Annotated in this window: 52 protein-coding genes; 16 read left to right on the top strand and 36 right to left on the bottom strand. The window is 38.3% G+C overall.

The genetic code is table 11. The annotated features are described in order from the left end of the window. Positions 1-128 precede the first annotated feature (128 nt). The gene (locus H4J73_RS00265) at positions 129-893 is read left to right on the top strand and encodes an outer membrane protein assembly factor BamD (protein WP_182181604.1); all 765 of its coding nucleotides are present in this window, start codon (positions 129-131) and stop codon (positions 891-893) included. Positions 894-967: 74 nt separating this feature from the next. Here the strand turns inward: H4J73_RS00265 and glnB are convergent, their stop codons facing one another. Beyond that, positions 968-1,306 (bottom strand): nitrogen regulatory protein P-II, encoded by a 339-nt coding sequence (gene glnB / locus H4J73_RS00260; RefSeq protein ID WP_182181605.1) that lies wholly within the window; start codon positions 1,304-1,306, stop codon positions 968-970. 205 nt (positions 1,307-1,511) lie between these two features. On the opposite strand from glnB, the gene nadE reads away from it, so the two are divergent. The 3 genes from nadE (at position 1,512) to H4J73_RS00245 (ending at position 3,817) form a co-directional block, all read left to right on the top strand. Next, positions 1,512-2,363, top strand: coding sequence for an ammonia-dependent NAD(+) synthetase (gene nadE / locus H4J73_RS00255; protein ID WP_182181606.1), 852 nt, complete (start codon positions 1,512-1,514; stop codon positions 2,361-2,363). 82 nt (positions 2,364-2,445) lie between these two features. Continuing rightward, positions 2,446-3,021, top strand: coding sequence for a GspH/FimT family pseudopilin (locus H4J73_RS00250; protein ID WP_182181607.1), 576 nt, complete (start codon positions 2,446-2,448; stop codon positions 3,019-3,021). A 214-nt stretch (positions 3,022-3,235) separates the two neighbouring features. Beyond that, a complete protein-coding gene (locus H4J73_RS00245) occupies positions 3,236-3,817 on the top strand; it encodes a GspH/FimT family pseudopilin (protein ID WP_182181608.1) in 582 nt (193 codons plus the stop codon). 11 nt (positions 3,818-3,828) lie between these two features. Here the strand turns inward: H4J73_RS00245 and H4J73_RS00240 are convergent, their stop codons facing one another. The 12 genes from H4J73_RS00240 to murJ form a co-directional block, all read right to left on the bottom strand. Then, positions 3,829-4,167 (bottom strand): TapY2 family type IVa secretion system protein, encoded by a 339-nt coding sequence (locus tag H4J73_RS00240; RefSeq protein WP_182181609.1) that lies wholly within the window; start codon positions 4,165-4,167, stop codon positions 3,829-3,831. 1 nt (position 4,168) lies between these two features. Then, positions 4,169-4,576 (bottom strand): type IV pilin protein, encoded by a 408-nt coding sequence (locus H4J73_RS00235; RefSeq protein WP_182181610.1) that lies wholly within the window; start codon positions 4,574-4,576, stop codon positions 4,169-4,171. Further along, positions 4,576-8,148: a pilus assembly protein gene (locus tag H4J73_RS00230; RefSeq protein WP_182188798.1), complete on the bottom strand. Its 3,573-nt coding sequence runs from the start codon at positions 8,146-8,148 to the stop codon at positions 4,576-4,578. The genes H4J73_RS00235 and H4J73_RS00230 overlap by 1 nt, the downstream gene beginning before the upstream one ends. A gap of 2 nt (positions 8,149-8,150) precedes the next feature. Next, a complete protein-coding gene (locus H4J73_RS00225) occupies positions 8,151-8,675 on the bottom strand; it encodes a PilX N-terminal domain-containing pilus assembly protein (protein WP_182181612.1) in 525 nt (174 codons plus the stop codon). Continuing rightward, positions 8,666-9,658, bottom strand: coding sequence for a PilW family protein (locus tag H4J73_RS00220; protein ID WP_259367918.1), 993 nt, complete (start codon positions 9,656-9,658; stop codon positions 8,666-8,668). Before H4J73_RS00220 ends, H4J73_RS00225 begins: the two co-directional genes overlap by 10 nt. A 64-nt stretch (positions 9,659-9,722) precedes the next feature. Beyond that, entirely contained in the window at positions 9,723-10,334 is a 612-nt protein-coding gene (gene pilV, locus H4J73_RS00215; RefSeq protein WP_182181613.1) for a type IV pilus modification protein PilV, read from the bottom strand. 394 nt (positions 10,335-10,728) lie between these two features. Beyond that, on the bottom strand, positions 10,729-11,658 hold the full coding sequence (gene ispH, locus H4J73_RS00210) for a 4-hydroxy-3-methylbut-2-enyl diphosphate reductase (RefSeq protein ID WP_182181614.1): 930 nt from the start codon (positions 11,656-11,658) through the stop codon (positions 10,729-10,731). Between the two features lie 44 nt (positions 11,659-11,702). Beyond that, entirely contained in the window at positions 11,703-12,137 is a 435-nt protein-coding gene (gene fkpB / locus H4J73_RS00205) for an FKBP-type peptidyl-prolyl cis-trans isomerase (protein WP_220460114.1), read from the bottom strand. A gap of 32 nt (positions 12,138-12,169) precedes the next feature. Continuing rightward, positions 12,170-12,676: a signal peptidase II gene (gene lspA / locus H4J73_RS00200; protein WP_310649631.1), complete on the bottom strand. Its 507-nt coding sequence runs from the start codon at positions 12,674-12,676 to the stop codon at positions 12,170-12,172. A 172-nt stretch (positions 12,677-12,848) separates the two neighbouring features. Then, complete coding sequence (ileS, locus tag H4J73_RS00195) at positions 12,849-15,686, bottom strand: isoleucine--tRNA ligase (RefSeq protein ID WP_182181616.1); 2,838 nt, start codon at positions 15,684-15,686, stop codon at positions 12,849-12,851. 115 nt (positions 15,687-15,801) lie between these two features. Next, a complete protein-coding gene (ribF, locus tag H4J73_RS00190; RefSeq protein ID WP_182181617.1) occupies positions 15,802-16,728 on the bottom strand; it encodes a bifunctional riboflavin kinase/FAD synthetase in 927 nt (308 codons plus the stop codon). Positions 16,729-16,845: 117 nt separating this feature from the next. After that, positions 16,846-18,441 (bottom strand): murein biosynthesis integral membrane protein MurJ, encoded by a 1,596-nt coding sequence (murJ, locus tag H4J73_RS00185; RefSeq protein WP_182181618.1) that lies wholly within the window; start codon positions 18,439-18,441, stop codon positions 16,846-16,848. Positions 18,442-18,751: 310 nt separating this feature from the next. Between murJ and rpsT the strand changes: the two genes are divergently transcribed. The 3 genes from rpsT (at position 18,752) to H4J73_RS00170 (ending at position 21,523) form a co-directional block, all read left to right on the top strand. Then, positions 18,752-19,012 carry a 30S ribosomal protein S20 gene (gene rpsT, locus H4J73_RS00180; RefSeq protein ID WP_182181619.1) on the top strand — a complete coding sequence of 87 codons (261 nt, stop codon included), beginning with the start codon at positions 18,752-18,754 and terminating at the stop codon, positions 19,010-19,012. Positions 19,013-19,219: 207 nt separating this feature from the next. Beyond that, complete coding sequence (locus H4J73_RS00175) at positions 19,220-20,872, top strand: dipeptidyl-peptidase 3 family protein (protein ID WP_182181620.1); 1,653 nt, start codon at positions 19,220-19,222, stop codon at positions 20,870-20,872. A 156-nt stretch (positions 20,873-21,028) separates the two neighbouring features. Next, entirely contained in the window at positions 21,029-21,523 is a 495-nt protein-coding gene (locus tag H4J73_RS00170; protein ID WP_182181621.1) for a peroxiredoxin, read from the top strand. Between the two features lie 72 nt (positions 21,524-21,595). On the opposite strand, the gene dinB is transcribed toward H4J73_RS00170, so the two are convergent. Then, on the bottom strand, positions 21,596-22,657 hold the full coding sequence (gene dinB / locus H4J73_RS00165) for a DNA polymerase IV (RefSeq protein ID WP_182223135.1): 1,062 nt from the start codon (positions 22,655-22,657) through the stop codon (positions 21,596-21,598). Between the two features lie 221 nt (positions 22,658-22,878). On the opposite strand from dinB, the gene H4J73_RS00160 reads away from it, so the two are divergent. Beyond that, the gene (locus H4J73_RS00160; protein WP_182181650.1) at positions 22,879-24,009 is read left to right on the top strand and encodes a HupE/UreJ family protein; all 1,131 of its coding nucleotides are present in this window, start codon (positions 22,879-22,881) and stop codon (positions 24,007-24,009) included. A gap of 121 nt (positions 24,010-24,130) precedes the next feature. Here H4J73_RS00160 and metH read toward each other — a convergent pair whose 3' ends face one another. Continuing rightward, a complete protein-coding gene (metH, locus tag H4J73_RS00155; protein ID WP_182181651.1) occupies positions 24,131-27,829 on the bottom strand; it encodes a methionine synthase in 3,699 nt (1,232 codons plus the stop codon). A gap of 59 nt (positions 27,830-27,888) precedes the next feature. Then, the gene (gene metA, locus H4J73_RS00150; protein ID WP_182181652.1) at positions 27,889-28,836 is read right to left on the bottom strand and encodes a homoserine O-succinyltransferase; all 948 of its coding nucleotides are present in this window, start codon (positions 28,834-28,836) and stop codon (positions 27,889-27,891) included. Between the two features lie 312 nt (positions 28,837-29,148). On the opposite strand from metA, the gene H4J73_RS00145 reads away from it, so the two are divergent. Further along, the gene (locus H4J73_RS00145; protein ID WP_182223136.1) at positions 29,149-29,943 is read left to right on the top strand and encodes a class I SAM-dependent methyltransferase; all 795 of its coding nucleotides are present in this window, start codon (positions 29,149-29,151) and stop codon (positions 29,941-29,943) included. 121 nt (positions 29,944-30,064) lie between these two features. Here H4J73_RS00145 and recA read toward each other — a convergent pair whose 3' ends face one another. Next, a complete protein-coding gene (recA, locus tag H4J73_RS00140; RefSeq protein ID WP_182181654.1) occupies positions 30,065-31,102 on the bottom strand; it encodes a recombinase RecA in 1,038 nt (345 codons plus the stop codon). Between the two features lie 337 nt (positions 31,103-31,439). Between recA and mutS the strand changes: the two genes are divergently transcribed. Continuing rightward, positions 31,440-34,019 carry a DNA mismatch repair protein MutS gene (gene mutS, locus H4J73_RS00135; protein WP_182181680.1) on the top strand — a complete coding sequence of 860 codons (2,580 nt, stop codon included), beginning with the start codon at positions 31,440-31,442 and terminating at the stop codon, positions 34,017-34,019. Between the two features lie 63 nt (positions 34,020-34,082). Here mutS and rpoS read toward each other — a convergent pair whose 3' ends face one another. From rpoS to H4J73_RS00085, 10 genes are all read right to left on the bottom strand, one after another. Then, positions 34,083-35,006, bottom strand: coding sequence for an RNA polymerase sigma factor RpoS (rpoS, locus tag H4J73_RS00130; RefSeq protein WP_182181655.1), 924 nt, complete (start codon positions 35,004-35,006; stop codon positions 34,083-34,085). Between the two features lie 86 nt (positions 35,007-35,092). Further along, positions 35,093-35,953, bottom strand: coding sequence for a peptidoglycan DD-metalloendopeptidase family protein (locus tag H4J73_RS00125; RefSeq protein ID WP_259366752.1), 861 nt, complete (start codon positions 35,951-35,953; stop codon positions 35,093-35,095). A 29-nt stretch (positions 35,954-35,982) separates the two neighbouring features. Further along, a complete protein-coding gene (locus tag H4J73_RS00120; protein WP_182181656.1) occupies positions 35,983-36,561 on the bottom strand; it encodes a YqaA family protein in 579 nt (192 codons plus the stop codon). Positions 36,562-36,701: 140 nt separating this feature from the next. After that, positions 36,702-37,337, bottom strand: a complete 636-nt coding sequence (locus H4J73_RS00115; protein ID WP_182181682.1) for a protein-L-isoaspartate(D-aspartate) O-methyltransferase — start codon at positions 37,335-37,337, stop codon at positions 36,702-36,704. A gap of 68 nt (positions 37,338-37,405) precedes the next feature. Further along, positions 37,406-38,152 (bottom strand): 5'/3'-nucleotidase SurE, encoded by a 747-nt coding sequence (gene surE / locus H4J73_RS00110; protein WP_182181657.1) that lies wholly within the window; start codon positions 38,150-38,152, stop codon positions 37,406-37,408. A 4-nt stretch (positions 38,153-38,156) separates the two neighbouring features. Continuing rightward, a complete protein-coding gene (gene truD, locus H4J73_RS00105; protein ID WP_182181658.1) occupies positions 38,157-39,191 on the bottom strand; it encodes a tRNA pseudouridine(13) synthase TruD in 1,035 nt (344 codons plus the stop codon). A 1-nt stretch (position 39,192) separates the two neighbouring features. Beyond that, complete coding sequence (gene ispF, locus H4J73_RS00100) at positions 39,193-39,693, bottom strand: 2-C-methyl-D-erythritol 2,4-cyclodiphosphate synthase (protein WP_182181659.1); 501 nt, start codon at positions 39,691-39,693, stop codon at positions 39,193-39,195. Further along, positions 39,690-40,448, bottom strand: a complete 759-nt coding sequence (gene ispD / locus H4J73_RS00095) for a 2-C-methyl-D-erythritol 4-phosphate cytidylyltransferase (protein ID WP_182181660.1) — start codon at positions 40,446-40,448, stop codon at positions 39,690-39,692. Before ispD ends, ispF begins: the two co-directional genes overlap by 4 nt. Positions 40,449-40,455: 7 nt before the next feature. After that, the gene (gene ftsB / locus H4J73_RS00090; RefSeq protein WP_182181661.1) at positions 40,456-40,758 is read right to left on the bottom strand and encodes a cell division protein FtsB; all 303 of its coding nucleotides are present in this window, start codon (positions 40,756-40,758) and stop codon (positions 40,456-40,458) included. A gap of 111 nt (positions 40,759-40,869) precedes the next feature. Continuing rightward, complete coding sequence (locus H4J73_RS00085) at positions 40,870-41,487, bottom strand: hypothetical protein (RefSeq protein WP_182181662.1); 618 nt, start codon at positions 41,485-41,487, stop codon at positions 40,870-40,872. 160 nt (positions 41,488-41,647) lie between these two features. Between H4J73_RS00085 and H4J73_RS00080 the strand changes: the two genes are divergently transcribed. Further along, entirely contained in the window at positions 41,648-42,541 is an 894-nt protein-coding gene (locus H4J73_RS00080; RefSeq protein ID WP_182181663.1) for a mechanosensitive ion channel family protein, read from the top strand. 466 nt (positions 42,542-43,007) lie between these two features. Here H4J73_RS00080 and eno read toward each other — a convergent pair whose 3' ends face one another. Next, positions 43,008-44,306 carry a phosphopyruvate hydratase gene (gene eno, locus H4J73_RS00075; protein ID WP_182181664.1) on the bottom strand — a complete coding sequence of 433 codons (1,299 nt, stop codon included), beginning with the start codon at positions 44,304-44,306 and terminating at the stop codon, positions 43,008-43,010. 148 nt (positions 44,307-44,454) lie between these two features. Further along, positions 44,455-46,092: a CTP synthase gene (locus H4J73_RS00070; RefSeq protein WP_182181665.1), complete on the bottom strand. Its 1,638-nt coding sequence runs from the start codon at positions 46,090-46,092 to the stop codon at positions 44,455-44,457. A 289-nt stretch (positions 46,093-46,381) separates the two neighbouring features. On the opposite strand from H4J73_RS00070, the gene H4J73_RS00065 reads away from it, so the two are divergent. Next, entirely contained in the window at positions 46,382-46,981 is a 600-nt protein-coding gene (locus tag H4J73_RS00065) for a DUF4202 domain-containing protein (protein ID WP_182181666.1), read from the top strand. Between the two features lie 69 nt (positions 46,982-47,050). Here H4J73_RS00065 and H4J73_RS00060 read toward each other — a convergent pair whose 3' ends face one another. From H4J73_RS00060 to H4J73_RS00050, 3 genes are read right to left on the bottom strand one after another with little or no spacing between them, the layout of a single operon-like run. After that, on the bottom strand, positions 47,051-47,416 hold the full coding sequence (locus H4J73_RS00060; RefSeq protein WP_182181667.1) for a YbaN family protein: 366 nt from the start codon (positions 47,414-47,416) through the stop codon (positions 47,051-47,053). Positions 47,417-47,473: 57 nt separating this feature from the next. Next, positions 47,474-48,478, bottom strand: coding sequence for an ABC transporter permease (locus H4J73_RS00055; RefSeq protein ID WP_182181668.1), 1,005 nt, complete (start codon positions 48,476-48,478; stop codon positions 47,474-47,476). Between the two features lie 5 nt (positions 48,479-48,483). Next, positions 48,484-49,398 carry an ABC transporter ATP-binding protein gene (locus tag H4J73_RS00050; protein WP_182181669.1) on the bottom strand — a complete coding sequence of 305 codons (915 nt, stop codon included), beginning with the start codon at positions 49,396-49,398 and terminating at the stop codon, positions 48,484-48,486. A 165-nt stretch (positions 49,399-49,563) separates the two neighbouring features. Here H4J73_RS00050 and H4J73_RS00045 point away from each other — a divergent pair, with 165 nt between their 5' ends. After that, complete coding sequence (locus H4J73_RS00045) at positions 49,564-49,794, top strand: hypothetical protein (RefSeq protein ID WP_182181670.1); 231 nt, start codon at positions 49,564-49,566, stop codon at positions 49,792-49,794. Then, positions 49,785-50,042: a hypothetical protein gene (locus H4J73_RS00040; protein WP_182181671.1), complete on the top strand. Its 258-nt coding sequence runs from the start codon at positions 49,785-49,787 to the stop codon at positions 50,040-50,042. Before H4J73_RS00045 ends, H4J73_RS00040 begins: the two co-directional genes overlap by 10 nt. On the opposite strand, the gene H4J73_RS00035 is transcribed toward H4J73_RS00040, so the two are convergent. After that, a complete protein-coding gene (locus tag H4J73_RS00035; RefSeq protein ID WP_182181672.1) occupies positions 50,039-52,246 on the bottom strand; it encodes a GNAT family N-acetyltransferase in 2,208 nt (735 codons plus the stop codon). The genes H4J73_RS00040 and H4J73_RS00035 overlap by 4 nt on opposite strands. 218 nt (positions 52,247-52,464) lie before the next feature. On the opposite strand from H4J73_RS00035, the gene H4J73_RS00030 reads away from it, so the two are divergent. Both H4J73_RS00030 and pdxH read left to right on the top strand, forming a co-directional pair. Next, a complete protein-coding gene (locus H4J73_RS00030; protein WP_182181673.1) occupies positions 52,465-52,632 on the top strand; it encodes a PA3496 family putative envelope integrity protein in 168 nt (55 codons plus the stop codon). A gap of 115 nt (positions 52,633-52,747) precedes the next feature. Further along, the gene (pdxH, locus tag H4J73_RS00025) at positions 52,748-53,431 is read left to right on the top strand and encodes a pyridoxamine 5'-phosphate oxidase (protein ID WP_182181683.1); all 684 of its coding nucleotides are present in this window, start codon (positions 52,748-52,750) and stop codon (positions 53,429-53,431) included. Positions 53,432-53,699: 268 nt separating this feature from the next. On the opposite strand, the gene H4J73_RS00020 is transcribed toward pdxH, so the two are convergent. From H4J73_RS00020 to H4J73_RS00010, 3 genes are read right to left on the bottom strand one after another with little or no spacing between them, the layout of a single operon-like run. After that, positions 53,700-54,830, bottom strand: a complete 1,131-nt coding sequence (locus tag H4J73_RS00020) for a sodium ion-translocating decarboxylase subunit beta (protein WP_182181674.1) — start codon at positions 54,828-54,830, stop codon at positions 53,700-53,702. Positions 54,831-54,836: 6 nt separating this feature from the next. Next, entirely contained in the window at positions 54,837-56,606 is a 1,770-nt protein-coding gene (gene oadA / locus H4J73_RS00015; RefSeq protein WP_182181675.1) for a sodium-extruding oxaloacetate decarboxylase subunit alpha, read from the bottom strand. A gap of 10 nt (positions 56,607-56,616) precedes the next feature. After that, positions 56,617-56,907, bottom strand: a complete 291-nt coding sequence (locus H4J73_RS00010) for an OadG family protein (protein ID WP_182181676.1) — start codon at positions 56,905-56,907, stop codon at positions 56,617-56,619. Between the last annotated feature and the right edge of the window lie 764 nt (positions 56,908-57,671).

Raw genomic sequence — 57,671 nt, 5'->3', positions numbered from 1 at the left:
ATGCTAGGTTAGAATGCCAGTGTTTATTTTACCTCTTTGCTAATTCAATTACATTAAGTAATTTGCAAAGGACGTATATTTATTTAACTAATACCTTTAACTAAAACAAAGTAGTGATACCGAAGTCTATGCAAAAATTGACAATGAAAATGATAATACTAGTGCTTTCATTAGGGCTAGCGGCGTGTTCGTCATCAGATAAAACCGATATTGAAAAGGTACCAGACAAGTCAGCGCAAGCATTATTCACTGATGCTAGAACTGCGCTTGATAGTGGCTTATACCAAAGAGCTATCCAAATTTTATCGGCAATTGACTCACGCTTTCCGTTTGGACCTATTTCTCATCAGGTACAATTAGACTTAATTTACGCCTATTATAAGAGTAGTGACTCAGCTCAAGGCATCGCTTTAGCCGATCGATTCTTACGCTTAAACCCAGATCATGTAAACCTTGATTATGTTTATTACATGCGCGCATTAATCAATATATCGACTGAAGATAATATGTTCCAAGAATTAGCCGGGATTGATCGTTCAGACAGAGATCCAACGGCGGCCCGTGAAGCCTTTAAAGATTTTAAAACAATTATTACTGACTTACCTCAAAGTAAATATGCCGCTGATGCACGCAAACGTATGATAGGTATAAAATCACGGTTAGCTAAATATGAATTGTCCGTCGCCCGTTTTTACATGAAACGTGATGCGTGGGCATCAGCAGCAAATCGTGGTAAATATATTGTTGAATACTTCTCGCCAAGCCAACAAGTAGAACAAGCTTTAGAAATTATGATTGAGTGTTACGACAAGTTAGGTTTAATGGATTTAAAAACTAATGCTAAGCAAGTATTAGTCGCTAATTATCCAAATAATAATTTTTTGACGCGTTAAATTATGCTCAAAATAAAGCCCACTTAGTATAAAGACTAAGTGGGCTTTTTTTATGACTAATTTACCTAAAAAATTTATATAGCTGCTTCGTCTTCTTCGCCTGTACGAATACGAATGACACGTTCAACATCAGTAATAAAAATTTTTCCATCACCAATTTTACCCGTTTGTGCCGTTTCAATAATGGCGTTAACGCAGCGCTCTACTTGCTCAGTGGCAACAACAATTTCTAATTTTACTTTTGGCAAAAAATCTACCATGTACTCAGCACCACGATAGAGTTCGGTATGGCCTTTTTGTCGGCCAAAGCCTTTAACTTCTGAAACTGTCATTCCGGTAACCCCGATTTCACTCAGTGCTTCACGCACGTCATCCATTTTAAAGGGTTTGATAATTGCTTCAATTTTTTTCATTTTTATTGTCCATTACCCGCAAAATATACTTTGAATTGTACACAATTATATGAATTAAACCCAAGCGCTATATTTATTCTACGCCATTTAAATTTTAGATACCCCCTGAAACTCCAAAATGCTAGTTTCCTTTATTTTGAAGTATCACGGGGATACGTTACAATAAGGTTATTTCTCTTATCGAATAAATGGCAAAGGACATTCAATGGATCTGCAATTAATTATAAATGAAATGAAAGTTTTACCACAAATAGATATCGATTTTGAAATAAAGCGCCGTATTGAATTTATAAAAAAGACACTTAAGACGTCAGGATTAAAGAATTTAGTTTTAGGTATTAGTGGTGGCGTTGACTCTTCTACTTGCGGTCGTCTTGCTCAACTTGCCGTTTCAGAGCTCAATGCTGAAGAAAAAGTTTTAAATAAAAATTCAACCATGGTTTATCAATTTATTGCTGTGCGACTACCTTACAGCATTCAAGCCGATGAAGACGATGCTCAACTTGCTTTGAGCTTCATTCAACCGACACATTGCTTAACCACTAATATTGCTGATGCGGCAAATGGTATTCACACTGAAACTATCAACGCACTGAATCAAGCAAATATATTATTAGCCAATGAAGCAAAAATTGATTTTTCAAAAGGTAATGTAAAAGCCCGTAGCAGAATGGTCATGCAATATCATATAGCCGGTATTGTCGGTGCACTTGTTTTAGGTACCGATCATTCAGCAGAAAATATTACTGGATTTTTTACTAAATGGGGTGACGGTGCCTGTGATTTAGCGCCTTTATTTGGCCTATCAAAACGCCAAGTAAGATCATTGGCTGAAAAATTAGGTGCTCCAGGCTTGTTAATCAATAAAGCACCAACAGCTGATTTAGAAGACTTGGAACCGGGTAAAACAGACGAAGATGCTTTAGGGATGAGTTATGATGATTTAGATGACTTTCTTGAAGGAAAGCAGGTAACACCTGAAATACAGACACTTATTATGAATATTTATAAAAAAACACAACATAAGAGGTTAGCTATCCCAACAATCTACAGTTAATTAAATACAAATAGCTTGTAAATTAAAAGTTAACAACCATAATTAGTAGCACATTAATTTAGCCAACGGACGGCTTGCTACTATGTTATACATCACATTAAAAATCGTTGGTTTCACCCTCATTGAAACATTAATCACTCTCGCTATACTGATCTCTATCGCTACAGTAGCACTGCCCAGCTTTGCAGATTTAGTCATCAAAATACGGGTTGATAATGAAATTTCAGCTCTGCATCGGTTGCTCTTATTAACGAGGAATCATGCGGTTAATCAAGAACGTTTTGTTACGGTATGTCCATTAAATAAATCAGGACAGTGCTCTAACCAATGGCATGAAGAGCTAAGTGTATTTTATGATGACAATAAAAATAAAGCCCTTGATCCCTCAAGCGCTGAAGTTGTTATAAAAATAAAGTTAGCGATAAAGTCTGGTGATAAATTGCAATACGCCCAAGGAAGAACAGCATTAATTTATGCTCCTAGCGGCCGGCTTGCGGTTTGGGGGGGAAATGGTACTTTTCGTTACTGCCCAAAAAATCATAGTAACAAGTCACGGGGAATTATTATTTCAGGGGCTGGTCGCTTTTATTTATCTACCGACCAAAATATGGATGGCATAGATGAAAATCGCAGTGGCAGAATAATTCATTGTAACTAATAAATTAAAATAAGTTACACCATCAAAATTCAATGTTCTGTAAATACCAAAAAAATCTAGTTTCTCATATCCAGCTGAGTAACCTAGCGAAATATTAGCTTAAGTGATATAACTTAGTCATATTGAAATATTCTTGACGCTGTTTTGAATATGATGTAATCAATAAGACTGACTAAGTGCTCTCATTGATATAACAGAAGTTAAGGCTGATATTATGAAGAGTTATGATTTGCAATCAAACAACAAACAACATGGTTTTACCCTGGTTGAGCTAATGGTCACCATTGCTATTGCGGCAACCTTAATGGCGATAGCGCTGCCAAATTTCAACAGTTTCATGGTGGAGACACGCGTCGACAATGAAATTTCTCACTTGCAACGTATGTTATTAACAGCGAGAAATACCGCCATAAATGCAGAACAAACGGTTACTCTATGCCCACTCAATGCGAGTAGCCGTTGCGATACTAATTGGCACAAGGAACTCAGCGTCTTTATTGATATTGATGGTGACAAAACGTATGAGCCAGCTAATGATGAAAGGTTAATCACCGTAAAGGCTCAAATAAAGAACAATGATAAACTCCAATACGGCCAAAACAGCATTATATATACACCAACTGGCAGTATATTAGGAGGTGTTAGTGCAACCCCTTTTAGCTATTGTCCACAAGGTTATGCTGAAAAGTCACGCGGAATAACAGTGAGTTCATCTGGACGTTCTTATGTTACCTCTGATACAGATAACGACGATATAGATGAAGACCGCTCAGGTAATGAAATTAATTGTCTTTAGTTTAGCCACAATTAACGCGCGGTATTTTCATCTAATTGTTTTGAAACAGCACTCGTGAAATCATCTTGAGATTTTACACACTCTTTTACCTTATGAATTTGCTGCTTTTTCTTTGAAATCCCTGTTGCCACTTTTTTACCCACTAGCCAATGAGTATATTTTGCAATGCCGTTAGCTTTAATAATGCCAAAGTGAATAATATCTGTCCCGCCCATTAATTCAACATGGCATTTAACCTTGATTTTTGATGCTTGTGCGCCTATTTTTGCCATACTGTCGATACTTATAAAAAGTAAACTAGCTAAAAGTAAGCTTGGCGTGAGATAACGCTTAAATAATAGTTTCATCATATTACTCCCAGCAATTGGTTGATGTTGCAGCTTTCTTACCCGTATCAGTGATAGATAACATTAAACAAGACGAATCATTTGTTGCTTGCGTGCCTCTAGCCGACGCGGTCAATATATAAGTTACCCCTACAACTGAAGCATCTATGCTATAAAACCCAGAATCTGTTATGTAAGGATCAGCAGAAACACCTAACTTTGTCATATCTGTTGTGTACTCTCTGTGGTCAGTAAAATACTGTTCTTGCAAGCTTGCTAATCGAAGTAACTCGCGTTGACCTTCACTACGGTTTGCTCTGGAAATATTGTCAATATAAGACGGATAAGCAACCGAAGCTATGATCCCAACCACCGCGACTGAGATCATGAGTTCAAGTAAGGTAAAACCTTTGACTATTGATATTTTTATCATTACTTCGACTCCGTCACATAAAGGTAGGTTCTTGAGGTTTCTAAGCTAATACCCAACGGAATAATTTTACCTGCCAAAAGCTTTATTGTGGCTATCACCTCTCCTTCTTCAATTGGAGCACAATTTTCAGAGCATGGTACGGTAGGCTCTTGTGGATCTTTAGTAATAATAATTGAAGGTGTATCAGGAATACCAGCAGCAATTTCCCAAGTCCTCCAATCATAAACAGTCGTACCTAACGCTAAATTAACTGCATATAAAATACCAGAACCATCACTTAATTCACAACTATCAGGATCAGAAGATACGGCAGCGGGCGTAAAAGAGGTAAAATATACGACACCATTTATAACAATAGCTGACGCCGTATTTTTCTCACCATTACCCACGAAATCAATAAACCACCCTTTTTTGTTGCCTACTGCTATTTCCAGTGTTTGACGAGCAGCTGCAGTCAACGCCTGACCAAACGGATTATTTGTATAATTATAAAGATCACTCGCTAATATAACTGAAGGAATGGAACGTTGAGGGTGGGTGGGTGAAGAAACGAATGAGGTAGTGATAATATTTGCATCTTTAATCATGAAAAATTTATCGTCAGTGTCACTGGCCGCAGGTGTTGATCGGTCGCCACTTCCAATAAGTATTGCTTCGTAGGGTCTTTCCTGTTTTGTTACCACGGTTGAACTAATACCATTAGCATCAACTGATGTAGTTTCTACCGTGTCTGAAATGTATGTTCTAGCAATTGAAGGTTCGCTAAAAAAGCGGCGATCTGTCGCATGAGTTGTTCCGCCCAACTTAGCTAATTTAAAAGCAGTCCACGGCGATGTTCCACTAAAGGGAGCATTGCCGGGCATATCAACACGCCAAACATTTCCACCCGTATCGCCAAAATAAAGACGGTCTGTTAAGCCATCAGAATCACTGTCTAAGATAGCGAGGCTAGAAGGCACGCTATCAGTTATCTCAGTAAATTGAGTATTAGTCGCACTCGTTGCATCAGGGCTTAACCCCCATTTTAATACACCTGTTTCTGCATCGACCATATAAACAGCACGGCCTAAGGTATCATCTGCACCAACGGTTAAGTTATCTTTAGTTGTGTCATACCCGCCAGCAAAAAAGAGTACAGGTTTTGGTGTACCATTTTCTATGTTAAGCGCTGAAAATCCTATTTTAGGTTGCGACCATGATTGTCCTAAATGGCTAAATCCTGCTGAGCTTGCATCTATGTGCCACAATAACTTAGGAGTATCGGGGTCACTAACATCCATAGCATAATATGAAGAGCCACCACGACGTAAACCAAAAAATATCCACGCTTTATCTCCACTTGCGCTATCAATAGACCCATCACCATTGACGTCCAGTAAGTATGAAACGGCGGGGCTGTCTATGCCGTATGATTTACCTGATGAAGTAAAGTTTTCACGTAAACCTTTTATTTTTGAAAAAAATTCTTTAGGCATAAAAGCCCAGCTTTCATCAACTGTTGCTCCATTATCGTCAAACATATGTAAAACGCCCGCATTGGTACCAACAATAATTCGGATATCCTGGCTTGTACTGACACCTCCATAGTTAACAACTAAAGGTTTAGAGTGTAATGGATCACCAAAAACATCACTTCGAATATCAGTGATTAAACCATCGTTATTAGCATCATCAACATCAATTCCCTTCGCCCAGTTAAGCATACTGTCAATTTCATTAACCGCGACATCCAATTTAACAGCCAGTGTGGCAGCATCTCCGTATGATGTTTCAGCATTGGTTTGGGTCAAGGGCACTAAAGTATCATTCAAACCAAGGTCACTGATGATAAAACGACCTGATTTAGTGCGTAACATTTCAGCCACCCCGCCCTTTTTAACATCATTGCCATCGGGTGTTGTCTCAGTTGTCCAGAAAGTTTTAGCGTCTTTTGAAATATTACCATTATCATCAATCGCTGCAACACCAACTCTATCGACCTGCTTACCATTAGTCACTTTTAATTTTTTCAAATTTCCTTGCCATCTTGCACCATGATCGGGAACAAACATTGCGTAATAAACAGAATCTAAGGTTTCGGTGCGGTCAAAATTATTTGAGGCAACTGAAGGTGCAGTAAAACTGGTGTTCACTTCTAAAATATTGGTTAATGCCGCCTGTAGTGAGGCGAGTAAGGCACTAGGATCTCTAGCCGGGTAATATTGCCCTCCTCCTAACCTTGCAGCCTCTCGCAATAACTCACCCGCATCATCAATAGCATCTTGACCAAAACCGATAGTGAAAAGTGTTGCTGATTGCACATCGGGTAATGTGCTGTGTAGATCATGAGTATGCATCCAACCGGCAAGCGCAGCTAAATAATTGTCCGTGCCATTGACATCAAAAGGTAATCCAATGTCAGGTAAACCTTTAATATAACTGTCAGCGGCAAGATCTCGAGTTGGCTCCCCATCAGTAATAATGATCACATAAACTTCATTAGTACACGAATTATAGGGAGATTTATAGACCCCTCCATCTTCAATTGTTATATCTCTTGGCGGCGTATTGCCTCGATAATTACGTCCAGCATTTGAATCATTATCACCAAAGTCTACTGACTTACCACTAAAGTATCGCGAGGCTTCATAAAGAGATTCGCATAACGGTGTATTTGTTTCAGCATCAATATCTAAATCAATAATATTTACTAATTCAGCGCGAGCTGCTGCGGTCATTTCTTGGATACCAAAAACAATTCTGCCACCGTCACGGACATATTCACCGGAGTGATTATAATTAAAAACTTGTAAGCCAAAATCAACAGAAGGTGCTGATTCAATTAAATCAGTCACCGTATCTTGTGCTATTTCTAAACGGGTACGATTGACCTGGTCGAGTGACTCACTATTTGCCCAACGCAAATAGTTGTCGGTATAAAGCGTAACAACCTCACCCGACCAAATAACATTTGAATTATTGGCGCTTGGCGTATAATAAATAGGGCTTTGTGTCGAACCCTCACCATCGATAGGAAAGCCGTCAGGTAAATCAATGACGGTACCGCCATTTTTTTCTATACCTGCATTATCTTCTGGGTTTGCAGGCACTAAATTAACATCATCTTCACAGTCAATTACATCAATATTAGTACCATTGTTATCAGGAATTTCTTGCCAGCTACCTGAGTTTCCTTGAAAGGCATATTCACGAATGTGTCCTGTATAAAAGCCAACAGATGCTAAACGTTCACGGGCAGTTGCACAGCTATTTATTGCATCAAGAAAACGACGGCTTTCACTTGGACTGTCGGGGGTAATTGAAGAAGCGCCATCAATACCACCTTTGGTGAAATAAATATATTTATAAGATAACGAGTTTAACCCTCCAACTGCAGGGTAAACTGTATCAGGATCATAAGGTTCATCGACTGATTCTAGACTATTCATGCTGCCAGAGTTATCAAAAATAATCAGTACTTGTGGTTTATTGCCAGTACGTTGTGCTGCATCACCAATATAAAGTTCAATATCTTCACTATAAGCAGTAAGTGATGTGCATATCAATAAGCCAAGTAATAATAACTTTTTCATCATCAGTTCCCCACATTAAGTAGTTGTTGCGATACACCTGAATTAACTTCAATAGTGCTTTTATTGGTGCGACCATACAGTCGAGTAACCTGCACTTTAAGTACATTACACTTAAACACTTGTACAGAAGAAGCCGCTCGAGAGTGGGGGCAATCGGCTTCAATCTTATACGGGTTAGCCAGCGTTATTTCTGCGCTGGTATTAATTGCACTACTCACTGTTGGTGAAAGTGGAAATCTTGCAATTTCAGAAGCAAAAGCATTGGTTCCGCTTATTTGTGTTACTTCTTTATAAATAACTTCATCAATGGCGCTTACCGCTTCTTGGGTAGCCACCACTTTTTCTTCACTTGCTCCTGACATTTTCATATCGATGGTGGTATTTTGCATCAATGCAGCAGCAACTGCAGTTAAAGCAATCAAAAAAACCAGTGAAACAATCAGTACGACACCACTTTGCTTAGGGTACTGCTGATTTAAATTTCGGTGATAGAGTGCATGATTTTGTTTTATTAACCTTATGGCCATGAGTCGACCCTCGCATTGTAAAGTGTAATGGTAGAACTAAATAATAAACGTCGATAGTTATCACCTTTACCATCCCCATCAATAAAATCAATATTGAGGTCACCAAGCTGATAACTATTTAAATTTTCGTAATCTCGATCCGGTAAAATATTTCGTGCTAAGACAAAAATCTTAACCGCGAGTATTCGAACATCACTTTCATTATCCCAGTGACTATTGGCCATGTTATCAGCTGAAATAAAAGCATTCACTACGCCATTATTAGTCGTATCGACACCATACATAAAACGAATATATTCGATACCTTCGACCACCATATCAAGGTTCATCACTAACGCTTTATTTTGTAATCGACCTTGCACTAAAACGGGTACGTTATTAGTACCTTGACTGTCTTCACGGATATAATAAATATGCTGTTGATATTCCCAAATTTGACCAAAGTTTACACTGGGTACTGCAGTCCCACCAGCAAATATACCTGCGGCATTTGAATTTGAAATAATATAATAATCATCACTAGAGATATCGGCTAAGGCTATAGTCGATGAAACCGCTCGTTTGAGCTGCAACACATCTGAGCCTATTTTTGCATTGGTAATGCAGCCCATTAAAGTGGCATTGTTGACTGTTTTGCCCCACAACGTTCTAAAATGACCAATGGCCGCAGGAAAACTAGCATTATTTACGCCTTCACCAATACAATCACCCGCAACCGTCATTGGTAAAGGTGAACTTACCAAGCCACTTACATCAAGTGATCCCGATAAATCTCCCCAAAAACCTTGCCGTAATAGGTCATCACTGAGTAAACTAATCGCATATCTGCCATTTTCTTGTAACTCCCCATAACTGGTGGTCTCAACAGTCGTCGTTTTCATACCAACAAAAATACTTAATATACCTAACAGCAACATTAAACCTACCGCAAGCGATATAAATATTTCGATTAAACTAAAACCTCGTTGAGCATTAAACATCATTTTCTCTTGTCTAAAATAAACGCAATAAATTTTGTCACTTCACACCAACTAGCCGTTTACTGTATTAATACACGAACGCTTCAATGGTAACTTGTCGACGTTTATTATCACTTGTGCCACAAGCGTTGGCTAATGTTGCAGCCGCTGAACTATTGTTATTGGCATCATAGCCGTCAGCCGTTTCTATTCTACCTTGCCAGCTGATCACCACGGTGACTGCGTTTCTGTTATGATCAATACAGCCAAAAGCGCCCACTAATCCCCCTGAATTTTTACCTCCAGCGGTTACATCAGCCCCCATTAACTTGACTTCCCATTCATACAAGTCATTGGTCACCATTTCAGCACTCGTACACAAAGAGTCAGCTGAATTACACCTCTCGCCAGGTATTGCGTTTAAAGCGGCACCATAAACACCTTGATAGGTCTCTAAGACTAAAAAATCAGAGTCATTGCTACGCATTCGTTCAATAATATCTTGCGCTAACGCTGAGGCGACAGAACGTTGCATCGCATCAAAGCTACCTTTTTTAGCCGATGCCTGCATAGCTACGGCGCCAAAAATTCCCGTCACTAAAATCACCAAAGCGACTAAAACTTCAATAAGTGTCATCCCCTTATTCACTGAAAGTGGGTTTTTATTGGGGTAATTAATCCTAAATAAGTTATTGCGCATAACATTCCTTAATACACTGCCAATCGTGGCTAACTAGCCAAATAAATTGTGCTTTAAAATATAGAGCGAGAGGGAAAAAAATAAAAGAAACAACACGGGCGAGTATACTTTTAAGTAATAAACGGTAAAAAAATAAAAATAATATTTTACAGGCAAAAGCAATCGAAACTAGGCCTAGGGCGAAGAATTCAGTGGTAAACTTATATGTGTTAAAAATCACAAACGTGAACCGCATTAACCCATACCTTAAAATTTATTATTGAATAGCTAATTTCCACAGCGACTATTCATGATAATAAAGTTAAGTAATGAATATTGATATTAGTGTACTTAAAATTTTACCGCTTAAAGGAGGGTAAAATTATATTCAATCACTTAACCTAATATTTTAAGACTAGCGTAATTCTATAGGTACCGCAAATACGGTGTTCTCTTCTCGGCCAGGATATTCGATAACCTCTTGACCACCATAGTCTTTTAATGCGTCAATAACTTGTTGTATAAGTATCGCAGGTGCTGAAGCCCCCGCAGTAACACCAATTTTTTTAATATTATCAAGCCATTGTGGTTGAATATCAGAAAAGGTATCGATCAAGTAAGAAGGTGTGCCCAACTTCTCAGAGAGTTCACGTAAACGATTAGAATTAGAGCTATTCTTCGCCCCTACGACTAAAAGTAGATCAACTTCTGCAGAGATAGTACGCACAGCATCTTGACGATTTTGAGTCGCATAACAAATATCGTCTTTGCGTGGGCCTTTAATTAACACAAACTTTTTTCTTAAGGCATCAATGACTTCAGAGGTATCATCAATTGATAATGTTGTTTGACTACAGTAATACAATTGGGAAGGGTCTTTAACTTCAAGTGTTGCTACGTCAGCAACTGACTCAACTAAATAAATTCCACCTTGTTCACTTTCATACTGCCCCATAGTCCCTTCCACTTCGGGGTGTCCGGCGTGACCAATAAGAATACATTCAATATTTTTACGGCTCGTACGTGAAACTTCCATATGTACTTTAGTGACTAACGGACAAGTCGCGTCAAACACCTTCAGGCCGCGATCCTTAGCTTGTTTACGAACAGCTTTAGAGACACCATGAGCACTGAAAATAACGGTATTATCATCGGGAACTTCAAAGAGTTCATCAACAAAGATTGCGCCTCGGTCTTTTAAGCCATCAACAACAAACTTGTTATGTACGACTTCATGGCGCACATAAATAGGTGCACCAAATAAGTCGAGTGCTCTGTCGACAATGCTAATGGCTCGGTCTACACCGGCACAAAAACCACGAGGGTTAGCTAAAATAATTTCCATGATCTGTTCCTAAGGGACTACATACAAGTCCTAAGAGTTAACGGCTATAAAACTTCAACAATATCAATAACAAAAGTAATAGCTTGTCCAGCTAACGGATGATTAAAATCAATAGTTACGGATGTACCAACCACTTCTTTTACCATTCCTGGTAATTCTATATTCCCAGGTTGAGTAAACGTAATAATACTGCCCACTTCAGCAGGCACGTCACTACCAAATTTGTCAGCGTCAACGTAATGGAAATTGTCAGGGTTGGGCTCGCCAAAAGCATCTTTTGCTTCAAGGGTAAATTCTTTAGAATCTCCAGCGGCGAGTCCTAATAGTTGTGCTTCAAAAGCAGGTGAAATACTTGCATCCCCCATCACTATTTTAGCCGGTTTTTTATTGACTTTTGTACTGTCTGCAGCTGAGCCGTCAGATAGTTTCATGGTGATATGTGTGATAACTTGAGATTTTTCAGTAATTAACATAGTCATTATATTTCTCGTATACTCTTATCTATTAAGCGTTATTTGGTTTCGTATTTTTTTGCTGGTTCACCATTTTTAAATGAATCATATATCATCAAAGCTGCGCCGATAAATATAGCAGAATCGGCAATATTAAAAACGGGCCAATGGTGACCAGCAATATGAAAATCTAACATATCGATAACATAGCCAAATAATGCACGGTCAATTAAGTTACCCACTGCCCCACTTAGCATAAACGCTAAAGCGATACTCAATAATGGGTTTGATTTTGGCGTTTTAGCCAACCACACTAAAAATACCACACTAGCAACAGCAGCAATGATGGTAAAAAACCAACGTTGCCACCCGTCTTGATCCGCAAGAAAACTAAAAGCGGCTCCAGGGTTTTGAACATATCTTAAATCGAAAAAAGGCAAAATATTCATTGATTCGCCCAAGTCGAAAGCGTTAACAACTAAATACTTGGTTACTTGGTCAATGATCAAAAATAAAACGGTTAACCATAACCATTTAAAACCTGTTTCTGTAAAAAGTTTATTCATTTGCATATTTATTATTTTTCAATTTTTTATTTTTAAACAATAAGAGAGTTAGAATGTTCACAATATCAACGTTAATTCACTATAGAACAAAAAGAAAGTACACAGCCTAGTATGCTAGGCGAGTACTTTCGGTGCCGCTATTGAGTGAAGTAACAAAGATATTTGGAAACATTTAGGCGAATTGGCGTATCTCGCCCTCACCCTCTACGTTAGTTATACAACGTCCGCAAAGTTCAGGATGCTTTTCATCTTGTCCTATGTCTTCAGTAACATGCCAGCAACGTTCACATTTAGTCCCCTCTGCTGGAGCAACAGTTAACCATAAACCTTCAATCTCAGTTGCTAAGACACCCTCTGGAGCGCTTTCAACCACTTCAACCGTCGCTTTAGAGGTGATCAGAACAAAACGAAGTTCTTCGCCTAACTGCTGTAATTTTTCAGCTAACTCAGCGGTAGTATATAAAGTAACTGATGCTTCAAGTGCTTTACCTACTTGCTTTTCTTTACGGGCATTCTCTAAGGCTTTGTTTACTTCAGTGCGCACCAGTAAAATTTCATTCCAGTAATCATTGTTTAATGCATTACTTGTTTCTGCTTTAGGCAAGCCATTAAACCAAACACCCGTAAAAACGAATTCATCACGTGTTTCACCAGATGGTGTCGGTAGCGCCTGCCAAATTTCTTGTGCAGTAAAAGATAAAACAGGTGCCATCCAACGCGTCATCGCTTCAGCAATTAAGTACATGGCTGTTTGACATGAACGACGAGCCGTACTGTCGTCTTTCGCGGTGTACTGGCGGTCTTTAATAATATCTAAATAGAATCCACCTAACTCGGTAGTACAGAAGTTCATCAGTTTATGAACAACTACATTGAATTCATATTCGTCATAAGCGCTAACAATTTCTGCTTGCAACTGTGCGGCTTTATCAACAGCCCAACGATCAAGAGCGACCATATCATCAAAAGCAACTGAATCTATTTTTGGATCAAAACCATTAAGGTTTGATAATAAAAAGCGCGAAGTATTACGAATACGTCGGTAAGCATCGGCTTGGCGTTTAAAAATTTCGTCAGAGACGGTTATTTCTTGCGTATAGTTAACTGAAGCTACCCATAAACGTAAAATATCAGCCCCTAACTTACTGGTAATTTCTTTTGGGGTGATAACATTGCCTAAAGATTTAGACATTTTATGGCCGTTCGTATCTACGGTAAAACCATGAGTTAGTACTTGTTTATAAGGTGCTTTACCGTTCATCGCTACCGATGAAATCATTGACGACATAAACCAACCACGATGTTGATCTGAACCTTCAAGATATAAATCTGCAACACCATCAAACTCTTCACGTGCATTAACAACAGAGTAATGCGTAGTGCCTGAGTCAAACCATACATCTAAGGTATCAGGTACTTTTATATATTCTTTTGCGTCATCGCCAATAAGTTCAGCAGCGTCTAAATCAAACCACGCTTGAATGCCTTTTTCTTCAACACGTTTAGCAACTGTTTCAATTAACTCAATGCTACGTGGATGCAAAGCACCTGAATCTTGATGTATAAATAATGCCATTGGCACGCCCCACGTACGTTGGCGTGAAATACACCAATCAGGACGACCTTCAACCATCAATTCAATACGGCGTTGGCCCCAATCAGGGATCCATTGGGTTTTTTCAATTTCGTTTAATGAATCTTGACGTAAACCTTTTTTGTCCATGCTAATAAACCATTGTGGTGTAGCACGAAAAATTAAGGGTGTTTTGTGGCGCCAGCAATGCGGATAAGAATGCTCTATTGCATGGTGGTGTACTAAAGTGCCATGTTCTTTCAATGTTTCAACGACATTCGCATTGGCTTTAAAAACATGTTGACCAGCAAACAATGGCGTATCTTCTAAATAAACACCATTCGCACCAACAGGATTTGCCACTTCAAGGTTGTATATTTTACCCACCACGAAATCTTCAACACCGTGACCCGGCGCTGTATGAACACAACCTGTACCAGAGTCGGTAGTAACGTGTTCACCTAGAATCATTGGCACAGTAAAATCATAAAAAGGATGTTTTAGTTGCACTAAGTCTAAATCGCTACCTTTACAAAAACCTAACGCATGGTATTTATCAATTCCGAAACGGTCCATACAACTTGTGACTAAGTCAGACGCAATGATAAAACGTTCTTTACCTTGCTCTGTTTCACATTGTACTAACGTATATTCAACATCAGCATTTACCGAAACTGCGCGGTTAGCCGGTAATGTCCAAGGAGTTGTTGTCCAGATAACAACTGAAACGTTACCTTCACCTTGATGACCTTCTGGATGATCAAACTTGTCTGCAACGCTTTGATCAACAACAGTAAATTTCACATCAATCGCAGGAGACTGTTTATCTTTATACTCAACTTCAGCTTCAGCTAAAGAAGAACCACAATCTGTACACCAATGAACAGGTTTGAATCCTTGATGTAAATGGCCATTTTCAGCAATTTTTCCTAAAGCACGAATGATATTAGCTTCAGTGCCAAAATCCATAGTCAGATAAGGTTTTTCCCAATCAGCAAAAATACCTAAACGTTTGAAATCTTCACACTGTCCAATAACTTGCTTGGCTGCATATTCACGACATTTTTCACGAAAAACACTCGCTGAGACTTTATGCCCCGGCTTGCCAATTTTTTTCTCAACCATTAATTCAATTGGTAAGCCATGACAATCCCAACCTGGAACAAATGGCGCATTGAAATCAGATAATGTTTTTGATTTAACAATAATATCTTTAAGAATTTTATTAACTGAGTGACCTAAATGAATATCACCATTTGCATACGGAGGGCCGTCATGCAAAATAAATGACTTTTTACCCTTTTTAGCTTCACGAATTTGGCCATACAAGTCTTTCTCAGCCCACTCTTTTAGCATGTTTGGTTCACGGTTTGCCATATTACCTTTCATCGCGAAAGAAGTAGCTGGCAAGTTTAGGGTTTGTTTGTAATCACTCATTTAAATCATTATCCGTTGTTATATTCGCTAACTGGTGGTTAGCTTCTGATAAGTTAATAATAAAATCAACATCGGTTACATATTAATTTTATTATTAACTCACGTATCTGTTTATTTACAAGTTTTGAACAAAGGCCTTTGCCTGTTCGCTGTCTTGTGATATTTGCATTGTTAATTCATCTAGTGATGAAAACTTTATTTCATTTCTTAGTTTTTTCAGCATAACCACTTCAATAGTTTGACCGTATATATCTTTATTAAAGTTAAAGATATGTACTTCTAATTGTTGTCTTATACCTGCAACTGTAGGCCTTGAACCTATATTAGCCACACCATAAAAACAATCTTCAACCGTATTAACTTTTACAACAAATACACCTGAAATGGGCGAAACTCGTCTTTTAAGTAGCACATTCGCTGTTGGAAACCCCAACTGCCGACCACGCTTATCACCATGAAAAACACGACCTATGATGGAATAAGCACGACCCAGCATTTCTTCTACATCGGCTAACTCATTATTTTCGAGGGCCTTACGTATTTTAGTACTGCTAATCCGACTGTCTTCAAGCTTAAAACTTGCGGTATCAGAAACAGTAAAATCAAATTTTTCACCTGCCTGCTTAAGTAAACTAAAATCACCAAGACGGTTCTTGCCAAAACGAAAATCATCACCAATAATTAAATGTTTAATACCTAATTGTTTTACTAATAATTGCTCTATAAATTCTGACGCGCTTTTGCGGGCAAATTCTCGATGAAAGTTCACACAAATTAAGCGTTGAACACCCAAATTTTTTAATAAAAAATATTTATCTCGCAAACGTGTCAGTCTTGCAGGCGCCGTATTAGGAGAAAATAATTCTTGCGGCTGTGGCTCAAAGATCATCACTGCAGGTGAACAGTTCAATGCTTTGGCTTTTTCAATTAAGGCTTTTATCACACGAGCATGTCCCAAGTGAACACCATCAAAATTACCTATGGTTAACACACAGCCATGATCTTCAGCTTGAATATTGTGGATACCGCGTATTAACTGCATTTAATTAAAAAACCTAAATTTAACTTACATTACTTTGCAAGTGTCGCCATTGAAGAATATAAACCGATAAATTATATATTACTCAAGCTTAAGAATCAGCACTTGAACGCAATTTCATCAATTTATTTTTACGTCTGCTTGAACTTTGAAATCTTTCACTCGTATTCCTAATGCAGCAATAGAAATAAAGTAACTCAGCATACCCAAAGAAATACAAATAAGTAATTGTTGAATTTGCATAGCGGTACTCATGGCTAACCACCCTTTAAACGGTGGCGACAACCCATAAAGCACTCCAGCCATTATGCCCGCGGAGAAAACAAGTCGAGCAAAAAACCACCAACTGGCTTTCGACAGTTCAAAAACATTGTTCTTTTTCAAGCCATGATAAAGCATCAGCGCATTTAAGGTTGCCGACATCGCCGTAGCTATCGCTAAACCCACATAACCAAAAAAAGGTGCCAACATCAAGTTGAAAACCATATTAGCAACCATTGCTTTAATACCTATTTTTACCGGCGTTTTTGTATCTTGTCGGGCATAATAGGCGGGCGCTAATATCTTAATAAACATAAAGCTTATTAATCCAGAAAGGTAAGCAAACAAGGCATAAGACACCTTTAATACCGTTGCTTCTAAAAACTCACCACGCATAAATAAAATCATAATAATAGGCTGAGCTAACACCATTAAGCCAGCAAGTGCAGGCCAACCAAATAGCGAAACAATTTTTAATCCCCAAGTAATCGTATCGCTAAACTCTTGGTTATTTTTCTTAGTATGAAGTTTTGCCAAACTTGGAAGAATGACTGTCGCAATACCAATACCAAATAATCCCAACGGAAATTCTAATAATCGGTCGGCATAATAAAGCCAACTGATAGAGCCTGTTACTAAAATAGTCGCGATGACAGTATCAAGCAGTAAATTAATTTGTGTCACCGAGACACCGAATAAGGCAGGTACAATAAGCTTGCGTATTTTTGTTACGCCTGGCTCATGCCATGCCCATTTTGGCTTAACAAAGACCCCCGCTTTAATCAAAAATGGAATTTGAAATAAAAACTGAGCTAAACCACCCAAAAAAACACCCCAAGCTAATGCATAAGCAGGATTTTCAAAAAATGGTGATAGATAGATTGCACAACCAATAATACAAACATTGAGTAATACGGGAGTGAATGACGAAACAGCAAATTTGCCAAAGGTATTTAACACCGCGCCAGCAAGGGCCGTAAAACTAACAAACCATAAATAGGGAAAAGTAATTTTAAGTAAGGTAGATGCTAATTCAAACTGCTGTGCTTTAGGGCCATCGTTAAGCCAGTCAACAAACCAGCCATAGCCAAACAATATAACAAAAAGTGGTGAGGCAACCATACCAAATAGTGTCACTAAGGTAATGATGACCCCTAAAGTACCTGAAACTTGCCCAATGAGTTTTCGTGTTTCGCCTTCACTAACACCAATACTGGCTTGCTCGTCTTTCGTATGATATTCACTCAACACGGGGACAAAAGCTTGTGCAAAGGCCCCTTCAGCAAACAATCGCCTGAAAAAACTGGGGATTTTGTTAGCAAAGAAAAAAACATCTGATGCCAAGCCCGCACCAATAATATTGGCGATAACAACATCTCGAACCAAACCGAGCACACGAGAAACCAAAGTCATAAAACTCACTATCAGACCTGATTTTATTAACTTTTTACTCAACGAATAGCTCCAATAAATTGATGAAAACAATGATTTTGCAAGATGTAATTTCTCATTAATATTATGCAGCTTTTTACTGGTTATAAACAAGTAAATGCAAAGAAGTTTTTAATCTATTTAAAATCCCGAAAATAACAGGTAAAATACCTGCATTATTTAGTAACCAATAATGATAATTATTATATAATGGTAAATCCATCGTTATTAAGTAAATTAAACCGGTAAAAGGTTTGACAATCGAGCTAAAAAAAGGCATATTTCCTCGCCTTAAATTTAGGCTATATATACAATCATATTTTAGGAGTTCACCTTGGCTAATTCAAAGCAGGCGAAGAAACGCGCGGTTCAATCAGAAAAACGCCGTCAACATAATGCAAGTCGTCGTTCGATGATGCGCACGTTATTTAAAAAAGTACTCGCTGCAATTGAAGCTGGTGACAAAGACACAGCATCTAAAGAATTTGCTGTTGCACAACCGATTTTAGATCGTTTTGCAAGCAAAGGTCTTATTCACAAAAATAAAGCCGCTCGTAGTAAGAGTCGTTTAAACGCTGCAATTAAAGCGCTTTAATTTTTGTTATTGAATTTAAAAACCAGCTTATGCTGGTTTTTTTTTGCCGTTAATTTAGCTTTCTCCCTTCTAAAATAAAACATGATCTTTAAGTCTTATCAAATTTCTAATCAGTAAAATCTTGCGCATCTTGCCATTTTTGTTAACCTCTCCTCGTTATATATAATAATTACATCATGAATATACAAAACAACGTGAGAATAAAAAATGAAACTAACAAAATTAGCTACTGGCCTTTTGCTTGCCACTAGCCTTTTAAGCGCTTGTAGTGAAAATAATAATACGCAAAATCCTGCTCCTACTTTATTAGTAGAAGCACAAAGTCGCTTAGACATTTATAAAACGGTAACGCTTAGTGCTGACTTAAGTCACCTGTCTGAAAACCAAAAACAAATGATTGTTCTACTGATTGAAGCTTCAGATATTATTGATGAACTTTTCTGGCAACAGGCCTTTGGTGAAGACAAAGAGACTTTCCTTGCGAGTATCGAAGATGAAAAAGCTCGTGAATTCGCCCGTATCAATTATGGTCCATGGGATAGATTAGACGGCGACAAACCTTTTCTTTCTGGGTATGAGGCAAAAGCACTTGGTGCAGAATTTTATCCAAGTGATTTAACTAAAGAAGAATTTGAGAAAACAGACTTTGAAGATAAAGACGGCTTATATTCAGTGGTCCAACGCAACAGTGATGGTCAGTTAACCTCTGTTGCATATTCCGAACTCTATAGCGACAGTATTAATCGCATTGCCGCTATTTTAGAAAAAGCATCAAGCCTTGCTGATGACAAAGAGTTTGCACATTACTTAAATTTACGTGCCACTGCTATGCGTCATGATGACTTTCAAGCCTCTGATTTTGCTTGGATGGATATGAAAAACAATCCAATCGATGTCGTTATTGGCCCCATTGAAACCTATGAAGATCTACTGCATGGCTCGAGAACAGCTTTTGAATCTTATGTGTTGATTAAAGATTTGGCTTGGAGTGCAAAGCTCGCTAAATATGCTGAGTATTTACCAGAGTTGCAAAAAGGCTTACCTGTTAAGAAAGCATATAAGAAAGAAATTCCGGGCTCAGATGCAGACTTAAATGCCTACGACGTTATTTACTATGCAGGGCATTCGAATGCGGGTAGCAAAACAATTGCAATTAATCTGCCCAATGACGAAGTAGTGCAATTAGAGAAAGGAACGCGTCGTTTACAGCTTAAAAATGCGATGCAGGCTAAATTTGATACTATCATGCTCCCTATAGCAAGCACGCTCATTGTGCCTGAACAGCGAGAAAATGTAACATTCACCGCTTTCTTTGCTAATACTATGTTTCATGAAGTTGCTCACGGTTTAGGTATTAAAAACACCATTAATAATAAAGGTACGGTAAGAGAATCATTAAAGGAACTCGCCTCAGCATTAGAAGAAGGTAAAGCTGATATTCTTGGCCTTTATATGATCCGTCAATTATTGATTAAAGGCGTCATTGAAGAAGGCACTTTGCAAGATTATTACACAACCTTCTTAGCGGGTATTTTCCGTTCAGTACGCTTTGGCGCGTCGTCTGCTCATGGTAAAGCAAATATGGTACGCTTTAATTATTTCGCCGAACAAGAGGCATTTACCCGTAACGCAGAAGGTTTATATTCTGTCAATATAGATAAAATGACAGCAGCTATTGATTCGTTATCTGAATTAATTTTAACCTTACAAGGTAATGGCGATTATGACAGTGTTGCAGCACTTGTTGCAAAAAGTGGTGTTATAAAAGCTAATTTAGCCGAAGACTTAGCTCGCATTGAAGCCGCTAATATTCCAGTTGATATTACGTTTAAGCAAGGTAAAAAAGTTTTAGGTTTATAATACTTTTAAGTTAATCCTTGATTGACGCTAAAATCTCGTAAAGCCTATCCATTGCGATAGGCTTTTTTTTAATAAAAATTGAAAAGTATTTCAACTTATAGCGGTCTAATAAAAAGTTATTAAGATAACTCATCATTTAATACGAAAGGTTTATTCATGAAAACAGCTTTATCGATTTTTATTATACTGATCAGCTTGTTTACTTTTAATGCTCAAGCAAATGACGACATAAGTGCCAAAGCACCCACTTGGATACTATTAACTCAAGCGGGTACAAGTATTTCTTTAGCTGACTATCAGGGAAAACCAGTGATTTTGCACTTTTGGGCGACATGGTGCCCTTATTGTAAAAAATTGCAGCCTAAATTAGTTGAGCTAACTGAAAAGTATAAAAATACCGGCATTGAGATTGTTGCTATTAGTTTTAGTGAAGATGAAGGAGCAAAACCACAAGACTCGATTACTCAACGAGGTTATCAATTTATTACCGGTGTTGAAGGTGAAAAAGTTGCCAAGTTATATGACGTAAAAGGTACACCAACAACATTTTTTATCAATCGAAGTGGACAAGTTGTTTTCAAATCAACCAGTTCAAATAGTACCGATCCACGGTTAGAATTAGCGATTAAAGAAATAATCAAAAAAAAATAAGCAGAAAAATAAAAAATCGATGCGTAGCAAGTAAGCACTTACTTAAGCTACATTCACTATTTTATCTATTACTTACCAACTCAGAGACAGTTGTTTTATTTCTTTCACATCATGATGAGCAAAACCTAACGTTAAGCCAATTAAACGAATCCCCCTAGATTGACTGCGTAAAAGCGCTTTAACGAGTAGTTGCTTAAATGTGCTTTCATCACAACGCTGGCTCTGCTGTTCTACTGTCGTTTGCGTAAAATCATTAAACTTAAGCTTTACACCTTGTTTGCTTATCATCATGTGCTGATGCTTTTCTAACCGTAATAAAAGCTTCTGGTATAGAAGTTCAACGGCACTTTCGCACTCTTTTTCACAAGACAAGTCTTGAGAAAAAGTGGTTTCTATCGCTAATGATTTTCTTACTCTGTCGGTTTCTAATTGGCGATGATCAATACCAAAACTACGTTGATACAATGCAGGCGCAAACTTGCCGACAATAGGTGTTAATACGGCGACAGCACTTGCTCGTATATCTGCACATGACGAAAAGCCGTAACCCAATAACTTTTGTGCGGTTTTAGGGCCAATACCCGGGATTTTTTTCAACGGTAAATTTTCAACGAAACCACTAACGTCTGCGGGCGTAACAACACATTGACCATTAGGTTTGTTTTCATCACTGGCAATTTTAGCGATAAATTTATTAGGGGCAACACCTGCCGAGGCGGTTAGGTTGAGTTCATTAAAAATATCACGACGTATTTGCTCCGCAATGAGCGTCGCACTGCCGTTAAACGCTTTGTTACCGGTAACATCTAGAAAGGCTTCATCAAGCGACAATGGTTCAATCAACTGAGTGTAACGTTGAAATATCGCCCTTATTTGTGCAGAAACTTCTTGGTAAACAGCCATTCTGCCTGAAACAATAACTAGCTCAGGGCAAAGTTGCATCGCCTTAATTGCTGGCATTGCAGAGCGAACACCAAATTTTCTTGCTTGGTAATTACACGTACATAAGACGCTTCGGGGCCCTGTACCACCGACCGCAAGTGGCACATTACGTAAAGACTCATTGTCTCGCATTTCAACCGCTGCATAGAAACAGTCCATATCTATATGTATTATTTTTCGGCTTTGAGTCATGTTTTAATTATAGTAATCATGTTTATCAAAAGTCCCTTATTTCGTTGTGAAAAAATATAGCGTATTATCGCTATGGGCAACCCAAACTGTATGTAAATACAGTATAAGCTTTTAAGTTAATAGTTCAATACTGAAATAATAATTTGACCACTGTTAATTTCATGCTAAATACGTTAATTTGTCGCTTTATTTTTTATCAATGACTAGCTGATATTACTTTTATGATTACGCGCCTTTTACAAACAACTTTTGCCCTATTACTACTTTTATCACCTGCACTAGTGAATGCTCACACCAATGAAGTTAACCAAGCAGAGCTTAAATTACTTGTAGAGAATAACTACCAACTTAGTATCGATATTGATGTTTTACATGTCATTAAAAGTCATCAAAAATCATCAGTAGATGAGACAGATTTAATTAATCATCTAAAAAACCTCTCTTTAATTGAAACAAAGCAATTACTCTCAAAAATATTGCAAATAATAAATCAACAAAGCGCTTTTATTATTGATGAAGAAAGTGTGCTTGTTGCCCCTTTTTCAGGGCTAACGGTATTTGAATTAAAAGCAAGACTCCGCGCTAACTCACCGACTAAAACCATTAAGCTATTGTCGCAGGGTCAATTGCCACAAAAAAGTAACAACGCAGCCTTGATATTTTCGCCCATCTTAGGGGATGTCTTATTAACAGTCAGCCGTTCAGAGAAATCTTTAGTGCTATCCGGCCAGAACAGCCATCACTTTTCTATTGATGATATCAAGGGTGGCGTACGTAAACTTTCAACAGCCGAAATTAAGCTGCTTAATATTGTTGAGTATATCTATCAGGGGTTTGTACATATTCTGCCGCAAGGGCTTGATCATATTCTTTTTGTGCTCGCGCTATTTTTATTAGCCACGAAGACATCAACACTGCTCTGGCAGGTAAGTGCCTTTACTCTTGCCCATACCATTACGCTAGCTTTAGGTATATTTGGTATTATCAACCTACCTAGCAGCATTGTAGAGCCGCTTATTGCCTTATCAATTGCTTACGTGGCTATTGAGAATATTTTTTATCACAAACTGACAAAGTGGCGCTTATCCATTATCTTTGCTTTTGGTTTACTGCACGGTTTAGGTTTTGCAGCAGTACTTGTTGAACTGGGCTTACCCAAGAGTGAGTATGTCAGTAGCTTAATTTCATTTAATATTGGCGTTGAGTTGGGTCAAATAACGGTCGTTGCCTTGGCTTTATTAGCGACGCGCTGGTTTGCTAAAAAACCTCAATATAGACAATACGTGGTGATACCGTTAAGTGCGCTTATTGCCGTTATCGCTATTTATTGGTTTATTGAAAGAACCTTTTAATACGCAACACAGGTCATCTCGTCGTTTAACATTCAGTAGTCAAATGAACAACGGCCTTAAAGCTACTTTACAGAGATTTAAGGCCGTTGCCGTATAAACTAAATGATAATGGCTCTATTAATTACTCAGGTTCATAATCCAAGTTAGCTGACAGCCAACGCTCTGCTTGTGGCAATGTCATCCCTTTGCGAGTAGCATAATTAATCACTTGGTCTTTAGCGACTTTAGCGACCGCAAAGTATTTTGATTCTGGGTGAGCAAAGTACCAACCACTAACCGCGGCTCCAGGCCACATGGCAAAACTTGAGGTGAGCTCCATGCCGATGTTTTCTTCAACATTGAGTAGTTCCCACAACAAACCTTTTTCAGTATGCTCTGGACAGGCAGGATAACCGGGCGCAGGTCTAATACCTTGATATTTTTCGCGAATTAAATCGTCATTAGCAAGCGACTCTTGTGGGGCATATCCCCAGTATTCTTTGCGAATTTTTTCATGGAGATATTCAGCACTCGCTTCTGCTAATCGGTCGGCAACCGCTTTAACTAAAATACTATTGTAGTCATCATGTTGAGCGGCGAACTCCTTCACTAGGTCATCACAACCATAACCTGCAGATACCGCGAAAGCACCAACATAATCTTTAATACCCGACGTTTTATCGGCGATATAATCAGCCAAACAACGGTTAAACTGCCCTGCTGGCTTTTTACTTTGTTGACGTAATTGATGTAATTTCATCAATTGCTTATCTCGGTTTTCATCTGCAAATAAAATTAAATCATCTTGTTGACGATGAGCAGGAAACAGACCAAAAACCGCTTTTGCGGTTAACTTTTTACTGTTAATAATATCGTCTAATAAAGCATTAGCATCATTAAATAGATTAGTTGCCTCTTCGCCGACCACTTCGTGTCGTAAAATAAGCGGATATTTGCCTGATAACTGCCAAGTCATGAAAAATGGCGTCCAATCGATGTAGTTTCGAATGACATTTAAATCAAGATCATCAAGTACCGTAACACCAAGTTTATTGGGTATTTTAGGGGTATAGTTTTCAAAACTTATTGGCGCAGCATTGGCGCGTGCATCTTCTAGTGATATTAAGCTTGAACGTGGTCCTTTTTTATAATGACGCTCTCGCACCCGCACATATTCATCGTCTTGACGCGCTAAAAATGCCGCACGTTTATCACTATCATCTGAAAGTAAGGTACTAACGACTGAAACTGAACGCGACGCATTAGGTACATATATCACCGGATGTTGATATTGTTGTTCTATTTTAACGGCAGTATGAGCTTTTGATGTTGTCGCGCCACCAATGAGTAATGGCAAGTCAAAATTAAGACGTTTCATTTCTTTAGCAACATGCACCATTTCATCAAGTGACGGTGTTATCAAACCTGATAATCCAACCACATCGACCTTTTCGGCTTTCGCCACGCGCAAGATATCATCACAAGAAACCATGACACCTAAATCAATAATTTCGTAGTTGTTACATTGTAAAACAACTCCGACTATATTTTTACCAATATCGTGGACATCACCTTTTACCGTTGCCAGTAAAATTTTACCGTTTGATTTTATTTCAGTTTTTTCAGCTTCGATAAATGGATTTAAATGAGCAACAGCTTGTTTCATCACTCGGGCTGATTTTACCACTTGTGGCAGAAACATTTCGCCTGCGCCAAATAAATCGCCAACGATATTCATACCATCCATTAATGGTCCTTCAATAACATCAAGAGGTCGTTCAGCCACTAGCCTTGCTGCTTCAGTATCTTCGACAATAAATTCATTAATGCCTTTAACCAAAGAGTATTCTAAACGCTCTTTAATCGGTAGCTCACGCCACGTTAAATCAGCCTTATTATTTTTGCTTCCCGCTTGCCCGCGATAAGATTCAGCCACATCAAGTAAGCGTTCTGTTGCGTCGTCATCACTATTTTGTATAACATCTTCAACAGCAAGGCGGAGATCGTCAGGAATATCTGAATAAATAGCTAACTGACCTGCATTTACAATGCCCATGTCCATACCATTTTTTATTGCGTGATATAAAAACACCGCATGAATCGCTTCACGTACTGGGTTATTACCACGAAATGAAAATGACACGTTAGAAACACCACCAGAAATCATCGCATGAGGCAGGTTTTCTTTTATATCCGCAACCGCTTCAATAAAATCTACCGCATAGTTATTATGCTCTTCAATACCAGTGGCTACCGCAAAAATATTCGGATCAAAGATAATGTCTTCTGCAGGAAAACCTATTTCATTGACTAAGATTTCATAAGCACGTTTACATATTTCATACTTACGTACCCGTGTATCTGCTTGACCTTGCTCATCGAAGGCCATAACAATAACAGCCGCACCATAACGGCGTAAAAGTTCAGCTTGTTTACGGAAGTTTTCTTCGCCTTCTTTCAAGCTGATTGAGTTAACAACCCCTTTACCCTGAATACATTTCAAGCCTTCTTCTAAAATATCCCATTTAGAAGAATCAAGCATAATCGGCACTTTCGCGATATCAGGTTCACCGGCGATTAAATTCAAATAACGGATCATCGCCGCTTTTGAATCAAGCATGCCTTCATCCATATTTATATCTATAATTTGCGCGCCATTGGCGACTTGTTGTAGGGCAACTGCGACCGCTTGTTCGTAATTTTCTTCGGTAATTAAGCGCTTAAATACAGCAGAGCCCGTAACATTGGTTCGTTCACCAACATTAACAAACAATGAAGTTTCATCTAGGGTTAACGCTTCAAGCCCAGACAAACGACAAGCAATTTTCCTTGCGGTGATCTTCCTAGGTTTTACATTGGCAACCGCATCGGCCATACCTTTTATATGCGCCGGCGTTGTACCACAACAACCGCCAATAATGTTAAGGAATCCCGATTCAGCCCACTCATTGACATGAACATTCATATCTTCGACGCTGAAATCGTATTCACCAAAGGCATTAGGCAAGCCTGCATTAGGATGAGCTGAAACAGCAAAATCTGATATTCGACTCAATTCTGCCACATACTGTCTTAGTTCAACCGGACCTAATGCACAGTTCAAACCAAATGAAATAGGTTTCGCATGGCGCAATGAATTATAAAAAGCTTCGGTGGTTTGCCCAGACAGTGTTCTGCCTGAGGCATCAGTAATGGTACCCGAGACCATTACAGGTAAACGTAACTGCAATTCATCAAAAACAGTTTCAACCGCAAAAATAGCCGCTTTAGCATTTAAGGTATCAAAGATAGTCTCAATAAGAATAATATCTGAGCCACCTTCAATCAGTGCTTTCGTTGATTCTATGTAGGCATCTTTTAATTGATCAAAAGTCACATTACGATAAGCAGGATCGTTAACATCGGGAGAAATAGAACATGTTCTATTCGTTGGCCCTAAAACGCCGGCAACAAACCGAGGCTTATCAGGGTTTTTAGCGGTAAATTCATCCGCTGCAGCACGGGCTATTTGTGCCGCCGCTAAATTGATTGCCGCACTGTAAGACTGCATATCGTAATCTGCCATCGCAATCGTCGTGGCATTAAAAGTATTCGTTTCAAGAATATCAGCACCCGCTTCAAGGTATTCATAGTGAATAGCTTTAATTACCTCGGGCTGGGTTAGCACTAACATGTCATTATTGCCTTTGACATCAAGATGCCAATCAGCAAATTGTTCACCTCGATAATCTTGTTCTTCAAATTTATAGGCTTGGATCATCGTCCCCATAGCACCATCTAAAATAAGAATTCTTTTTTGTATTTGTTGCTCAAGACGACTAAATGATGCTGATTTTTTCATACGATTTCTCTACTTTTACTTTCAAACTTAATTTAATGGCTAAATATATCCGACACTGTTTATATTTCTGCATCTGGGTGTATTGCTTTAATATTTGTTGCGTCTAGCTTGTACGGTGTGATCTGATAGACATAATAGTTTAACCAATTAGTAAATAACAAACTGGCATGACTACGCCATGAACTGTGTGGCACTTTTGTTATGTCATCATTAATATAGTAATTATTGGGCATAACTGCGTTAATATCGGCTTTAAGGTCACGTTGAAACTCTTCATCTAGTGTGGTTGAGTCATATTCTGGATGACCGGTTAAATAGACCTGCTGTTTATTTTTGCTCGCGACCACGTAAACCCCTGCTTGAGGAGATTCAGCAATAATCTTTAATTCAGGAATTGAGAGGTAATCAGATTTATCAATATATCCAAATCGTGAGTGTGGGACATTAAAAAATTCTTCAAAGCCGCGGGTAAGCTGTTCTTTTTGGTCGATGGGGCTATGTTTAAAAACACCGGATAATTTTTCTTTTCTTAAATGTCGTCGTAATCCATAGTGATGATATAGAGCGGCATGAGCAGCCCAACAAGAAAACATTGTTGAGGTGACATTTTCTTCAGCCCAATCAAATATTTCACAAATTTTATCCCAGAAAGTTACTTTTTCGTATTCCATTAACGCCAATGGTGCACCGGTTATAATTAAGCCATCGTATTGCGTATTCTTAATGTCATCAAAGAGACGGTAAAAATTATCTAAGTGCTCTTTCGGCGTATGTTTGGATTCATTGGCGTGAATACGTACAAAATCAACATTTATTTGTAAAGGTGTATTAGACAATACCCGTAATATTTGAACTTCTGTTTCAATTTTATTAGGCATTAGATTGAGAATAGCGACTTTCATTGGGCGAATTTCTTGACTTGCCGCTCTACGCTCAGACATTACAAAAATATTTTCTTCACCTAAAATAGACAAAGCAGGTAATAAATCTGGAATTTTAATGGGCATAGCGTTTACCTAATCAAATAATGTCAAACAAGCATGAACACTTTGTTCTCTAATTTCACGTATTAACTTTTATATAAATATGAGTATTTGATGGTACGTGTATTTATAGCTATGTCAACATCTAAACGTATAGACGTCTATAACGTTTTATTTCATTAAATAAGTAACTCATTGCTTTGGCATTGAAAGTAAGCAGATTGTTAATGTATAATAACCTATCTGTATTTATTTATGAGTAACATCTTGAAGTGTTATTTTTTATTAGATTGCGGTAATATCAAAACTCTGAAGAAAACATGGCAGATTTTACCCTTGACTATAAAAGTACTTTCCCCGGTAGAACGACATAATAATGACGTCATTAAAACTTATGACAGTATATTAAAAGATATACAAGATGAAGAAGCGCTTATTTTTATGAATCATGGCTTCGCTCCATGTGAAATTTTATTAGATGACATTGATAAAAAATGGAAACATCAAATATCGCTTTACAACAACATGCTAATTCAAGCATTCAAGCTTGGTTTAAGCGAAGTCCTAACCGATAAATCGATTTTAGAAATAGGAAGTGGACGTGGCGGTGGCTTAGCTTTTGTTAAAAAATATTATAATCCAAAACAAGCAACAGGCGTTGACCTAAATAAAAATCAAGTAACTTTTTGTGCTAACACTCACAAAATAGAAGGCCTGCACTATATAGAGGGCGACGCATGTGCCTTAAATATTGAAGACAACAGTATTGATATTATCTTTAATGTTGAATCATCGCATTGTTACTCAAATATCAATCAATTTTATCGCCAAGTTAGTGATAAACTTAAACCTGGAGGCTTCTTTCTCTATACCGATATATTTTTCCCGGATGAGAAGCTTTATGATGATTTTTTAGCTTTTAAACAGAATTTAATTCCTGGCATGGATATTTTATATGCTGAAGATATGACCGAAAACGTCATTAATGCTTGTCGATTAGATAAAGTAGACTTTAAAACAACACTGCCCAAGACAATTGCGGCTTTAATGTCAGAAATTGCTGAAGTTAAATTAGATAAATACGAAAAAGGTCTTATTAAATATATTACGGTTGTGGCAATAAAGCGCTAACGCTTCATTGTAAATGAATAGCGACTATTAATTGATTATAATAATCAAATTTACATTCTTCAGATATAATAAGCCACCGCAAATGCGATGGCTTATTAAGATATAGATGACTAATAACAGCTTATTCGGTAACCGCTTCTTCTTTAGGTAATTTATCACCCGCTCTTACGCTTTTAACTAACAGTAATTCACGTAAACGTTTATCAAGCTCTTTTGCCATTTCAGGTTTTTCTGCTAACGATTTAGAAGCGTTTGCTTTACCTTGGCCAATACGATCGCCATTGTAACTGTACCAAGAACCCGCTTTTTCAACCATATTATGCTGAACACCTAGGTCAATTAATTCACCTAAGCTGTTAATCCCTTCCCCATATAAAATTTGAAATTCAGCTTGTTTAAAAGGAGGCGCTATTTTGTTTTTAACCACTTTTACGCGGGTTTCATTACCAATAATTTCGTCGCCTGCTTTTACAGCACCGATACGTCGAATATCTAAACGAACAGAAGCATAAAACTTAAGTGCATTACCACCCGTTGTGGTTTCAGGAGAACCAAACATTACACCAATTTTCATACGAATTTGGTTAATGAAAATAATCATGGTATTTGATTTTTTCAAGTTACCCGTTAACTTACGCATTGCTTGTGAAAGCATACGGGCTTGTAAACCCATGTGTGAGTCGCCCATATCGCCTTCAATTTCTGCTTTGGGTGTAAGTGCAGCAACAGAATCGACAACAATAACGTCTATAGCACCTGAACGCGTTAGCATGTCACAAATTTCCAATGCTTGCTCACCAGTATCAGGCTGAGAAACAAGTAATTCGTTGATGTTAACACCTAACTTTTCAGCATAAATAGGGTCAAGTGCATGTTCAGCATCAACAAAGGCACACACTTTACCGTTACGCTGAGCTTCAGCAATAACTTCAAGTGTTAAGGTTGTTTTACCACTTGATTCAGGACCATAAATTTCAACAACACGCCCAAGTGGCAAACCACCCGCACCGAGTGCAACATCAAGCGCTAATGAACCTGTAGAAATGGTTTCAACATCCATGGTGTTATTATCACCAAGTTTCATAATTGAGCCTTTACCAAATTGTCTTTCAATTTGACTTAATGCTGCTGCTAATGCTTTTTCTTTATCATCTTTCATGTTTGTTCCGCCGATGTTGCTAAGATTTCGTTTTGATGAAGCAAGTATACTGTATGACCGTACAGTATCAAGCTTTTTTACAACTATTTTAATTATATTATCAAAAACAAAACGAGTTGACTTTTAAGTCATTGATAAACAAAAACATAACGAACATTAATAACTTTTAATCATTACTCACCAAAAAGTTACTATTTATATTATCACTGTAAAATCCTTTCATAAATCTTATCGTATTCAGTAAAAACTTTAGTTAAATAAATAGAGTCTAAATTTGCCAGTTATGACATAATTGTGACCTTACTCTTTCATTGAACTTATGAGTTACCGCATAGAAATGACGACAGCAAACTTAGACTTATCCTCACACACCCCTATGATGCGCCAGTACTTAACCATTAAAGCTGAGTTCCCTCATATTTTAATTTTTTATCGCATGGGTGACTTTTACGAATTATTTTTTGATGATGCGAAAAAAGCATCTGATTTGCTCGATATTTCATTAACCGCTCGCGGCAAGACAGGTGGCAATGCTATACCAATGGCAGGCGTTCCCTATCATGCGGTGGAGAATTATCTAGCAAAATTAGTACAACTGGGTGAATCTGTTGCCATTTGTGAACAAATTGGTGACCCAGCAACCAGTAAAGGTCCTGTTGAACGTAAAGTTGTTAGAGTTATTACCCCAGGCACAGTGAGTGATGAAGCATTATTACTTGATAAGCATGACAACCTAATTGTTGCGGTAAGTGAAGGCAATAATAAGTCATCGCAACGCTTTGGACTGTCTTATCTTGATATGACCAGTGGCCGCTTTGTACTGACCGAGCCAAGCACCATCGAGCAGTTACAAGCTGAATTACAGCGTTTATCTCCTGCTGAACTCCTCTACAGTGAGTCGTTCTCAGCGCCAGAGTTACTAAAAGGCTATCAAGGGTTAAGAAGAAGATCTGAATGGGAATTTGATTTAGACACGGCCATTAATTTACTCAATACACAATTTGGCACTAAAGAACTTTCTGGCTTTGGTGTTGATGATAAATCATTAGGCTTAATGGCCGCTGGTTGCTTATTCCAATATGTAAAAGAATGTCAACGCAGTGCGCTTCCTCACATTCGAGCCATTATTTGTGAGTCTTCTGCTTCTGGTGTCATTTTAGATGCGGCAACTCGTCGTAATTTAGAACTCACGCAAAACTTACAGGGTGGCTTTGAAAATACCCTCGCATCGGTATTAGACAAGTCAGCGACACCAATGGGTTCTAGATTACTGAAGCGTTGGTTACATTTTCCTTTACGTGATTTAAACATATTAACCGCACGTCAAAATGCAATTAGTGAACTATTGTCACAAGATTTAACGTCTGAATTATTTAGCCAACTTAAATCTTTTGGTGATATTGAGCGTATTGTTTCTCGCATTGCCTTACGCTCTGCGCGTCCAAGAGATTTTGCTCGTTTACGTAATGCCTTAAGTCAATTGCCTGAACTTCAGCAACATTTACACGCTTGTCAGCAAGCACATATCACTGAATTAGCGTCACAAAGTTTTCCGATACCCAACTTACACGACTTATTACAACATGCTTTAGTTGAAAACCCACCCGTTCTTATCCGTGATGGTGGTGTTATTGCCAAAGGCTATCATGAAGAACTTGATGTGTTACGTGACTTAAGTGATGGTGCTACTGAATTTCTTGCCCAACTCGAAGCGCGTGAAAAAGAACGTACGGGTATTAGTTCCTTAAAAGTAGGTTATAACAGGGTTCATGGCTTCTTTATTGAAATGAGTCGTACTGCCGCGAACGATGTACCTGATGATTATATTCGTCGACAAACCTTAAAAAATAACGAACGTTTTATTACCAATGAACTAAAACAACACGAAGAGAGAGTACTCAGTGCCCAAAGTAAATTTCTCGCATTGGAAAAACGTTTATATGATGAACTGTTCGATTTAGTCTTACCCGATTTAGAAAAGCTGCAGTTACTTGCACAAGCAATTGCCGAGTTAGATGTCTTGAATACTTTTGCTGAACGTGCCGAGAGCTTGAATTACGTACAACCCAATTTAACAAAAAATAACGGTATTGAAATTAGCGCGGGTCGCCACCCTGTTGTCGAGTTAATGACAAGCGAACCCTTTATTGCCAATCCAGTAACGTTAAATACCGAACGTAAAATGCTGATAATTACTGGCCCTAACATGGGCGGTAAATCAACCTATATGCGGCAAACGGCACTCATTGTTTTATTGGCTCATATTGGTTGTTATGTACCGGCAGATTCAGCAAGTATTAGTATGGTTGATCGTATATTTACCCGTATTGGTGCGTCTGATGATCTAGCCAGTGGCCGATCAACTTTTATGGTTGAGATGACAGAAACCGCTAATATCTTGCATAATGCGACAGAAAAAAGTTTAGTGTTATTGGATGAAATAGGTCGAGGTACCAGTACTTATGATGGTTTATCTCTTGCTTGGGCGTGCGCTGAAATGCTGGCGATTAAAACCAAAGCTTTTACTTTGTTTGCCAGCCACTATTTTGAATTAACACTTTTAGCCGAGCAAATACCGACACTGGTTAATGTACATTTAGATGCGGTTGAACATGGTGATACCATTGTCTTTATGCATAGGGTTCAAGAAGGTGCTGCAAGCAAAAGCTTTGGCTTACAAGTAGCACAATTAGCTGGTGTGCCTAAGCCGGTTATTCAACGAGCAAAACAACGCTTGGCTGAACTTGAAAAACAACAGACGCCTTCTATTATCAATGTTGAACAGCAACCTTTTGAGCAACTTTCATTTATTGAAAATACTCACCCCATACTTGAGTCCTTATCATCAATTGATGTCAATGATTTAACCCCTAAACAAGCATTAGATTTATTGTTTGAGTTTAAAAGTAAAATTTAACCGCTTATGGTTGGCATAAAAAAACCAGCAAATGCTGGTTTTTTTATAGACTCAATCAGTTAATTAAGCTTGGAACAAGGCTTCTATTGATAAATCTTGTTGGCTCAATATATCCCGTAAACGCTTAAGTGCTTCAACTTGAATTTGGCGAACACGTTCACGTGTCAAACCAATTTCTACGCCAACGTCTTCTAATGTTGCCGCCTCGTAGCCTAACAAACCAAAACGACGAGCAAGTACTTCACGTTGCTTAGAGTTCAATTCATTTAGCCAATGAATAATGTTATTTTTAATATCTGTAGTTTGTAGGCTGCCTTCTGGGCCGCCACTCTTGTCATCAGGAATAACGTCTAATAATACTTTGTCGTTTTCACCACCAAAAGGTGAATCAACCGATGTCATACGCTCATTCAAACGTAGCATTTTAGTAACATTAGCCACCGGGACATCAAGCTGTTCAGCAATATCTTCTGCGGTAGGTTCATGGTCAAGTTTTTGGACCAATTCACGCGAGGTGCGTAAATAAATATTGAGTTCTTTTACGACATGGATAGGTAAACGGATAGTGCGGGTTTGATTCATAATGGCACGTTCAATCGTTTGACGTATCCACCATGTTGCATAAGTTGAAAAACGGAAGCCACGTTCTGGGTCGAATTTTTCTACGGCGCGGATCAAACCTAAATTACCTTCTTCAATTAAGTCGAGTAATGGCAAACCACGATTGTTATAGCGACGGGAAATTTTAACAACTAAACGCAAGTTACTTTCGATCATGCGTTTTCTAGAGGGCTCGTCACCTTTAAGAGCAAGGCGAGAAAAATAGACTTCTTCTTCTGCGCTAAGTAGCGGAGAAAAACCAATTTCACTTAAATACAACTGAGTAGCATCTAAATTTGATGGAGCATCTTCTCTATCTTTAGATGATGCTTTAGTTGACTCATTTTTATCTACAACAGTATTTACTAATTCTTTTTCTATACCCATGCTGTATCTCCCGATATGCTGCAAAGTCTACTATCACTGATTAAGTATTCACACGAACTCCAATTTATTATTATTATTATTATTTATTATTTCGACAGATACTTCATTGGATTAACTGATTTTCCGCGAAAGCGAACTTCAAAATGAAGCATAACTCTTTCAGCGTCTGTATCACCCATTTTAGCGATAACTTGACCCGCTTTTATCAACTGCTGTTCTTTAACTAAGATACTCTCATTATGAGCATAAGCACTAAGGTAATCATCATTATGTTTAACAATAATTAACCGTCCATATCCTCGTAAAGCATCACCGGCATAAACGACTACGCCATTAGCTGTTGATTTAACCGAGTCACCGCGTGTACCTGCGATATTTATTCCTTTATTACCTTGTTTTGCTGTAGAAAACCCTTCAATGACTTTTCCTTTAGCAGGCCACAACCAAGTCCTTATCTTTTGAGAAAATGTTGTGCCATTTGCAGAGGTTTTGTTGTTTACTTTTTGCTCTCTTACGTTTTTACCATACGCCTGCTTTTTATTTGATGCAACAGGTTTTTTTACCCTTATTGGTTTCTTATTTTTTTGCTTTTCAACGCGAGCTATATGATTACTGGCTTGAGCAGAATTTTTGACTAGAAATAATTTTTGTCCAGGAAATATTCTGTAAGGTGACGCTAGGTTATTGAACATTGCCAAGCGATTAATATCAACATTAGCACGCCACGCAATAGAATATAAAGTTTCACCTTTTTTGACTATGTATTCACGTCCCTTTAAGCTGCTTTTAAGACGTTTGCTTAAAGGGATGGAGCCTTGAACATCAACAACAGGTGCAGGTTTATGGTTCGAAGAACAGCCCGCGAAGAACAAACTAAGCGCTAAAAAAGCGACATAGGTGAGCTTTTTATAGGGCAGAAAAAAATAGTGTTCAATATGTAAAGTCAAAAAGCATTCCTAATGTTGTCGATATTTATTTACCGCAATAAAAAATAAGCAACGATGATAAGTCCAACAATGATCCAACCCAGTAAATCTACCCATTGCCTTATCTTTTGTTCCATTGCTGCGCCGCCCCAACGAATAACGCCTGCAACCAAGAAAAACCTCATGCCACGGCCAATCGCAGAAGCGATTAAAAAAGGTAGAAAGGCCATTTGTAAGAAACCGGCACTCACGGTAAATAATTTATAAGGGATCGGTGAGAAGCCCGCAATAAAAACCACCCAAACACCCCACTGCACAAACCATAACACCACAGCATCAAAGGCCTCTTGTTTTCCCAGAGCGGTAATTGCCGGTTGTATCCAAGGTTCAAACATATAATAACCAAGTAAATAACCAACCGAGCCCCCCAAAATAGAAGCAACCGTCGTTAACGTTGCGTATGACCATGCTTTATTCGGTTTAGCTAAGACCATTGGCGCAAGCAGCACGTCAGGGGGGATAGGAAAGAATATAGATTCAGCAAACGTTAATAGTGCCAGCATTCTTGGCGCAAATTTATGCTCAGCAAAACGAAGTGTCCATTCATACATCTTTGAAAAAATTTTCAATTAATCATACCTTTTGTACAATAATAAAGAGGATATAACCTTGCCTAGCTTGTTTTACGAAGGCGCAGCAAAGCTATGGGTATCATTCAGGTTTCATCATTTAAAAAACAGTTAAATTTTGTCTTCTTTACAGACAACAATTAAATTAACGCGCCAGGAACAAGCGGCACAAATTTAACCATCTCAACTTGCTGTTCTTTATATTCGTCACCGTGACGAGTAATGACTTTTAGTATTTGTGTCTCTGATCCTACGGGAATAACTAAGCGTCCCCCTTCAGCTAATTGTTCTAATAATGCTTTAGGGACTTCTGTTGGCGCTGCAGTAACGATAATGGCTTGAAAAGGAGATTTACTACTCCAACCTTTCCAACCATCGCCATGCTTCATTGAAACGTTGTTTAAGTCTATTGACTGTAGGCGACGCTTTGCCTGCCATTGCAATGATTTGATACGTTCTACCGAAAAAACTTTAGGCACCAACTGCGTAAGAATTGACGTTTGGTAACCTGACCCTGTACCTATTTCTAAAATACTTTCAGGCACACCGTCAGCTAATAATAATTCCGACATTTTCGCAACGATATAGGGCTGAGAAATAGTTTGCCCTTGTCCAATGGGCAGCGCAGTATTATCGTAAGCTTTATGTGCCAATATTTCTGGAACAAAAAGATGACGCGGTGATTGAGCAATGGCATGTAATACTCGCTGATCACGTATTCCTTCGGTATATAATTTCTGCGCCAATATTTCGCCACTACGACGTGATTTACCGATGAAACGGCTCCCTACCTTTACATTCATAACGTGCTCTTTTTATTTTTCTTATCTAAAATTAAAGTCGACTAAACGGTTAAGTCACCCACCCAACGAGTGATTGATTCCAAACTGCCATGCGCGGTCATATCGACCGTTAATGGTGTTATTGACGCATAGCCATGAGCAACAGCATGAAAGTCAGTGCCTTCTCCACAATCTTGTTCTTGGCCTAAGCGGCCATACCAATAAATATCACGTTGCCATGGGTCTTGTGTTTTTTCCATCATCTCAGCTTTATGGCGATTACCCAAACGTGTTACTTTTATACCTTTTAATTCATCAAGAGGAATATCAGGCACATTAATATTGATAATTTGATCCGCCGCTAATGGATGTGATTGCAAACGCTGAATAAATTTTGCAGTGACTACCGCTGCCGTTTGGTAATGCTGCTCACTTTGTCCCACCAATGAAACAGCAATAGCCGGCATGCCCATATGACGTCCTTCCGTTGCTGCCGCTACCGTGCCTGAATATAAGGTATCATCACCTAAATTAGCGCCACAGTTGATGCCTGCGACAACTAAATCTGGCGTAACAAGTTGGCTTATCCCCAGGTGAACTGAATCTGTGGGTGTGCCGTTAACTGAAATAAAGCCATTGTCTAAAGTCTGAATGCGCAACGGGTTCAATAATGTTAAAGAATTACTGGCGCCACTACAGTTTCTATCGGGTGCTACCACAGTTATATCAGCTATTTTCGCTAATTCGTCATGTAAAATTTTAATGCCTAAAGCATGCACGCCATCGTCGTTACTTAATAATATTTTCATCCGTTTAGTTTCCTACTCGTTCAGTCATATCTTGATAATTAATAAGTTCACGCAATATGGTTGTTGCATAACACCCCGAAGGGAGAAAAAAACTGAGCGTTATCGTATCATTTTCAGCGGTAATTTGACCTTCTGTTAATGATAATCTTATTCTGCGTCGCTCTTGTTTTAAGCCAAATTTGACTAAGCCCTGGCAAAAATCACTATATTCGTTAGCAATTTCTTGCTCTAATTGTTGCGATTCACCTTGCGACATTAATTCACCCGCCCCCCATAGGGCAGCCGTTAAATCGATATCTTTTTCTTGAAAGCGCTGCATGATGGTTTTGTCAATTGCTTCGGCTAAAAAAACCGATTGCGTACCACTCAACATAAAAACATCACCGATACTTAAAGATTCAAACTGATTATTTTCAATACGTTGGCTAATTATTTGATTAAAGATCTCTGAACGAGCAGCAGATAAATACAGACCTCGTTTCTTTTTGTCTTTTACTTTCTTTCCTTGAAATAATTCTAAAGCTCTATCAAGGTTACCACCATTAATACCAAAGCGTTGTTCACCAAAGTAGTTAGGCACGCCAAATTGGCTAACAGCAGCCCATCGTCGTAAGACATCATCAATATTACTCACTTTTCGTAACACCAATTCAAAGCGATTACCTGATAAGGCCCCAATACGCAACTTTTTGTTATGGCGTTTTACCGAAAGCACTTCAACACCTTCAATGGCTAAATTACTTAGATCATAAACAGTCTTACCGGGAAGATGGATACCAAACCATTGCTCGGTAACGGCAAAGCGGTCTTTAAGACCAGCATAGGAGACAAGCCCTTCTTTTACTTTGAAATACTTAGCTAACTCCCGAGCGACAACGAGGGTATTAGCACCGGTTTTTCTAATATGAATAAAGAGATGTTCGCCTTCACCACAAGGTTCAAAAGGTAATCTTTCGAATACCTTAAAGTCTGACATTTCACTACGTAACTGACCTGTAGACTCCGGTTGTGTGTATAAATATTGTAATGACTGACTCATATTATTGATTTTTCTCTATAACGGCTGTAGAAGATTTTAGTAATAAGACAACGGCATGAACCGCTACGCCCTCTTTACGGCCTGCATATCCTAATTTTTCAGTGGTTGTTGCCTTAACATTCACTTGATCAAGTTCGGCGTATAAGTCTTCACTTAAGCAAGTACGCATCGCTAGTAGATGCGGTGCTATTTTAGGTGCTTGTGCAACAATGGTAATATCAGCATTTCCCAGTTGATAGCCTTTTTTAATCATCAAGTTAACCACATGCTTTAATAAAATTCGACTAGAGATATTTTCATATTGGCCATCAGTATCAGGAAAGTGATTACCAATATCGGCTAAGCAAAGCGCGCCTAATATTGCGTCACATAACGCGTGGATAGCGACATCACCATCAGAGTGAGCGATAAAACCCTTTGGGTAATCTATTTCTACACCCGCTAATATAAGGGGACCCATACCGCCAAATTTGTGTACATCAAAGCCGTGACCTATTCTCATGCATTTTCCTGTAATTTGTGTTTTTGTTGCTGTTGTTTTTGCTTAGCTAAGAAAAAAGCAGCGAGTGCGAGATCATCAGGATGGGTAATTTTGATATTTTCACTACTTGCCCAAACCAACAAACTAGGTACATTAGCAAATTCAATCGCTGATGATTCGTCAGTAATATCAGCGTCTTGACTAAGACCGTTAATGATAGCCTCTTTTAACGCCTTTACTTTAAACATTTGTGGTGTCAGCGCATGCCATAAATTTTCCCGAACAACCGTTTTTAGTACTTGGTGTTCAGCTAAATCTCCACTGAATGAGCGTTTCATCGTATCGCGAACCGGCGAAGCTAGCAGGCCACCAGTTTGTTTTTCTATACATGCTTTCATCAAGTTAGAAATATCGTCATGGCAAACACAAGGTCTTGCTGCATCATGCACTAACACCCAAGCGTAACACTCAGTATCAATAACCTTTAATCCAGCAAGCACCGAATCAACTCGCTCTTTACCGCCAATAACTGTTTGAATATTTTGGTTATTTACCAATGACGTGCGCGGAAAATACTCATCATTACCACTAAGGGCAATAATCACTTTGTTTACCAATGGATGACTGAGTAATCGTTCAACGGTATGTTCTAATATGGTTTTATTATCAATGGTTAAATATTGCTTAGGGCAATTAGCCAACATACGTTTACCCACGCCAGCAGCAGGAACAATGACAACGAATTGTTGAGTAAGCGTTATCGGCTTAGTTAACATAAAATTATTATTCCGGATCTATTTGCATAGTATTTTTTTCTGATGGAATTAAACGAAAAAATATTTCGCCTTCCTTTATCATGCCTAATTCATTTCTGGCACGTTCTTCAATGGCCTCAACGCCAGACTTTAAATCATCGGTATCAGCATAGAGTAATTTATTACGTTGTTTAAGTTTATCGTTATCAAGTATTTGACGTTGTACTTCATTCTCTAAGGCAAGGTAATCAGGCACACTATTTTTACCGAACCAGAGCCGATGTTGTAATAACACGATAAAAATCAGTAGAAGTACGGTTATTGCGCGCATAGAAACCTAAATAAAGCCTAAAATTGATCTATATAAATACCAGTATAACGACCATTATAAATAGGTGTTTGCTAGTGTAAACATTATTAGCACATTTAACATTTTTTAAAATCAAATAGCTAAAGTTTGTTTGAAATTACGCCAATTAATTGCACATGATAACAACAATTCACGCAAACTAGGTGTCATTGGGTTTGATCTATGGGTATTTAGCCAACAATGACCACTGCAAGCGGCTATCATTACTTTCTTATTAGGTTTGAGTAACTGGCCTGTCGCTTTATTTTTTGCCATTGCAGAAAAATAAAACCAACCGTGTAGGTTTGTTCTAAAACGCTGCTGTTCAAAATCGATTCTGTCAATGGAGTCTAAGAGAATGGTTGACTCTGTCGCAATAGGTACGACTAAGCCATGACGTAAATTCACAGAAATATACCATTTATTTACTGATTCAGTGTCTTGACCGTTTAACGGCATTTGTACACTTTGTTTAGCTGACCAACTTGCATTTTGTACGTCAAGCTTAAGTGGCGTTTCTACCTGAAGCATTGAATGCGCTGTTCGCTTGATATAATGTGGCAAACTTTTAAGCCGCCCTTGAATTGATGGGGCTGACGAAAGCGCAAGTTCACTGAGTAAGCCAAGTTCCCTTTCGTACAACGCATTACAAAGCTCAGCAAAATCAGCTGATTGATAGTCTTGTTGCCATAATGAAGTTTGTTCATTCATGAATAATTGAGTGCTTTTTAATACGTTACTGAGTAGAATTCAACCTTAAGTTTAAGCATAACCTATTGTGTGAAGAAGATAAAATAAAGCTACATTCTTATTTATGTGGGTAGGTAATAAAACTTCACTTTAATTAAAGCAGACAATTCATGGATATTATATGTTTGAAAAAGTAGCAAGTCCCCCCCCAGAAGTAGAAAAAGCGATCTCATTAGCACCAACCGATTTATTACGACAAGAAATAGATCAGGTCAGTTATATCTATAATATCATTGTTGATTTTTTTGCGAATTACACCTTTCAGTTAATTGGTGCTTTCATCATTTTTTCACTGGGGTATCTCGTTGCAGGAAAAATTTCAAACGTTGTATTGAAACTGTGTACCAAACATAAACTTGATATTACCTTAAGCCAGTTTTTAGCCAGCACCACTAAAATGCTTATTGTGGTCATGATAACGGTTATCTCGCTGAGTAAATTAGGTATTAGTGTGACGCCATTTATTGCTGCCATTGGTGCTATTTCTTTAGGTGCAGGTTTAGCACTGCAAGGATTGTTAGCAAACTACGCTGCGGGCTTCAATATCATTATTATTCGCCCGTTCGTTGTTGGTGATACTATAACCGTTCAAGGTGTTACGGGTGTAGTACAAGAAGTTTTACTCGCTTATACCATTATTTATGACCAAGACGGTGTTTGTATTACGATTCCTAATAAGCATATTGTTGGCGAAATATTGCACAACTCAAAGCATGACTCATTACTTGAGTTAACGGTTGGCATTGCCTATAAAGAAGACCCTTTGCAAGTGATCGCCATTTTAGAAAAAATGATCGATGAATTAAACATTGTTGGTGAATCACGGTTACCTCAAATTGGTATTGACGAATTTGCTGACAGTTCTATTAATATTTCGATACGCTTATGGACACCCACCGCTAATTTTTATGACGCTAAATTTAAAGCATACAAAGCAATATACTTAGCCCTAAAAGAAAACAATATCGAGATCCCGTTCCCGCAACGCGATGTTCATTTGACTTCTAAAGCGTAAAAATTCGTAAAGGAAGTCCGACTTTCAACCACGAATTCAGAACATCGTCCTCTTTCACATCGACGTACAGGGATGTACTAATGCCGAAAAATGGCCATGTGACCATGACATACCGTTGACGTGCATGGAGGCACTAATGCCATGAAGGCATGGAGGCACTAATGCCATGAAGGCATGGATGCCTAAGAATGGCCATCCTGAACATCGTCACTCTTTCACATCGACGTACAGGGATGTACTAATGCCGAGAAGGCATGGATGCCTAAGAACGGCCATGTGATCGTGACATACCGTTCATCCTGAACATAAAAAACCACTCAAATGAGTGGTTTTTTTATGACTATTTACTAATAGTTTAATTGATAACTTGAATTTTGATTCTAGTTCAAGGCGAAAGCGCGCAGCTGACAATAGTCAGTGAGCACTTTCAACACCGAAATAGGATTAAAAGACTGTTATCAATAAACTATTGGCCTTTAACTTCTGACAGGCCATTAAATATAGCTTTATCACCTAAGTATTCTTCAATACGTAACAATTGATTGTACTTAGAAACACGGTCGCTGCGACAAAGAGAACCCGTTTTAATTTGCCCTGCCGCAGTACCAACGGCTAAGTCAGCAATGGTTGCGTCTTCAGTTTCGCCGCTGCGATGAGAAATTACCGCAGTAAAGCCGGCGTCTTTCGCCATTTTAATCGCGGCTAAGGTTTCTGTTAATGTACCAATTTGGTTGAACTTAATTAAGATAGAGTTACCAATACCGTTTTCAATACCACGCGCTAAGATTTTAGTATTCGTCACGAATAGGTCATCACCAACGATTTGTATTTTATCGCCGAGTAACTTTGTTTGGTAAGCAAAACCATCCCAATCTGACTCATCTAAGCCATCTTCAATTGAAACGATTGGGTATTCTTCACAGAGTGTTGCTAAGAAATCAGAGAATTCGTTAGCGGTAAATTGCTTACCTTCGCCTTTAAGGTCATAAATGCCTTTCTCGCTATCGTAAAACTCTGAGGCAGCACAATCCATCGCTAATGTTATATCTTTACCTAATTCATAACCGGCAGCAGAAACCGCTTCTTTAATCACTGCTAGGGCATCAGCATTTGAAGCTAAATCGGGTGCAAAACCACCTTCATCACCCACAGCGGTATTAAGTCCTTTCGCTGACAATACTTTTTTCAAAGCATGAAATATTTCAGCGCCCATCCGTAATGCTTCACTAAAGTTTTTAGCGCTCACTGGTTGGATCATAAACTCTTGAATATCGACATTGTTGTCTGCATGCTCACCGCCATTGATGATATTCATCATAGGTAAAGGTAATGAGTATTGACCCGGCGTGCCGTTTAAGTCAGCAATATGTTCAAACAATTGCACTTTCTTTTCCATTGCAGCCGCTTTTGCATTTGCTAATGAAACAGCAAGAATGGCGTTAGCACCAAATTTCTCTTTGTTTTCAGTACCATCTAGATCGATCATTATTTGATCAATAGCCGCTTGATCTAAAGCACTTTGTCCGATCAATGCCGTTTGAATGTCATTGTTTATCGCCGCAACCGCTTTTAATACACCTTTACCTAAATAGCGAGACTTATCACCGTCACGTAACTCTAACGCTTCACGCGAACCTGTTGATGCGCCAGAAGGTGCTGCAGCACGTCCCCAAGCACCTGATGCTAAAAATACGTCAGCTTCAACGGTTGGGTTACCACGTGAGTCCATAATTTCACGCGCGATAATTTTACTGATATTCGACATTATAATTCCTTTGAATGGGGCTCACTACAGCGAATGAACCGCGATTAAGTTTTAATTTCAAATTTTAGAGATAAAACACTCTGCCATAAATAATTTTGCCAGAAAGTAAAACCGCAGCATAAGGCTACGGTTTTATTAATTTTCAGGTTTAATTTGATTGCTGTTTTTGATGCTCAAATGAAGCAGCAATAAAGCTTTCAAATAATGGGTGTCCATCACGCGGTGTTGAATTGAATTCCGGATGAAACTGCCCAGCAATAAACCAAGGATGATCAGGTATTTCAATCATCTCAACTAATGTTTTATCCGAAGATAACCCCGAGAACACTAAACCAGCGTTACTGATTTGGTCACGGTAGTTATTGTTTACCTCATAACGATGGCGGTGTCTCTCATGAATTGTTTCACTGCCATATACGTTGCACGCCTTGGTACCTTTCACAAGGTGACACAATTGTGAGCCTAAACGCATAGTGCCGCCTAAGTCTGAATCTTCATGACGATATTCAATTTGGCCTGCTTTATCTAACCATTCATTAATCAAACCGACCACTGGGTGTGGAGTTTCAGGGTCAAATTCAGTACTGTGCGCGCCACTTAAGCCAGCCACATTTCGTGCATAATCAATAAGCGCTACTTGCAAACCTAAACAAATACCTAAATAAGGTACTTTATTTTCACGAGCATATTTTGCCGCTAGAATTTTGCCTTCAACACCTCGAATACCAAAACCGCCTGGGACTAAAATCGCATCAACGGTTCCTAAGACATCAGTTCCTTTGCTTTCAAGGTCTTGTGAGTCTATGTATTTAATGTTTACCGTTACCTGATTTTTCAAACCTGCATGTTTTAATGCTTCATTTACAGATTTATAAGCGTCAGGTAATTCAATATATTTACCGACCATACCAATAGTCACTTCACCAAAAGGATTGGCTTCTTGGTAAAGTACTTTTTCCCACTCACTTAAATCAGCAGGAGGTACATCAAGACCAAAACGCTTAACGACTAGCTCATCAATTCCTTGCGCTTTAAGTAAAGCGGGAATTTTATAAATGCTATCAACGTCGCGCATTGATAAAACGGCTTTTTCAGCAACATTGGTGAACAAAGATATTTTTGCTCGCTCGTTTGCTGGAACCGTACGCTCACTTCGACACACTAAAATGTCAGGAACGATACCAATCGAGCGAAGCTCTTTCACTGAGTGTTGAGTCGGTTTGGTTTTTATTTCGCCCGCTGTTGCAATATAAGGCACTAACGTTAAATGCATATACATTGCACGTTCACGTCCTAATTCGGTACCTAACTGACGAATAGCTTCTAAGAACGGTTGAGATTCAATATCACCCACCGTACCGCCAATTTCAACCATTGCTACATCGTAACCTTCAGCACCTTCAATAACTCGACGTTTAATATCGTTCGTTATGTGAGGAATAACTTGAATGGTGGCACCTAAAAATTCGCCTTTACGCTCACGCGCTAGAATATCTTGATATATTCGACCAGTAGTGAAGTTATTGCGTTTAGTCATTTTGGTACGAATAAATCGTTCGTAATGCCCTAAATCTAAATCGGTTTCAGCGCCATCTTCAGTAACAAAAACTTCCCCATGTTGAATAGGGCTCATTGTACCCGGATCAACGTTAATATAAGGGTCAAGTTTTAACATGGTTACTTTCAAGCCGCGCGCTTCAAGAATTGCGGCGAGTGATGCTGCTGCAATACCTTTACCAAGAGACGATACAACGCCGCCGGTTACAAAAATATATCTAGTTGTCATGTGATACCAAAAGTCAGAGTGAGCAGGAATTTTGTGTTTTTTGCTTAAGTTGTTTTGCTAGCATATTTTGCGAATAAATTGCGAATAATAAGGTAAGTTTAGTCATGATTTTGAAAAACACACCAACCTAGCAGGACGGGAAAACATTATACTTAAAACTAGCTACCACGACAATATGATCAACAAATCAATTTCTCTTATTTTGACAAAAAATTTAATTGGAGTTTTTATTTTACCCATAAAAAGCTAACATATTGTTTTAATTCGCCCTAGGCATTGGATACCCTTTATGAATTCATCTCGTTTAACAACCGTACATTCTGCTATTGATAAAATAAATAGTGAAGATCCGAACAAAACGCAGGTTAATGGGTTTTCTCAACCCAATGAGTTACTTTACGGTCAGTACATGACCGCTTGTTTAGAGCAGTATTTCCCCCAGTCGAATGAATTAGTAAAAATTGCGGTGCGTGCTCAGCATATTAAACGTTGGGATTCAAAACGTAACGAATTTGATGAAGGTAAAGCAGGGTATTATCAATGGCGAATTGCACAAGGAAAATTCCATGCACAGCTGACTAAATCGTTAATGTTAGAAAATGGTTATGATGAAAATGAAGCTGAATTAACCGCTTGTATTTTAAGAAAAGAACAGCTTAAAACTAACGAGCATACCCAAATTTTAGAAGATGTGGCTTGCCTGGTATTTTTACAATATTACTTTGATGCTTTTGCCGCAAAATACACAGAAGCAAACAACGAAGCTAAAATAATTAATATCGTCCAAAAAACGTGGGGAAAAATGTCAGACCGTGGCCACGAAATAGCCCTTTCTTTAACGTTACCTGATCACCTAGCAGCATTAGTGGGTAAGGCTTTAGCTAAATAAGTATTTAAAGATAATAAAATATTTTTTCTTTACATTTATTCAATAAAAAATAATGGCTGAAGTTAAGCGCTAAGTTTGCTTATTTCCATCCGAAATAGGCAATCGCCATAAAAAAACAAATGGCCCTGTCACCAAAGCGATGATCACAATCCGTAATATATTATTATCTAATAAATAACACGACCAGCTAGACGCTAAGACAATAGAAGTTAACGCTATTATCTTAGCACTCCTTGGAAGACTGCGAGATGCTTGCCAATGGTAAATAAGTGGTCCAAAAACTTTATTGTCCAGTAACATTTTATACATTTTCGGCGAAGACTTAGCGAAACAAGCACCCGAAACCAATAAAAAAGGCGTTGTCGGTAAAATCGGTAAAACAACACCTAATATAGCAAGAGCTACAAAAAATATGCCGGCAATTTTTAGTAACATATAAACGCCTTAATGCATGAAAGCTCAAACAGTGATAACAAAGTTATCACTTTAATATTAACGTTCGGTATTCCAACTGAATAAGTACGAACCTAATGCTAAGAAAATAGTACTCATTATTAATAGTGCCATTACGTGATAACTAATATCGGCAAGCGTAGCCCCTTCTGTGATCACTTTTCTCGCGCCAGCCACTAAGTGTGTTAAAGGTAAGAAGTCAGCCAAGACTTTCACCGCATTAGGCGCACCTTCTAAACTGAACCATACGCCTGAGAGCAGCATCATTGGCCATGATGTTAAATTAAGTAAACCGCCAATAAGCTCTTCACTTTTACTTCTGCTTGCAACAAGCAACCCTAACGAAATTAAGCTAACCGCGCCTAGAATAGCAATCATAAAGAGATCAAAATAACTGCCCAACATATAAAAATCGAAAAACAAATTACAACCAATATACACAACGCTCGACATAAACATCACAATAAAGATACGTGAAACTAACTGTGCAGACACAAATTCAAACGCTGAAAGTGGTGTCGCTTTTAAGCGTTTAAGTACCGCATTTTTACGATAACGTACAATGACATAGCCAACCCCAAACAGACAACTGAACATCATATTCATGCCTAAAATTCCAGGTAAGACCCAATCAACATAACGGATTTTCTTACCGTAGGTTTCTAAACGTTGAAAGTCATTATGTTGTCCTATAAATATTTTTTCAACAAGGTAACTATTGGGTGAACCTTGACTTACCCAGTAATTTTTTTCATTAAAATCAACCAAAAAATCAATGGCATGTTGTTCTAACTTTTGTGTTGCTAACACTTTATCTTGGTAATCAATAAAATCAACATAACGTGTTTCCATAAACGTTGATTGCACGGATCCAATATTAACAACCCCAACTTTATAAACCGCTTTCCCGTCGCCAGAAAAGACAAAAGACAAACCGGCTAGCATTAAGATCGGAAAGAGCAAATTCCACCCCAAGGATGAACGATCACGAAAAAATTCAATATTACGGGCCTTTACTACCGCAAAAAAACGTTTTAAATTCATTAATATTACTCCCTTAACGAATGGCCAGTTAATTTTAGAAAAAGATCATCAAGGTTTGGAGACTTCACTTGTAATCCGTCTAGCGGAACTTGTGCAGCAATTAACAAACTGATGGTTTCTTCTACTTGTTGTGTGCTAATTTCGACACGGTCGTGTGCAATAACCCACTGATGCTTATCAATTAATGCTTGAGGTACTTGCGCTTTAGGCAGGTAAATAAATACGTTATGAAAATGTTTAGCAAGGAGTCTGTTTGGTGTACCACTTTCAATAATTTTACCATTGTCCATAATAACCACGTCATCACAAAGTTGCTCTGCTTCATCCATGTAATGGGTGGTTAAAATAACCGTTTTATTTTGTGCTTTAATATTTTTAATTAACTGCCAAAAATTTCGTCGCGCTTGTGGATCAAGTCCAGTGGTTGGTTCATCAAGGAAAATTATTTCTGGGTCGTTAATTAACGCCAGTGCTAATAATAACCGTTGACGCTGTCCGCCCGACAATAGGCGATTATCTCTATCTAAAAAGTCTTTTAAACCACAAAGTTCGATCAATTGCTGATGAGGTAAGGTATGGTCATAAAACGCGGTGAATAAATTTAAGGTTTCTTGTACGGTTAAAAAGTCTTGCAAGGCGGTACTCTGAAATTGAATACCTATTTGCTGACTTATATCTTTACTGATGGCTTTTCCTGAATAAAGTACTTGCCCACTCGTGGTACTAATTATCCCTTCCATTATTTCAATCGTTGTCGTTTTACCCGCGCCATTTGGCCCTAACAGACCAAAACAGTGCCCTTTAGTAATAGCAAAACTTATATCGTCAACGGCTTGAACACCTTTGTAGGTTTTCACTAAACGATTCACTTCAATAATATTATTTTTTGTATCGTTGAGTGAGTTTTCAACTTCTGTCATAACTTTCCTATCAATACCTGTTTCTTGCGCATTATTGTAATGCGATATTTGTGAAGATTACATAATTAAACTAAATAAAATACAAATGATAATAATTATCATTTGCATTGCTGCTTTTTTTACATTAAATTAATTTAAAGCAATCTTAATAAAAGGAGTTTTACCATGGGCGCACAACAATACTATATCAATAGAAAAAATATCCAAGACCGTTACGAGAGCTCTAATAATGAAAAAGCACAAGTTGAATTACCCATTAAATTATTAGAGAGATTAATATTATCTGGCGCCTTAGCCGGCCATGAATGCAGGTGCTTAGACGATGCTGCACGCAAAACATTATGGCAATCAATTTTACAGAGCAGCTTACAAGGAGAACAATCATTATGTCGCTAACTTACTCAGCCAGTTCGCATTCAAAAAGTTTTCACTGTGCCATTGCACGCTCAAGCGAGCTTTGCCAAATAGAAGACTGGTTAAATCTATTAACGAATACTTACGCTAAACACCCCAGTAACGGTTTAGCAAAAGTCATTACCTACTACTTAACGCGCATCATAAAGCATGACGACTTTACTGCTTTCGCTAGTCAACCTTGTCATTATTTTACCATGCTCAAGTTTTGGCAACAGCAAATAGCCTAAGTGTGTTGTTGTGAAATATAATCGACTAATGCGGTGTTAAGCATTTTTTTACCGGTTAGTTGATGGTTTTCACACACCTCACTAAGTGTTTTTTTCTGTAAAATCCGTTCAATTAACAACAATATTTGTGGCTGATATGCTTGTTTACAATGAATAACACACCAATAATGCAGCGCTTTTACGCAGTGACTAAATTGCCGCTTTTTTAAGGTAAAGTCATTAATACTGCTCACTTGATGAGCACTTAATTGCGGTAAACTTTTATCAGGACAATGGTGTAATATTTGCCAAACAAGTTTAGGTGTCAGTCCTTTATATTCGTCCGTGAGCAAGTAATCGAATGAATGATAAAATTCATTAACTATTTTTCGTTCAAAAAACTGACCACGGTCACTCATTGCAGAAAGCACTAAAGCAGAATATTCACCACTGGCTTTATCTTGGGTAAAACCGATCCGAGCCACTTGGTAATCAGCATCCTGCCAAAATTTAAGCAAGGGTGCATTAGCGCCAAAACTTGCGCCAATAAAGTCAAACCGTTGCTTTTTAGCAAATTTTTCAAGCTGTTTAATAAAACACGTACCAAAACCACAACCATGATATTGCGGATGAATGGCAATACGTAAAATGCGTAAATATTGATAATTAAAGCTTTCGCTAAAACCACAATGTGTCAGTAATGACTGAGGAATAAATTGACTTTTTAATCGCCGTTTATTCTCTGCAATGGCTTGAATCTCGAAGTTTTCAGTGCAACCTTCTTCAAGGAGTACCGCAACCCCAACAATATGGTTATCAATTGTAGCAATAAAGAGTTTTACCGCCTTATTATCAAGTAATAGCGTAATATCGTTTGGTGATGTTTGATAATGCGCCGTCACTAAAACAGCAAAAACCTGCTGTAATAAATCAGTATCTTCGATGAGCGACCCTGCCGAGACTTGCTTAACACATAACTCCCTTTCCCTTGAGCGCTGCGCTGATGCCTGGGTTAACAATAAGGGGTTCGAAGAAATACCCGCTAATGCAGGCAACATTGCTAGCTTCGCATTGAGTAAGCAACTTTCAAAAACAAAGTTTTCTAATGGGTCTTCTTTACACCAACGAATAGGTTCATCAATGTGAAAACTTCGCCACTGCGGTACCCGTTGTTGCAATTCCTGTTGAAATTTAACCGTAAAGCCACGCCCTGCACCCTCATAACCATGTACGGTACTCGAAAATACAACCCGTGAAAAACGAGACGTTAACCTTGTTAATAGCGGTACAGGAATGGCTGCAGCTTCATCAACAAGTAGTAGCGAAACATTCAATGAATCGCTTACTTGAATAAGTCGGTCAACCGCAATAAAAGTGATAGAACCAAAGGCATGAGTTATTGACGTTTTACTGGCATTAACAGAGTCAAATTTTGTACCCCATGCCGCAAATGAAAAGGCAACTTGGCGATAAAAAACCGTTAAAGCGCGGATATGAGGAGCCGTGATGAAAATATCAATTTTCTCGCTACCAACACCATTATTATTTTCAATTAACTGAACACAAGCAATAGCCAGTGCAGATGACTTACCTCGCCCACGATCGGCCGTTAACACTAAGGGCCGGTTTCTATGGCCCTGACTCACGTTGATAATATGTTCAACAGCAATTTGTTGTTCTTTCGTTTTACATTGATATAAAAAATCATCGTTGACAAAAGGTGCTACAGGTAATGCCTGTTTTAACACCGGGAACGTTTGCTTAGCGTTTTGCGAAAGAGTGATCAGTTCCTTGTTATTGAGTAATTGTTGATAAAAATATTTTAATGAAAGTAAATCAGTTTGTTTAATCGCTTGTACTAACGGATTTTCAAGCCACAAGCACATAACGCCCCCAGCAACCAAAGTACCTGAAAGTGCGGCAAACGCGTCTAAATTGATAGTATCAGGTGTTGAACTTTCACTACCTTCAACACAAGAGAAGAGTATCTTATTATGCTCGCTACCCAATTGCTGAGCATAATGTTTACTATTAATAGTCGCGGGTATTTCTTGATGATAACTAAAGACTAACCAAGCATCTTTAGTTGGCGTTTGTACCGTTAATCCCAATAATTGCTTTACCCAACAAGCATCACCCACAAGTAAAACCAATTGACGCTGAAAATTTGCTAATGCCTGACATTGACATTGTTCAAGCCATTCGGCGAAATTACGGTTGGGCATAGTAGTCGCTAAATTATAGTAGGTCTGCAGATAAATCAGTTTATCAATGTGCTGGCACAATGCAAAACTATTTATACTTTACGATTTATTGTTCTAACACTATCGTCGTGAAAATGAAGTAGATGATTAAGCCATTTTATTGAAATTTTCTCAGTTGTTGCCTATCTTCAAATTAATCCCTTTTAATAAATATAATTAACCGTGAGAAAAACACGAAAATGTCAGATGAATATAGAGAAAAAGACGAATCAGAGAAATACGACAAAGATCTCGCTACAGGGAAAAAAGCAGATAAAAATTCAAAAGTACGAAAACGTATTGATGATTTGCTAGAAAAAAAACGACTCCGTGAAGCATTAGATTTCTCTGACGATTGGGATATTTAATCGTATATAATTATTGATTAGAGTAAATTAAGCGCACAATCTCTTATTGTCAGATAAAACATTCATGCTATTATCTGAATACTTATTATCCCTAACATCATTTTATTCTATCGTTATGACACTATTTGAAAAATTACGTTGTTTATTAACATTTGGTCAAGGGGTTGCTTTACCACTCCCCGAGTTCTCTTCACAAACAAACCCCATTGAGCTATTTGAACAATGGTTTAACGACGCAAAAAAATCAGGTGTTTTATTACCTGAATCTATGTCGGTTAGTAGTGCGAATAAAAATGGCCAACCAAGCTCTCGTATGGTGTTATTAAAAGAGTTTGATGAAAGTGGTTTTATTTTTTACACCAATTACGCGAGCCGTAAAAGCCAAGATTTAACGGAAAATAATAAAATCGCCTTATTATTTCACTGGAATGTTCTACAACGCCAAATCCGTATAGAGGGCGTGGTAGAAAAAGTGACTCATGAACAGTCAGAAAAGTACTTTCATAGCCGAGATAGAGGCAGCCAAATTGGCGCGTGGGCGTCAAAGCAAAGCTCACCACTGGCGAGTAAAGACGTATTAAAAGAGCGCGAAGCTTACTATGCTGAAAAATTTGCCGGTCAAGAAATACCGCTACCTGAATTCTGGGGTGGTTGGCGAATAAAGCCTCACTATATCGAATTTTGGCAAGGTCGCGCTAACCGTTTACATGACCGCATTTGCTTTGAGCAAGAGCAAACTGCAGAAGAAACACAAAAACACCCAAAAACATTATGGCGTCAATTTAAATTAAATCCTTAATATTTTATTTTATGATTTTAAAGGCATTTAAATAAATTTTATCTGTAGTAATTTACTGACATGGACTGTCAATGGATTTATAGGATGCCTATTTTGAACAATATTACTGCGCTCAATAAAGTGGTTATTACCTTTATTTTACTGACTTAAAGCTATTTTTTTAAAATACTAGCCACTATTTTAAAAAATAGTGGCTTACACAAAGTTACCAAGCAGTGGTGTTATTGAATAATAACGTGTTATAAAAACGGTCATAATAAAACTACCTTTATCCAACGAGCGCCAACAAAATACCTGCAGCAACCGCCGAGCCAAGCACACCAGCAACATTAGGTCCCATCGCGTGCATAAGTAAGAAGTTATGTGGATTAGCTTCTAGCCCCACTTTATTGGCAACACGTGCCGCCATAGGTACCGCCGAAACGCCAGCTGCACCAATGAGTGGGTTAATGGGTGTTGATGAAAGTTTATTCATCAATTTCGCCATTAACACCCCAGAAGCGGTGCCAATTGAGAATGCCACAGCACCTAAGCCTAAAATACCCAACGTTTCTATATTCAAAAAGGCTTCTGCACTTAACTTAGAGCCAACCCCTAAACCTAAGAATATGGTGGTGATATTAATCAACTCGTTCTGCGCTGTAGAGCTTAATCGGTCAACCACACCACATTCGCGCATCAAATTACCTAAACAGAACATTCCCACTAAAGGTGTTGCTGATGGTAAAAAGAAAATAGCCATCAGGAGAACACCTAACGGGAATACTATTTTTTCAATTTTTGCTACTGGGCGTAATTGCGCCATTTCAATTTTACGTTCATCTTCAGTGGTTAATGCGCGCATAATAGGTGGCTGAATAATTGGCACTAAAGCCATATAAGAATAAGCAGCAACCGCAATAGCACCTAATAATTCTGGCGCTAGTTTTGATGCTAAAAATATCGCTGTAGGACCATCTGCACCACCAATAATAGCAATAGCTGATGCATCTTTAAGGGTAAATTCAATACCAGGTATTGCGTTTAAAGCAATCGCCCCAAATAAAGTCGCAAAAATACCAAACTGTGCTGCCGCACCTAATAATAAGGTTTTAGGGTTAGCGATTAACGCGCCAAAGTCGGTCATAGCTCCGACCCCCATAAAGATAATCAACGGGAAGATCCCCGTATCAATACCCGCATAATAAATGAAGTGTAATAAACCACCCACTTCTGAAAATCCCGCTAAAGGAATATTGGTTAATATCGCACCAAAACCCATAGGTAATAACAATAACGGTTCAAAGTTACGTGCTATTGCCAAATAAAGAAGCAAACAGCCCACTATCATCATGATCACTTGACCTGACTCAAAGTTAGCTAAGCCCGTAGACAACCAAAGTTTATTTAGTGAATCCATGATTATCTATCCTAAACTCAATAAAGCTTGACCAACGGCAACCGAATCGCCTTCTTTAATATCCACTGAAGTGATAATACCTGAGTTAACGGCACGAATTTCAGTTTCCATTTTCATTGCTTCCATGATGATAACAACCTCACCGGCGGCAACCTCATCACCTTCATGTACAAGCACTTTAAAAATGTTACCAGCAAGTGGTGCATTTAACGCCTCTGAAGCTGATGATGACGGCTTAGTTGCTTGGCCACTATTTGGCTGGGTAATTTGACTAATATCGCCACCTTGCGCGACAACAACGTCAAAGACCTTACCATCAACACTTACTGCATAATTTTCTGGCGCTGTTGAACTTTTAGCTGGAGCAGATGTTGCCACCGCGTCTTCAATAGTCGGTACAGGTTCAAAAGCCTCTGGGTTATTTCTATTTTCTAAGAATTTCAGCCCTATTTGTGGAAAAAGTGCATAGGTTAAAACGTCATCAATCACTTCGTCTGCTAAGTCAATTTTCTTTTCTTTAGCCAATGTTTCAAGTTCTGCAGTAAGGTTATCAAGTTCAGGCTTAATTAAATCAGCAGGACGACACGTAATCGCTTCTGCGCCGTCTAAAACACGCGCTTGCAATTCTGCATTTACTTTATCTGCCGTTGCGCCATATTCACCTTTTAACACACCCGCAGTTTCTTTGGTAATTGATTTGTAGCGCTCACCCGTTAAAACATTTAATACCGCTTGCGTACCCACAATTTGTGAGGTTGGCGTTACCAAAGGGATATAACCTAAATCTTTTCTTACTTTTGGAATTTCAATTAATACTTCATCGAGCTTGTCGGCAGCACCTTGTTCTCTTAACTGCATTTCCATATTTGTTAACATGCCACCTGGTACTTGAGCGAGTAAAATTCGGGCATCAATGCCTTTTAAGCTGCCTTCAAATTTAGCGTATTTTTTACGCACTTCACGAAAGTAAGTGGCAACTTCAGCAAGCTTAACCATGTCTAAACCGGTATCTCGTTTAGTCCCTTCAACAATCGAAACAATCGTTTCTGTTGGTGAATGTCCGTAGGTCATACTCATTGACGAAATAGAGGTATCGATAACATCTACGTCAGCATCAATCGCTTTCATGTGAGTCGCAATACTTAAGCCTGTAGTCGCATGGCAATGTAGGGCAATAGGCAAAGAAACGGTTTCTTTGAGGCGAGCAATTAACTCTTCAGCGTCGTAAGGTTTCAATAAGCCAGACATGTCTTTAATACATAAAGAATGTGCGCCCATATCTTCAATTTGCTTAGCCATTGTTAGCCAACCTTCAAGGGTATGCACTGGGCTCTCGGTATAGCTTAATGTGCCTTGTGCGTGCGCCCCCACTTTCACTGCTGATTTAATGGCGGTTTGTAAATTACGTACATCGTTCATGGCATCAAAAATACGGAACACGTCAATACCGTTAACATGAGCACGTTCAACAAATTTTTCGACCACATCATCAGCATAGTGGCGGTAGCCTAAAATATTCTGGCCACGAAATAACATTTGCTGTTTAGTTTTTGGCATCGCTTTTTTTAAGGCGCGCAAACGTTCCCAAGGATCTTCACCTAAATAGCGAATACAAGAATCAAAAGTTGCACCACCCCAAGACTCAATTGACCAAAAACCAATTTCATCAAGTTTTGGCGCAATGGGTAACATGTCCTCAAGACGTAATCGAGTGGCGAGTAATGATTGATGACCATCTCTTAAAACAACTTCAGTGATACCTAATGGCTTTGTCATGAGTTTATTCCTATTTAGTTTTATCGGTGCTTGAGGGTTTATTATGTTGTTTGCGGTATTGCGTTACAGCAGAAGTAATTGCCGCCACCACATTAGGTGAAATACCATCAACACTTTGTTTTGTTTTTTGATTCGACCGCGTGGATCGTGTTTGGACAACAGCATCTGGAAATTTAATGGCTAAGCGTTTTAAAACCACATTAATAAAAATAATCGTCAAGCCTAAAAAGGCAAAAACGAAGACCATGCCAGCAAGCATTAATGTACCCGCTTCTATAAATAATTGGTTTAGGTGTTCCATGAAAGATCTCATTCAAAGAAAAAGTATAATTAGAATAATCACTCCAATGCCTATAAAGCAAACTAATTATTGCTGTTTCAGAAAAATAATTTAGTGTCAATATAGATTAGAGTAAATATTCAGTATTTTTTCAGAAATATCAACATAAAATGGTATATTTACTATATTGTATACAATTTAATTTTATATTGACGCTGAGCTACCGAGTTAAAAGCCACTATATTATACAATATACACATAGTTTTTATTTATTCTTAATATGTGAATAATTATATAATGGTGGCTAATTTAATAAATAATCAACTGCTTTAGCATCTGTATTAGATAGCTACTTTGAACAAAGTAAACATAAGATACCACAGCCCAAAACACTGAAAACAAAGCCATCATCCTGAACACATCTCCGTCATCCTGAACTTGTTTCAGGATCTGTACTTAGAACCAAAGAACAGATACTGAAATGAATTCAGCATGACGACAAGAGAAATGAATTCAACATGACGACAATAGTCCCAAATACCACTGCGAAATTCGGAACACAACACCATTCCCCTGAAAACAACACCGTCATCCTCAACACAACACCATTCCCCTGAACACATCTCCGTCATCCTGAACTTGTTTCAGGATCTGTACTTCGAACCAAAGAACAGATACTGAAATGAATTCAGCATGACGACAAGAGAAATGAATTCAACATGACGACAATAGTCCCAAATACCACTGCGAAATTCGGAACACAACACCATTCCCCTGAAAACAAC

Origin of the sequence: Colwellia sp. MB3u-41, from assembly GCF_014076845.1 — a bacterium.
GTDB lineage: Bacteria > Pseudomonadota > Gammaproteobacteria > Enterobacterales > Alteromonadaceae > Colwellia_A.
This window is presented reverse-complemented; position numbering and strand designations above follow the sequence as displayed.

Coding starts and splice junctions, on each gene's coding strand:
- H4J73_RS00265 (WP_182181604.1), top strand. CDS start 129: ATGCAAAAATTGACAATGAAAATGATAATACTAGTGCTTTCATTAGGG.
- glnB (WP_182181605.1), bottom strand. CDS start 1,306: ATGAAAAAAATTGAAGCAATTATCAAACCCTTTAAAATGGATGACGTG.
- nadE (WP_182181606.1), top strand. CDS start 1,512: ATGGATCTGCAATTAATTATAAATGAAATGAAAGTTTTACCACAAATA.
- H4J73_RS00250 (WP_182181607.1), top strand. CDS start 2,446: ATGTTATACATCACATTAAAAATCGTTGGTTTCACCCTCATTGAAACA.
- H4J73_RS00245 (WP_182181608.1), top strand. CDS start 3,236: ATGAAGAGTTATGATTTGCAATCAAACAACAAACAACATGGTTTTACC.
- H4J73_RS00240 (WP_182181609.1), bottom strand. CDS start 4,167: ATGATGAAACTATTATTTAAGCGTTATCTCACGCCAAGCTTACTTTTA.
- H4J73_RS00235 (WP_182181610.1), bottom strand. CDS start 4,576: ATGATAAAAATATCAATAGTCAAAGGTTTTACCTTACTTGAACTCATG.
- H4J73_RS00230 (WP_182188798.1), bottom strand. CDS start 8,148: ATGAAAAAGTTATTATTACTTGGCTTATTGATATGCACATCACTTACT.
- H4J73_RS00225 (WP_182181612.1), bottom strand. CDS start 8,675: ATGGCCATAAGGTTAATAAAACAAAATCATGCACTCTATCACCGAAAT.
- H4J73_RS00220 (WP_259367918.1), bottom strand. CDS start 9,658: ATGATGTTTAATGCTCAACGAGGTTTTAGTTTAATCGAAATATTTATA.
- pilV (WP_182181613.1), bottom strand. CDS start 10,334: ATGCGCAATAACTTATTTAGGATTAATTACCCCAATAAAAACCCACTT.
- ispH (WP_182181614.1), bottom strand. CDS start 11,658: ATGGAAATTATTTTAGCTAACCCTCGTGGTTTTTGTGCCGGTGTAGAC.
- fkpB (WP_220460114.1), bottom strand. CDS start 12,137: ATGACTATGTTAATTACTGAAAAATCTCAAGTTATCACACATATCACC.
- lspA (WP_310649631.1), bottom strand. CDS start 12,676: ATGAATAAACTTTTTACAGAAACAGGTTTTAAATGGTTATGGTTAACC.
- ileS (WP_182181616.1), bottom strand. CDS start 15,686: ATGAGTGATTACAAACAAACCCTAAACTTGCCAGCTACTTCTTTCGCG.
- ribF (WP_182181617.1), bottom strand. CDS start 16,728: ATGCAGTTAATACGCGGTATCCACAATATTCAAGCTGAAGATCATGGC.
- H4J73_RS00175 (WP_182181620.1), top strand. CDS start 19,220: ATGAAACTAACAAAATTAGCTACTGGCCTTTTGCTTGCCACTAGCCTT.
- H4J73_RS00170 (WP_182181621.1), top strand. CDS start 21,029: ATGAAAACAGCTTTATCGATTTTTATTATACTGATCAGCTTGTTTACT.
- dinB (WP_182223135.1), bottom strand. CDS start 22,657: ATGACTCAAAGCCGAAAAATAATACATATAGATATGGACTGTTTCTAT.
- H4J73_RS00160 (WP_182181650.1), top strand. CDS start 22,879: ATGATTACGCGCCTTTTACAAACAACTTTTGCCCTATTACTACTTTTA.
- metH (WP_182181651.1), bottom strand. CDS start 27,829: ATGAAAAAATCAGCATCATTTAGTCGTCTTGAGCAACAAATACAAAAA.
- metA (WP_182181652.1), bottom strand. CDS start 28,836: ATGCCCATTAAAATTCCAGATTTATTACCTGCTTTGTCTATTTTAGGT.
- recA (WP_182181654.1), bottom strand. CDS start 31,102: ATGAAAGATGATAAAGAAAAAGCATTAGCAGCAGCATTAAGTCAAATT.
- mutS (WP_182181680.1), top strand. CDS start 31,440: ATGACGACAGCAAACTTAGACTTATCCTCACACACCCCTATGATGCGC.
- rpoS (WP_182181655.1), bottom strand. CDS start 35,006: ATGGGTATAGAAAAAGAATTAGTAAATACTGTTGTAGATAAAAATGAG.
- surE (WP_182181657.1), bottom strand. CDS start 38,152: ATGAAAATATTATTAAGTAACGACGATGGCGTGCATGCTTTAGGCATT.
- truD (WP_182181658.1), bottom strand. CDS start 39,191: ATGAGTCAGTCATTACAATATTTATACACACAACCGGAGTCTACAGGT.
- ispF (WP_182181659.1), bottom strand. CDS start 39,693: ATGAGAATAGGTCACGGCTTTGATGTACACAAATTTGGCGGTATGGGT.
- ispD (WP_182181660.1), bottom strand. CDS start 40,448: ATGTTAACTAAGCCGATAACGCTTACTCAACAATTCGTTGTCATTGTT.
- ftsB (WP_182181661.1), bottom strand. CDS start 40,758: ATGCGCGCAATAACCGTACTTCTACTGATTTTTATCGTGTTATTACAA.
- H4J73_RS00085 (WP_182181662.1), bottom strand. CDS start 41,487: ATGAATGAACAAACTTCATTATGGCAACAAGACTATCAATCAGCTGAT.
- H4J73_RS00080 (WP_182181663.1), top strand. CDS start 41,648: ATGTTTGAAAAAGTAGCAAGTCCCCCCCCAGAAGTAGAAAAAGCGATC.
- eno (WP_182181664.1), bottom strand. CDS start 44,306: ATGTCGAATATCAGTAAAATTATCGCGCGTGAAATTATGGACTCACGT.
- H4J73_RS00070 (WP_182181665.1), bottom strand. CDS start 46,092: ATGACAACTAGATATATTTTTGTAACCGGCGGCGTTGTATCGTCTCTT.
- H4J73_RS00065 (WP_182181666.1), top strand. CDS start 46,382: ATGAATTCATCTCGTTTAACAACCGTACATTCTGCTATTGATAAAATA.
- H4J73_RS00060 (WP_182181667.1), bottom strand. CDS start 47,416: ATGTTACTAAAAATTGCCGGCATATTTTTTGTAGCTCTTGCTATATTA.
- H4J73_RS00055 (WP_182181668.1), bottom strand. CDS start 48,478: ATGAATTTAAAACGTTTTTTTGCGGTAGTAAAGGCCCGTAATATTGAA.
- H4J73_RS00050 (WP_182181669.1), bottom strand. CDS start 49,398: ATGACAGAAGTTGAAAACTCACTCAACGATACAAAAAATAATATTATT.
- H4J73_RS00045 (WP_182181670.1), top strand. CDS start 49,564: ATGGGCGCACAACAATACTATATCAATAGAAAAAATATCCAAGACCGT.
- H4J73_RS00040 (WP_182181671.1), top strand. CDS start 49,785: ATGTCGCTAACTTACTCAGCCAGTTCGCATTCAAAAAGTTTTCACTGT.
- H4J73_RS00035 (WP_182181672.1), bottom strand. CDS start 52,246: ATGCCCAACCGTAATTTCGCCGAATGGCTTGAACAATGTCAATGTCAG.
- H4J73_RS00030 (WP_182181673.1), top strand. CDS start 52,465: ATGTCAGATGAATATAGAGAAAAAGACGAATCAGAGAAATACGACAAA.
- pdxH (WP_182181683.1), top strand. CDS start 52,748: ATGACACTATTTGAAAAATTACGTTGTTTATTAACATTTGGTCAAGGG.
- H4J73_RS00020 (WP_182181674.1), bottom strand. CDS start 54,830: ATGGATTCACTAAATAAACTTTGGTTGTCTACGGGCTTAGCTAACTTT.
- oadA (WP_182181675.1), bottom strand. CDS start 56,606: ATGACAAAGCCATTAGGTATCACTGAAGTTGTTTTAAGAGATGGTCAT.
- H4J73_RS00010 (WP_182181676.1), bottom strand. CDS start 56,907: ATGGAACACCTAAACCAATTATTTATAGAAGCGGGTACATTAATGCTT.